Annotated in this window: 43 protein-coding genes and 8 pseudogenes (2 of these 51 cut by a window edge); 31 read left to right on the top strand and 20 right to left on the bottom strand. The window is 54.6% G+C overall.

Annotated elements, in window-relative coordinates; genetic code table 11:
* The 3 genes and pseudogenes from O1V66_RS07795 to rstA all read right to left on the bottom strand — a co-directional run.
* A protein-coding gene (locus O1V66_RS07795) for a carboxypeptidase M32 (protein WP_045047732.1) crosses the window boundary here: on the bottom strand, positions 1 to 1,246 show its 5' portion. The gene continues 236 nt to the left of window position 1, outside the view; 1,246 of the gene's 1,482 nt are visible here — the first part of the coding sequence; it begins with the start codon at positions 1,244 to 1,246; its stop codon lies off the left edge, out of view.
* 39 nt (positions 1,247 to 1,285) lie between these two features.
* A pseudogene (gene rstB / locus O1V66_RS07790) lies at positions 1,286 to 2,594 on the bottom strand (two-component system sensor histidine kinase RstB).
* A pseudogene (rstA, locus tag O1V66_RS07785) lies at positions 2,594 to 3,321 on the bottom strand (two-component system response regulator RstA). Before rstA ends, rstB begins: the two co-directional pseudogenes overlap by 1 nt.
* Positions 3,322 to 3,620: 299 nt before the next feature.
* On the opposite strand from rstA, the pseudogene O1V66_RS07780 reads away from it, so the two are divergent.
* Positions 3,621 to 4,039 (top strand): annotated as a pseudogene (locus O1V66_RS07780) (hypothetical protein).
* A gap of 85 nt (positions 4,040 to 4,124) precedes the next feature.
* On the opposite strand, the gene O1V66_RS07775 reads toward O1V66_RS07780, so the two are convergent.
* Positions 4,125 to 5,075, bottom strand: coding sequence for a sugar-binding transcriptional regulator (locus O1V66_RS07775; protein ID WP_045047735.1), 951 nt, complete (start codon positions 5,073 to 5,075; stop codon positions 4,125 to 4,127).
* A 200-nt stretch (positions 5,076 to 5,275) separates the two neighbouring features.
* Between O1V66_RS07775 and O1V66_RS07770 the strand changes: the two are divergent.
* From O1V66_RS07770 to O1V66_RS07740, 7 genes and pseudogenes are all read left to right on the top strand, one after another.
* A pseudogene (locus tag O1V66_RS07770) lies at positions 5,276 to 6,213 on the top strand (substrate-binding domain-containing protein).
* Positions 6,214 to 6,228: 15 nt separating this feature from the next.
* The gene (locus O1V66_RS07765) at positions 6,229 to 6,837 is read left to right on the top strand and encodes a DUF2291 family protein (RefSeq protein ID WP_045047737.1); all 609 of its coding nucleotides are present in this window, start codon (positions 6,229 to 6,231) and stop codon (positions 6,835 to 6,837) included.
* Entirely contained in the window at positions 6,837 to 8,357 is a 1,521-nt protein-coding gene (locus tag O1V66_RS07760) for a sugar ABC transporter ATP-binding protein (protein ID WP_187329802.1), read from the top strand. The genes O1V66_RS07765 and O1V66_RS07760 overlap by 1 nt, the downstream gene beginning before the upstream one ends.
* A 1-nt stretch (position 8,358) precedes the next feature.
* Positions 8,359 to 9,468, top strand: a complete 1,110-nt coding sequence (locus O1V66_RS07755; RefSeq protein ID WP_045047738.1) for an ABC transporter permease — start codon at positions 8,359 to 8,361, stop codon at positions 9,466 to 9,468.
* Positions 9,469 to 9,540: 72 nt separating this feature from the next.
* On the top strand, positions 9,541 to 10,371 hold the full coding sequence (locus O1V66_RS07750; protein WP_045047739.1) for a transketolase: 831 nt from the start codon (positions 9,541 to 9,543) through the stop codon (positions 10,369 to 10,371).
* Positions 10,364 to 11,317 (top strand): transketolase family protein, encoded by a 954-nt coding sequence (locus O1V66_RS07745; RefSeq protein ID WP_045047740.1) that lies wholly within the window; start codon positions 10,364 to 10,366, stop codon positions 11,315 to 11,317. Before O1V66_RS07750 ends, O1V66_RS07745 begins: the two co-directional genes overlap by 8 nt.
* Positions 11,318 to 11,389: 72 nt before the next feature.
* A pseudogene (locus O1V66_RS07740) lies at positions 11,390 to 12,387 on the top strand (sugar phosphate isomerase/epimerase family protein).
* A gap of 87 nt (positions 12,388 to 12,474) precedes the next feature.
* On the opposite strand, the gene ydgH reads toward O1V66_RS07740, so the two are convergent.
* On the bottom strand, positions 12,475 to 13,449 hold the full coding sequence (ydgH, locus tag O1V66_RS07735) for a DUF1471 family protein YdgH (RefSeq protein ID WP_045047742.1): 975 nt from the start codon (positions 13,447 to 13,449) through the stop codon (positions 12,475 to 12,477).
* Positions 13,450 to 14,010: 561 nt separating this feature from the next.
* Here ydgH and pntA point away from each other — a divergent pair.
* Together pntA and pntB are read left to right on the top strand one after the other, a co-directional pair.
* A complete protein-coding gene (gene pntA / locus O1V66_RS07730; protein WP_045047743.1) occupies positions 14,011 to 15,540 on the top strand; it encodes a Re/Si-specific NAD(P)(+) transhydrogenase subunit alpha in 1,530 nt (509 codons plus the stop codon).
* Positions 15,541 to 15,550: 10 nt separating this feature from the next.
* Positions 15,551 to 16,943, top strand: a pseudogene (gene pntB / locus O1V66_RS07725) (Re/Si-specific NAD(P)(+) transhydrogenase subunit beta).
* An 84-nt stretch (positions 16,944 to 17,027) separates the two neighbouring features.
* On the opposite strand, the gene uspE reads toward pntB, so the two are convergent.
* From uspE to O1V66_RS07705, 4 genes and pseudogenes are all read right to left on the bottom strand, one after another.
* Positions 17,028 to 18,005 carry a universal stress protein UspE gene (gene uspE, locus O1V66_RS07720; RefSeq protein ID WP_045047745.1) on the bottom strand — a complete coding sequence of 326 codons (978 nt, stop codon included), beginning with the start codon at positions 18,003 to 18,005 and terminating at the stop codon, positions 17,028 to 17,030.
* A 241-nt stretch (positions 18,006 to 18,246) separates the two neighbouring features.
* Positions 18,247 to 19,003 (bottom strand): annotated as a pseudogene (locus tag O1V66_RS07715) (FNR family transcription factor).
* A gap of 662 nt (positions 19,004 to 19,665) precedes the next feature.
* Entirely contained in the window at positions 19,666 to 20,886 is a 1,221-nt protein-coding gene (locus tag O1V66_RS07710) for a glycosyltransferase family protein (RefSeq protein WP_045047746.1), read from the bottom strand.
* A gap of 37 nt (positions 20,887 to 20,923) precedes the next feature.
* Positions 20,924 to 21,733 (bottom strand): mannosyl-3-phosphoglycerate phosphatase-related protein, encoded by an 810-nt coding sequence (locus tag O1V66_RS07705; RefSeq protein WP_045047747.1) that lies wholly within the window; start codon positions 21,731 to 21,733, stop codon positions 20,924 to 20,926.
* A gap of 285 nt (positions 21,734 to 22,018) precedes the next feature.
* On the opposite strand from O1V66_RS07705, the gene smrA reads away from it, so the two are divergent.
* The 3 genes from smrA to O1V66_RS07690 all read left to right on the top strand — a co-directional run bounded on the left by smrA (position 22,019) and on the right by O1V66_RS07690 (position 24,909).
* The gene (gene smrA, locus O1V66_RS07700; RefSeq protein WP_045047748.1) at positions 22,019 to 22,594 is read left to right on the top strand and encodes a DNA endonuclease SmrA; all 576 of its coding nucleotides are present in this window, start codon (positions 22,019 to 22,021) and stop codon (positions 22,592 to 22,594) included.
* A 166-nt stretch (positions 22,595 to 22,760) separates the two neighbouring features.
* Positions 22,761 to 23,810 (top strand): FAD:protein FMN transferase ApbE, encoded by a 1,050-nt coding sequence (gene apbE, locus O1V66_RS07695; protein ID WP_152623617.1) that lies wholly within the window; start codon positions 22,761 to 22,763, stop codon positions 23,808 to 23,810.
* Positions 23,811 to 24,066: 256 nt separating this feature from the next.
* Positions 24,067 to 24,909 carry a serine hydrolase gene (locus O1V66_RS07690; protein WP_052673408.1) on the top strand — a complete coding sequence of 281 codons (843 nt, stop codon included), beginning with the start codon at positions 24,067 to 24,069 and terminating at the stop codon, positions 24,907 to 24,909.
* Between the two features lie 45 nt (positions 24,910 to 24,954).
* On the opposite strand, the gene glgX is transcribed toward O1V66_RS07690, so the two are convergent.
* On the bottom strand, positions 24,955 to 27,228 hold the full coding sequence (gene glgX / locus O1V66_RS07685) for a glycogen debranching protein GlgX (protein ID WP_045047749.1): 2,274 nt from the start codon (positions 27,226 to 27,228) through the stop codon (positions 24,955 to 24,957).
* Between the two features lie 239 nt (positions 27,229 to 27,467).
* Here glgX and O1V66_RS07680 point away from each other — a divergent pair, with 239 nt between their 5' ends.
* Complete coding sequence (locus O1V66_RS07680) at positions 27,468 to 28,427, top strand: 2-hydroxyacid dehydrogenase (protein ID WP_045047750.1); 960 nt, start codon at positions 27,468 to 27,470, stop codon at positions 28,425 to 28,427.
* A 120-nt stretch (positions 28,428 to 28,547) separates the two neighbouring features.
* On the top strand, positions 28,548 to 29,510 hold the full coding sequence (gene cbl, locus O1V66_RS07675) for an HTH-type transcriptional regulator Cbl (protein ID WP_045047751.1): 963 nt from the start codon (positions 28,548 to 28,550) through the stop codon (positions 29,508 to 29,510).
* Between the two features lie 935 nt (positions 29,511 to 30,445).
* Here the strand turns inward: cbl and O1V66_RS07670 are convergent.
* The gene (locus tag O1V66_RS07670; protein ID WP_052673409.1) at positions 30,446 to 31,396 is read right to left on the bottom strand and encodes an ABC transporter substrate-binding protein; all 951 of its coding nucleotides are present in this window, start codon (positions 31,394 to 31,396) and stop codon (positions 30,446 to 30,448) included.
* Between the two features lie 11 nt (positions 31,397 to 31,407).
* Positions 31,408 to 32,520 (bottom strand): LLM class flavin-dependent oxidoreductase, encoded by a 1,113-nt coding sequence (locus tag O1V66_RS07665; RefSeq protein ID WP_045047752.1) that lies wholly within the window; start codon positions 32,518 to 32,520, stop codon positions 31,408 to 31,410.
* Between the two features lie 196 nt (positions 32,521 to 32,716).
* Between O1V66_RS07665 and O1V66_RS07660 the strand changes: the two genes are divergently transcribed.
* A complete protein-coding gene (locus tag O1V66_RS07660) occupies positions 32,717 to 34,006 on the top strand; it encodes a rhodanese-like domain-containing protein (protein ID WP_045047753.1) in 1,290 nt (429 codons plus the stop codon).
* Between the two features lie 65 nt (positions 34,007 to 34,071).
* Here O1V66_RS07660 and O1V66_RS07655 read toward each other — a convergent pair whose 3' ends face one another.
* Positions 34,072 to 34,344, bottom strand: coding sequence for a YjbD family protein (locus O1V66_RS07655; protein WP_045047754.1), 273 nt, complete (start codon positions 34,342 to 34,344; stop codon positions 34,072 to 34,074).
* Between the two features lie 81 nt (positions 34,345 to 34,425).
* The gene (locus O1V66_RS07650) at positions 34,426 to 35,988 is read right to left on the bottom strand and encodes an MFS transporter (protein ID WP_045047755.1); all 1,563 of its coding nucleotides are present in this window, start codon (positions 35,986 to 35,988) and stop codon (positions 34,426 to 34,428) included.
* A 259-nt stretch (positions 35,989 to 36,247) separates the two neighbouring features.
* On the opposite strand from O1V66_RS07650, the gene O1V66_RS07645 reads away from it, so the two are divergent.
* Together O1V66_RS07645 and O1V66_RS07640 are read left to right on the top strand one after the other, a co-directional pair.
* Positions 36,248 to 36,808, top strand: a complete 561-nt coding sequence (locus tag O1V66_RS07645) for a GNAT family N-acetyltransferase (RefSeq protein ID WP_045047756.1) — start codon at positions 36,248 to 36,250, stop codon at positions 36,806 to 36,808.
* 79 nt (positions 36,809 to 36,887) lie between these two features.
* Entirely contained in the window at positions 36,888 to 37,982 is a 1,095-nt protein-coding gene (locus O1V66_RS07640; RefSeq protein WP_269128338.1) for an ABC transporter substrate-binding protein, read from the top strand.
* A gap of 41 nt (positions 37,983 to 38,023) precedes the next feature.
* Here the strand turns inward: O1V66_RS07640 and O1V66_RS07635 are convergent, their stop codons facing one another.
* Both O1V66_RS07635 and O1V66_RS07630 read right to left on the bottom strand, forming a co-directional pair.
* A complete protein-coding gene (locus O1V66_RS07635; protein ID WP_152623628.1) occupies positions 38,024 to 40,075 on the bottom strand; it encodes a TonB-dependent siderophore receptor in 2,052 nt (683 codons plus the stop codon).
* A 307-nt stretch (positions 40,076 to 40,382) separates the two neighbouring features.
* Positions 40,383 to 40,769, bottom strand: coding sequence for a YebF family protein (locus tag O1V66_RS07630; protein WP_206540490.1), 387 nt, complete (start codon positions 40,767 to 40,769; stop codon positions 40,383 to 40,385).
* Positions 40,770 to 40,986: 217 nt separating this feature from the next.
* Between O1V66_RS07630 and O1V66_RS07625 the strand changes: the two are divergent.
* The 5 genes and pseudogenes from O1V66_RS07625 to O1V66_RS07605 all read left to right on the top strand — a co-directional run bounded on the left by O1V66_RS07625 (position 40,987) and on the right by O1V66_RS07605 (position 46,701).
* Positions 40,987 to 41,869, top strand: a pseudogene (locus O1V66_RS07625) (NAD(P)-dependent oxidoreductase).
* Between the two features lie 185 nt (positions 41,870 to 42,054).
* Positions 42,055 to 43,128, top strand: a complete 1,074-nt coding sequence (locus O1V66_RS07620; RefSeq protein ID WP_045047760.1) for an ABC transporter ATP-binding protein — start codon at positions 42,055 to 42,057, stop codon at positions 43,126 to 43,128.
* 100 nt (positions 43,129 to 43,228) lie between these two features.
* Positions 43,229 to 44,176, top strand: coding sequence for an ABC transporter substrate-binding protein (locus O1V66_RS07615; RefSeq protein WP_045048195.1), 948 nt, complete (start codon positions 43,229 to 43,231; stop codon positions 44,174 to 44,176).
* A gap of 3 nt (positions 44,177 to 44,179) precedes the next feature.
* Positions 44,180 to 45,931: an ABC transporter permease gene (locus tag O1V66_RS07610; RefSeq protein ID WP_045047761.1), complete on the top strand. Its 1,752-nt coding sequence runs from the start codon at positions 44,180 to 44,182 to the stop codon at positions 45,929 to 45,931.
* Between the two features lie 104 nt (positions 45,932 to 46,035).
* Positions 46,036 to 46,701: an SDR family oxidoreductase gene (locus tag O1V66_RS07605; protein WP_269128242.1), complete on the top strand. Its 666-nt coding sequence runs from the start codon at positions 46,036 to 46,038 to the stop codon at positions 46,699 to 46,701.
* Here O1V66_RS07605 and O1V66_RS07600 read toward each other — a convergent pair.
* Entirely contained in the window at positions 46,698 to 47,597 is a 900-nt protein-coding gene (locus O1V66_RS07600) for a LysR substrate-binding domain-containing protein (RefSeq protein WP_045047763.1), read from the bottom strand. The two genes, O1V66_RS07605 and O1V66_RS07600, sit on opposite strands and share 4 nt — an antisense overlap.
* Before the next feature lie 284 nt (positions 47,598 to 47,881).
* On the opposite strand from O1V66_RS07600, the gene O1V66_RS07595 reads away from it, so the two are divergent.
* The 5 genes from O1V66_RS07595 to O1V66_RS07575 all read left to right on the top strand — a co-directional run bounded on the left by O1V66_RS07595 (position 47,882) and on the right by O1V66_RS07575 (position 52,591).
* A complete protein-coding gene (locus tag O1V66_RS07595) occupies positions 47,882 to 48,817 on the top strand; it encodes an amino acid ABC transporter permease (protein ID WP_206540491.1) in 936 nt (311 codons plus the stop codon).
* Positions 48,814 to 49,629 (top strand): amino acid ABC transporter ATP-binding protein, encoded by an 816-nt coding sequence (locus O1V66_RS07590; RefSeq protein WP_082051001.1) that lies wholly within the window; start codon positions 48,814 to 48,816, stop codon positions 49,627 to 49,629. Before O1V66_RS07595 ends, O1V66_RS07590 begins: the two co-directional genes overlap by 4 nt.
* A gap of 70 nt (positions 49,630 to 49,699) precedes the next feature.
* Positions 49,700 to 51,022 carry an LLM class flavin-dependent oxidoreductase gene (locus tag O1V66_RS07585; RefSeq protein WP_045047764.1) on the top strand — a complete coding sequence of 441 codons (1,323 nt, stop codon included), beginning with the start codon at positions 49,700 to 49,702 and terminating at the stop codon, positions 51,020 to 51,022.
* A gap of 58 nt (positions 51,023 to 51,080) precedes the next feature.
* The gene (locus O1V66_RS07580) at positions 51,081 to 51,581 is read left to right on the top strand and encodes a flavin reductase family protein (RefSeq protein ID WP_045047765.1); all 501 of its coding nucleotides are present in this window, start codon (positions 51,081 to 51,083) and stop codon (positions 51,579 to 51,581) included.
* A 56-nt stretch (positions 51,582 to 51,637) separates the two neighbouring features.
* Complete coding sequence (locus tag O1V66_RS07575) at positions 51,638 to 52,591, top strand: ABC transporter substrate-binding protein (RefSeq protein WP_045047766.1); 954 nt, start codon at positions 51,638 to 51,640, stop codon at positions 52,589 to 52,591.
* Between the two features lie 57 nt (positions 52,592 to 52,648).
* Here O1V66_RS07575 and O1V66_RS07570 read toward each other — a convergent pair whose 3' ends face one another.
* A complete protein-coding gene (locus tag O1V66_RS07570; protein ID WP_269128241.1) occupies positions 52,649 to 53,269 on the bottom strand; it encodes a hypothetical protein in 621 nt (206 codons plus the stop codon).
* A 157-nt stretch (positions 53,270 to 53,426) separates the two neighbouring features.
* Here O1V66_RS07570 and O1V66_RS07565 point away from each other — a divergent pair, with 157 nt between their 5' ends.
* On the top strand, positions 53,427 to 54,122 hold the full coding sequence (locus tag O1V66_RS07565) for a GntR family transcriptional regulator (protein ID WP_045047768.1): 696 nt from the start codon (positions 53,427 to 53,429) through the stop codon (positions 54,120 to 54,122).
* A 32-nt stretch (positions 54,123 to 54,154) separates the two neighbouring features.
* Here the strand turns inward: O1V66_RS07565 and O1V66_RS07560 are convergent, their stop codons facing one another.
* Complete coding sequence (locus tag O1V66_RS07560) at positions 54,155 to 54,484, bottom strand: DMT family transporter (protein WP_045047769.1); 330 nt, start codon at positions 54,482 to 54,484, stop codon at positions 54,155 to 54,157.
* Between the two features lie 72 nt (positions 54,485 to 54,556).
* Positions 54,557 to 55,768 carry a diguanylate phosphodiesterase gene (locus tag O1V66_RS07555; protein WP_045047770.1) on the bottom strand — a complete coding sequence of 404 codons (1,212 nt, stop codon included), beginning with the start codon at positions 55,766 to 55,768 and terminating at the stop codon, positions 54,557 to 54,559.
* Positions 55,769 to 56,288: 520 nt separating this feature from the next.
* Between O1V66_RS07555 and O1V66_RS07550 the strand changes: the two genes are divergently transcribed.
* Positions 56,289 to 56,810, top strand: a complete 522-nt coding sequence (locus tag O1V66_RS07550) for a GlcG/HbpS family heme-binding protein (protein ID WP_045047771.1) — start codon at positions 56,289 to 56,291, stop codon at positions 56,808 to 56,810.
* A gap of 379 nt (positions 56,811 to 57,189) precedes the next feature.
* Positions 57,190 to 57,671: the start of a cytochrome ubiquinol oxidase subunit I gene (locus tag O1V66_RS07545; RefSeq protein ID WP_045047772.1), read on the top strand. 952 nt of this gene lie beyond the right edge of the window; the window shows 482 of its 1,434 coding nt (coding positions 1-482); it begins with the start codon at positions 57,190 to 57,192; the stop codon falls past the right edge of the window.

Raw genomic sequence — 57,671 nt, 5'->3', positions numbered from 1 at the left:
TCGGGAAGTAACCAAAGCCGCCGTCGGTCCAGTGGATATCCTGCATGCAGCCATTGGTGTAGTTGCCGACCGTATCCAGCCCCAGATACTGCTGCATTTTACTGCTCCACAGCGCCGGAATATCTTCGACTTCAATTTCGCCCTCAATCAGCGCCTGCTCGATTTCGTAACGAAGAATAACGTGGGCAGGGTAGCTCAATTCGTCGGCATCGACACGAATCAGGCCCGGCTGCACGCGCTGATTCAGGTTGATGAAGTTGGTGACATCCAGTCCTTCGCGTTCGCCGAACTGTTCGATAACTAGAGGGAAGATGGATTTCAGGAAGCGCTCGCTGCAACCCAGTTGCATTTCAAACAACAGGCTTTGCGATTCATGCACGCCCATCGAACGGGCATGGGCGACAGGCTGGCCTAACCACTCTTTTGGCAGATTCTGTTCATAACGCGCGTGGCCGGTTTCATGAATCACGCCCATCATCGCGGTAATGAACTCGTTTTCATTGTATCGCGTGGTGATGCGCACATCCTGCGGCACGCCGCCGCAGAACGGGTGAGCGCTGATATCCAGACGGCCCGCGTCGAAGTTAAAGCCCAGACGTTTCATCACGTTCAGGCCAAGCGCTTTCTGCTTGTCGATTGCAAACGGCCCGTGCGGCTGCACAAAGTCTATCGCGCGCTGCTTTTCGACCACGGTTTGCAGTAACTGCGGTAACCAGCTTTTCAGCTCGCCGAAAATGCCGTCGAGTTTCTGTGCGGTCATGCCTGGTTCGTAGAGATCCAGCAGGGCGTCATAACGGCTGATACCGGCGGCTTCGGCGCGCAAAGTCGCCTCCTGACGGCTCAGTTTAACCACTTCGCGCAGGTTGTCGGCAAACCCTTCCCAGTCGTTGGCCGGACGCTGACGACGCCACGCATGTTCGCAGCGCGCACCGGCCAGCGATTTGGCTTCGACCAGACTTTCCGGCAGCAGCGCAGAATGCCGATACTGACGCGCCATCTCGCGCAGGTTCGATTGCTCGAGGTCGTTAAGATCTTCCTGTGTGGCCTGCTCCAGCCATTCGCCGACTTTGGGGGCGGTCAGGATCTGATGATGCAGCACGCTAAGCTCGGCCAGCGCTTCTGAACGCGCCTTGCTGCCTTCCGGCGGCATCATGGTTTGCATGTCCCAACCCGCCACGGCGGAAAGATGGGTGAATCGCGACAAGCGGGTAAAGGTAGCGCGTAACTGTGAATAGGCTGTCGTCATGATGGACTCCGTGCTGTAAAAATAAATGTCATAAGGGCGTTATTCTTGCGGCTCGATGGCCAGATTAAAGGCGGGCTTGATAGGCCAGCTAAAACGAATGCTGGCACCGCCGAGAGGGCTGGCATCGACCATCACGCGTCCCTGATAGGCGACGGCAATGGAATATACAATCGCGAGGCCGAGGCCGCAGCCCCCGGTTGCGCGGTCGCGACTGGGGTCAAGGCGCACAAATGGCTCGAAGATGCGCAGCCGGTTCTTCCGGCGGAATGCCCGGACCGTCGTCCTCAACCTGCAAACTCGCGTCTTCGCCGTCCAGCCACAGGCTGATGCGTAATTTACTGCGTGCATAGCGCTGTGCATTGTTGACCAGATTATCGAGCACGCGCTCCATAAGGCGTAGATCCACGCCGCCAAAGTCGGCAGGTTTGGTCACATTGAGCTCGATATCATGCTCTGCATTCACCAGCCGGAAATCATCCGCCTTGTCTTCAATCCACTCCGGCAGATTGATTTTCGTGAGGTGCAGCGCGACCTGCGGCCGATCCAGCCGGGCATAGGTCAGCAGTTCATCAATCAGCGATTCGAGCTGGCCGATATCGCGGTTTATCGCCTGTTGTTCGGCTTCGGGCAGGTTTTCGCTTATCGCCAGCCGATAACGCAGCCGAACCAGCGGCGTGCGCAGCTCGTGGGCGATGCCGTCGATTAACTGTTTTTTACTGGCAATCAGGGTGTTGATGTTGTCGGCCATCTGATTGAAGGCAATACCCAGCCGGTTGAGGCTTGAGGTGGAATCAAAATTTATGCGCTCGTCAAGATGACCGCTGCCCAGGCGCTGCGCCGAGTTTTCAAGTCGCAGCAGGTCTTGCCAGTGCGGGCGCATCCACAGAAACACCGGCAGCGCCAGCGACAGACCGATGAAAATCAGCAGGCCAAGATCCAGCAGCCGCATCTCGTGCATATAGAAAAGATAGGGAATGGGACCGACTACCAGCACATAGTTGCTGCGCGGCACCCGCTGTATAAAGGTGTATTCGCTGTCGAGCGCCACGATTTCGCCTTCGCGAAGCTGCGCGTCCAGCGCCGGACTAAGCTTGCGCTTGCCGAGCGGTTCGATGTGCAGTTTGAAAGACAGGTTCAGTTCCAGCGTGCTGATGGTTTTGTTCCAGTCGCGGATCGGGATTTCTCGCAGTTCGCTGCGCATCAGATACAGCGAACTTTTCATCAGGTCGTTCATCGACTGACGGCCCGTGCGCTCGGCGGTCACTTTGTAGACCAGACCGACCAGCATGGCCATCACCAGAAAACAGACCAGCAGCAGCAGGAAAAACTGCACAAAAAGTTTTCTCATTACTTCGCCGTCTCCCAGGCATTGGGAGCAAAGAGATAGCCTTTATTACGTACCGTCTTGATACGGAAAGGCTCGAGGGCGTTGTCGTAGAGTTTGCGGCGCAGGCGCGAAATCGCGACATCAATGCTGCGGTCCATCCCGTCATAGCTGACGCCGCGCAGATTCAGCAGCAGGGCTTCGCGGTCCATAATACGACCCGCATGGGTCGCCAGTTCCACAGCAGGTCGAAATCGGAGGTCGACAGGGTGATGGTTTCGTCACCGAGTGTCACTTCACGATTGACCGGATCAATACATAGCAGGCCGAAATGCAGGGCATTGCCTTTCTGAATCGGCTTGCCGGATTTCTCGGGTTCGGCGCTGACGGCAGGGCGCTGACGCAGATGCAGACGCAAACGCGCCAGCAGCACGGCGGGCGGCGTTGTTTTCAGAATATAGTCATTGGCTCCCATTTCCAGCGACAGAATATGGTTCATGTCGCTGTCGAGCGACGTCAGCAGCACAATCGGGCCGTCAAAGGTAGGGCGCAGGTCGCGGCACAACGTCATGCCATCTTTGCCGGGCAGCATGATGTCGAGCAACACCAGGTCAGGTTGTTCGAGCGCAATTCTGGCCTGCGCGGTATCGCCACGCGGCTCGACCAGCACTTCAATGTCGTGTTTGCCCAAATAGGCAGCAATAAGCTTGCCGACTTCGGCATCATCTTCTACAAAAACGATTTTATTCATAGATTTGCTGTTATGGTGAAAATCGGAGTCCAGCATAGCGCGAGCGGGGCATCAACGCTATGACCGCAGGAAGTCGTTTCTTAAATTAACCTAATGCCCCGCCGGAGTCGACGCCTTAACGCCCGTCAACTCACTGGCAAAGCATCAATAAATTATGTCATTATATAAAGCTATGCCATTATATAGAGGATTATGTTTAGTGCGATGAATAGGTTTCTCGTTTTAAAACATGATCTTTAAAGAAAAGGTCTTTCTAACACATGTTAGAGGGGTCAGCACTGGCCCCGAGAGGAATGGAGATGGCAGAAAGTCGCCTGGTACCCGATGAGCGCAGTGAAAAAGCGTCCTTCAATTATATGGAATACCTGTCCGCATCGTGTAAAAAACAATGGAGTTTTCTCGATGCCATTTACGGCGTATTGCCTTTTTTGGCATGGTGCTGAGGTCGCGCACCACCCAGGAAAAATCCAGGCAGGATACCCTCAATGCGCTGGCGTTGCAGGTGGTATCCACCCAGGTCAGTGACGAAATCAATATTGTCCGCCTGATTGAACTAGCGCAGCAGCAGCAAATTTACACTGTCGATATTAATCTGCCCTATGGATTAACCGAGCAGCAGCTCGCCGCTATCCATGAAGAGTGCAAGCATCCGCTAAAACTCGAGCAAAAAGATGAACATCTGGCGGTCGAAATTCTGCAGGACGCCGCAACGCACTGATTGACCGCTGCGGGGAATTCTCCCCGCCGCTGCCTGTTCCCGTCTCTTACTTTCTCTATTTCACATCCAAATGCACGGTTTTTTCTCACTCTTTCAGCAATGCCTGCGCCGTGGGATAATCGACAATCAGCACATTGATATATTGCCCGGTCAACGCGCCGCGAATGGCATTGGCCTTGCCGATCCCTCCGGCCAGCGCGACAACCTGCGGACACTGCCGGGCCTGCGCCAGCTCCATGCCAATCACCGGATCTTCTTCGGCATTCAACACCGGCTTGCCGTGGGCATCGAAGTAATGCAGACAGATATCACCGACTGCACCGCGGGCCGCCAGAATCTCCAGCATCGCCTCGTCATAATAATTGCCGGAATTTTTCAGGAGTTGTGAAGGTTCCAGCTCGCCAATACCGACAATCGCCACATCCACTTCGGCAAATTTGCTGACGACCTCTGCCACATCTTCGTTATTCGCCAATCGCTGCCGTTCATCGACGGAGCGTTCGATGCTTTGCGCAGGCAGCAGCCACGCCTGACAACCCAGATGCGCCGCCAGCGTTTGCGTCAGGATGGTGGCCTGCACATTGCCGTTCGACCCGACCCCGCCCAGCAGTTGGATAACGCCGCGCGCCTTGACGCTTTTAGGGTGCAGCGCATCGACCATCGCGCGTATCGTGCCGCTCCATGAAGAGATGCCGACCAGATCGTTGGGGCGAATACGCGTTTCCATATAGTGCGCGGCGGCAGAGCCAATCGCCTGGCGAATCTGCGCCGGGGTGGCATCCGCTTCGACATCCACCACCACCGCCTGCTGAATGGCGTATTTTTTCTCAAGACGGTTCTCGAGGGCAGGAAAGATATTGCTTGGCGGGATCACGCTGATTTTCACTACCCCTTCATTCACGCAGCGCATCAGCATCCGCGACACAAAAGACTGGGAAAGATGCAGGGTTTTGGCAATCTCCGACTGCTTCATGCCGTCCGTGTAGTAAAGCGTGGCTATCTTCACCAGCAAACGTTGTTCATCCTGCTTTGACATAATTCCTCCATTAACGGGCGGCCTTATTGTTATTCAAGGCGCTAAAAATGACAACTCGCGCACGCATTGCTTCAAAGATAACCACAGGCTGTGATCCCGTTCTATTTTCTGCAAGGTTTATTTGGACAAAAACTCATCAGTCAATGATAGTGGATGAATAAAGAATCAGCTTTGAATATATATTCACAGTGGAGATAATAATGAAACTTACCCTACTTACCGGTCTGCTGCTTTCTTCGTTTGCCCTGTCTTCTGCCGCGTTTGCGGCCGAAAAGGGCTCATCGTGATCATTACGCCGTCTCACGATAATCCCTTCTTCAAAGCCGAAGCAGAGGGCGCCGAGCAGAAAGCCAAAGCGCTCGGCTATACCACGCTCGTGGCCTCGCATGACGACGATGTCAGCAAGCAGAATCAGTTGATTGAAACCGCGATAGGTCGCAAGGCCAAAGCCATCGTGCTGGACAACGCCGGCGCAGACGCCACGGTTGGACCGGTCCAGAAGGCGAAGGACGCGGGCATCCCGACCTTTCTCATCGACCGCGAAATCAATAAAACCGGCATCGCGGTAGCACAGATTGTTTCCAATAACTATCAGGGCGCACAGCTAGGCGCAGAGAAATTCGCCAAGCTGTTGAACGGCAAGGGTGACTACGTCGAGCTGCTCGGTAAAGAGTCGGACACCAACTCCGGTGTGCGTTCGCAGGGTTATCACGATGTGCTGGACGATTATTCGGATCTGAAAATGGTCGCGCAGCAGAGTGCCAACTGGAGCCAGACCGAAGCCTTCAGCCGCATGGAAACCATCTTGCAGAAGAACCCCAATATTGTCGGCGTGATTTCCGGTAACGACACCATGGCGCTCGGCGCAGAAGCCGCGCTCAAGGCCGCCGGTAAAACCAATGTGATAGTCGTCGGCTTCGACGGCAGCGACTATGTGCGCGATTCCATCATCAATAAAAGCAATATCAAGGCGACCGTGCTGCAACCGGGTTGGGCGCAGGCGCAAATGGCCATCGAACAGGCCGACTATTACCTGACAAACGGCAAGGCGCAGAAGGGCGAGAAGCAGCTGATGGACTGCGTACTGATAGACGACAGCAACGCTGGCAAATTGAAAAACTTCAACCTCGCACAATAACGTAAGGAGTTGAAGATGGTGACGAGACCCCTGTTCGCCGGTGTGCTGACGGCAGCGGTACTGCTTGTCGGCTGTACCGTTGTGGACCTCGACAGCAACGGCCAGCCGATTATCCCGAAAGATCCCCTGGCCAAAGCCAGCTTCAGTAATCAGACGCCGCAGCAGGTGACGGAAGAAAACTGGGACAGCAAGGTGGTCAAAGGCGCGCAGGAGCGGGCGCTGAGCTGGGCCGATATGAAAACCAAGAGCACCACGCTCAAGGCGGGCACCAGCGAAAGCGTCTTCGTGCGCGCGGGCGGTACGGTGACGGCCGTAAGCGCCGCCACGGAGCGCGAACGGCAGATAACCGTCACCATCAACGGAGAATCGGTGCCGGTCATGATTGGCCCCGTGGTACGCAGCAATGCCATTCGCGATGCCGCAGGATTCAAATTTGAAGATTTTACCAATCAGGTGCAGTTCGCCCAGTTGACCAAAGCCTTGAATCGTCATGCGGTAAAACAGTTGCCCGCAGTCGATAACGGCTGGATAGGCAAGCCGGTGCAGCTGGTGCTGGCGGTCAGTATGGTGCCGAATCAGGTGCAGGACGTGGTGGCGATAAGCCTTAAACAGGAGCAGCCCTAATGAATCAGCCTGACCCTGTTATTTTGCAGACCCGCGCGGTATCGATGCTGTTTCCGGGCACGCTGGCGCTGGATAACGTCAGTTATAACGTCTGGCGCGGCAAGGTAAATGTGATAATCGGCGAGAACGGGGCCGGGAAATCAACGCTGATGAAAATTCTTGCCGGTGTCCAGCAGCCAAGCAGCGGCGAAATCTGGCTCAATGGTGAACAGGTGCATCTCGACAGCACCCGCGCCGCCGCCCGGCTGGGTATCGGCATGGTTCATCAGGAGTTGAACCTGTTTGAAAACCTGTCGGTGGCGGAGAACATCTTTCTGGGTCGCGAACTTCAACACGGCCTGAAACCCATTGACGAAAAAACCCAGGAGGCGCGTACCGCCGAGTTGATGCGGCGGCTGGATCAAGCCATTTCGCCGCGAGAACTGGTCGCCAATCTCAAGGTGGGGCAGCAGCAACTTGTGGAAATTGCCAAGGCGCTGGCGGAAGACACCGACATTCTGATTCTTGACGAACCGACCTCCGCATTGAGTAAAACCGAAGTCGAAATTCTGTTTCGGGTGATCCGCGAGCTGACGCGGCAGGGCGTGTCCATCATCTATATCTCGCACCGTCTGGAGGAGTTGATGGCCATCGGCGACGTAATAACGATTCTGCGCGACGGGCGTTTCCAGGCCGAAGCGCAGGTCAGCGACATCGACGTGCCGTGGATCGTCCGCGAAATGCTGGGCAGCGAACCGGTGGCCAGCTTTTTGAGTCCCGATCGCCAGTTTGGCGTACCGGTGCTGGAAGCCGAGGGCATTACCTGTGTCGGCCCCTCCGGCAATCCGCTGGTGGAGAATGTCTCCTTTAATGTCCGCGCCGGAGAAATCGTCGGCATCTATGGTCTGATGGGCGCGGGGCGCACCGAACTGTTCGAATGTCTGCTCGGTACGCAGCGCAACTATCTCGGCAAGCTGTGGCTCGACAGCAAACCGGTGCCGCAACGGCTTTCTACCGCCGATCGTATCCGCATGGGCATGAGTCTGGTGCCGGAAGACCGCAAGCGCACCGGCATTTTTCCGGTGTCGTCGGTCGCCAGCAATCTGACCATCGCCAGCCTGTGGCAGCGGCTGGATTACCGCTTCGCCATCTCGCGTCGGCAGGAGCAGACGGTGGTCAAAGATACAGTGGGCAATCTGTCCATCAAGGTCTCTTCGCCCGAGGTCACCATCAATGCACTGAGCGGCGGCAATCAGCAGAAGGTGGTTATCGGCCGCTCGCTGCTGACCAATCCCCGGTTGCTGCTGCTGGATGAGCCAAGCCGCGGCATCGATGTCGGCGCAAAGGCCGATGTCTTTCGCATGATGGTCAAGCTGTCGGAACAGGGGATTGCGATTCTTTTTTCGACCTCGGATCTGAAAGAGATCATGGCGGTTTCAGACCGCATTCTGGTGATGTCCGGCGGCAAACTGACCGCCGATATTCCTCGCGCGGCGGCGGAAGAGTCGGCGCTGGTGAAAGCAAGTGCACAGGGGTTCTAAGATGAAAAACAGTCCTGGAGTGGCGCTGCCCGCGCCTGCGCTAAAACCGTTCAACTCGCGGGAGAGCCTGATTCTCCTGTTGCTGAAACTGCGAACCTTTATCGCGCTGTTTTTGATAGTCGGCTTCTTTGCCATCACGGTACCGGATTTTCTGGCCGTCGGCAGCATGGTCATCATGGTCAAGCATATCGCCATCAACGCCTTTCTGGCGCTTGGCATCACCTTCGTCATTATTACGGCGGGCATCGATCTCTCCATCGGCGCAACCTTGGGCCTTTGCGGCATGATAGCTGGCTGGCTCATTACCAAGGGTATCGTGCTGCCCATGTTCGGCATCGCCATCTTCCCGAGCGTATGGGTGATTGTGCCGCTGGTGCTGGTGATAGGCGGCATTATCGGGGCCGCCAACGGCTGGATAATTACCCGTTACAACGTCGCGCCGTTTATCTGCACGCTCGGCACCATGTACATCCTGCGCGGTGCCGCGATGTTGACGTCCGGTGGGGAAACCTTTCCGGCGTTGCAGGGCAATCCGCAGCTTGGCAATACGGGGTTCGACAAGATTGGGGCCGGTAATTTTCTCGGGCTGCCCTACGCCATCTGGATGATGATTGTGCTGGCACTGGTCATTGCCTACATCGCGCGCCGGTTGCCGTTTGGTCGTCAGGTGTATGCCATCGGCGATAACGAACGCGCCGCCGAACTTTCAGGTGTTAGGGTCAAACGGGTGAAAATCCTGGTCTATGCGCTGTCGGGTTTCTGTGCGGCGATCGCCGGAATTGTGGTGTCATCGCAGCTTGTCGCCAGCCATCCCGCCAACGGCACATCCTTTGAAATGAACGCCATTGCGGCGGTGGTGCTCGGCGGCACCTCGCTTGCGGGCGGACGCGGCACCATTCTCGGCACGCTGGTCGGGGCCTTTGTCATCGGCTTTCTGGCCGATGGACTGATTATGATGGGCGTCAGCGAATTCTGGCAGATGGTCATCAAGGGCGTGGTCATTATTATCGCGGTCATTATCGACCAGATGCAGAACCGTATGCAGCAGAAAGCCGCCGTAGTCGCGCAAAAAGCCGTCATCGAGGCGGGAGAGACGCAACGACCGGGGTAACGCCCGGCCACCGTTTTTTTTGTGCTTTTTGAATATATATTCATACGTAAATTTAAATTCAGAGGTGACAAGATGAATCCGTTCAACCTGTCTGTCGAACAGTTACAAGGTAAAGCACGGGCAATCCGTCGTCGCATCATTCAGCTAAACGCCAACAGTCCGGCGGGCGGCCATACCGGGGCCGACCTTTCGCAGGTCGAGATCCTGACGGCGCTGTATTTCCGGCTGCTGGACTGCGCCCCCGAACGCACCGAAGACAGCACGCGCGATATTTATATTCAATCCAAGGGGCATGCGGTCGGCGGGTATTACTGTGTGCTGGCCGAAGCCGGATACTTTCCGGAGAGCTGGCTGCCAACCTATCAGCACGCCGATTCGCATCTGCCCGGACATCCGGTCAAACATAAAACCCCCGGCATCGAGCTGAATACGGGCGCATTGGGGCACGGGTTGCCGGTGGCGGTGGGAATTGCGATTGCCGCGAAAAAAGATGCCAGCGCACGACGGATATTCGTGGTCACGGGCGACGGTGAACTTGCCGAGGGCAGCAACTGGGAGGCCGCGCTGGTGGCCGCGCATTATGGCCTCGACAACCTGATTATTATCAACGACAAGAACAAACTCCAGCTTGCCGGTTCCACCAGCGAAATCATGAACACCGATCCGCTGGCGGAAAAGTGGCGCGCCTTTGGGCTGAACGTCACCGAGTGCGCCGGAAACGATATGCAGGCGGTGGTGGACACGCTAGAAAACCTGCCGTCCAACGGCAAACCGAACGTGATCATCGCCAATACCGAAAAAGGGTTTGGTATCTCGTTTATTCAGGGCAAGGCGGAGTGGCATCATCGCGTGCCTGTCGGCGACGAGATTGCCTTGGCGCTAGAGGAGCTTAAAGATGAGTAATGCACAACATCTGGCAACGGTGATGGTCGATACGCTCATCGCTGCGGTACAACGGGGTCTGGACGTGGTGCCTGTCGTGGCAGACTCCACATCGACCGCCAAAATCTCGCCGTTTATCAAGGCATTTCCCGGAAGACTGGTCAATGTCGGCATCGCCGAGCAGGTGATGGTCGGCACGGCTGCCGGGCTGGCTATCGGCGGCAAAATCGCCGTCACCTGCAACGCCGCGCCGTTTCTTATCTCCCGCGCCAACGAGCAGGTCAAGGTCGACGTCTGCTACAACAACACCAACGTCAAACTGTTTGGCCTCAACGCCGGGACCAGCTACGGTCCGCTGGCGAGCACGCATCACAGCATCGACGATATCGCCATTATGCGCGGCTTCGGCAATATCTTGATCTTTGCGCCTTCCTGTCCGCTGGAATGTAGGCAAATGATTGATTATGCGCTGGAATATCAGGGGCCGGTGTACATTCGTCTCGATGGCAAAGCCCTGCCTCAACTGCATGGTGACGATTACCGCTTTACACCGGGTGCTATCGATGAACTGCGACAAGGCACCGATATCGCGCTGGTGGCGATGGGGTCGACGGTTCACGAAGCGGTCGATGCCGCCGCCACGCTGGAACAGCAGGGCATCTCTGCGGGCGTTATCGCTGTGCCGTCGATTCGCCCCTGCGATACCGGGCAACTCCGTGCGCTTTTGCAGGCTTATCCGCAGGTGATCAGCGTCGAGGAACACAACATCAACGGCGGCGTGGGCAGTCTGGTGGCGGAGGTGCTGGCCGAAGGGGGCTGCGCCATTCCGCTGCTGCGCATGGGCATTGCCGACGGAGAATACGCGATAGCCGGCGATCGCGCGTCAACCCGTGCTCGCCACGGCATCGATGCCGCCAGTCTGGTCCAGCATGCGCGTCGTCTGTGTCAGGCCGACGCCGTTCAATAACCCGATTTTCATTGATGCGCGGCTCCGGCTGCAGGCATCCAATCACGCCGTCGAGTATGGAGAATGACACTGATGAAAAACTACAATTACCCTAAATTTGGTGCAGGCTTATGGCATTTTGCCAACTATATCGACCGCTATGCGGTGGATGGCTACGGTCCGGCATTAAGCACGATTGAACAGATTCAGGAAGCCAAAAAAGTCGGCTCGCTTTCTTATGTCGATATTCCTTATCCGTTCTCGCCGGGCGTCACGCTGGCGCAGGTAAAGGAAGCGCTGGACGACGCGGGGTTGAAGGCCATCGGGATCACCCCCGAAATCTATCTGCGAAAATGGTCGCGCGGGGCTTTCACACATCCGGATCCGGCGGTACGCGCCGAAGCGATGCAGTTGATGAACGAAGCCGCCGACGTGGTCAGAGAGCTGGGTGCCAACTATGTCAAAGTCTGGCCGGGTCAGGATGGCTGGGATTATCCTTTCCAGGTTGACCATAAACAGCTGTGGAAACTGGCGGTAGACGGCATGCGCGAACTGGCGGCGGCCAATCCCGACGTCAAGTTTGCCATCGAATACAAGCCGCGCGAGCCTCGCGTCAAAATGACCTGGGACTCGGCGGCGCGCACTCTGCTGGGAATTGAGGACATCGGGCTGGACAATGTCGGCGTGCTGCTGGACTTCGGCCACGCGCTGTTTGGGGAGAATCACCGGCAGATTCCGCCCAGCTGATTATCGACCGCGGCCGCCTGTTCGGGATGGACGTCAACGACAACCTGCGCAGCTGGGACGACGACCTGGTGGTCGGCACCGTGCATATTACCGAGATTTTCGAATTCTTCTATGTGCTGAAAATCAATAACTGGGACGGCGTCTGGCAGCTCGATCAGTTCCCGTTCCGCGAAGACAATGTCGAGGCGGCGCGACTGTCCATTCGCTTCCTCAAACACATCTATCGCGCGCTGGACAGGCTGGATATTCCGGCGTTGCAGGCGGCGCAGGCGCAGCAGGACGCGATGAAGGCACAGCGCATCATCCAGAATGCCCTGATGGCATCGATTGACGAAGAAGAGTGATGTCCGGCGTGGCGGGTGAAGAATAGAAAAGAAAAGGGCTGATCTGAATCAGCCCTTTATGGTTAATGCGGGTCGAGAAATTCGCCGTTATTTAAACAGGTCTGCGGTAACGGTCAGATTGCCGCCGCTCTTGTTCTGCCACTGACGGGTCACGTGGTAGAACTTCGCGCCTTTATCCGCGGCACGTTTCGCCACTTCTTCGGAAACATCGGTGATGCTGTTGAAGTGACCGGTGAAGGTGACGGTATCGAACGGCGTCATCTGCGCGGCAGTGACGTTGTTCACTTCTTCGATTTTCTTGCCGTCAGGCAACGTTACAGAATAACGTTTACCGGTAGAGGACTGCGTCTCGAAGAAATTACCCACTTTACGGCTTGGGCTGTCGGAAGAGGCCACGCCCGGGATTTCGACTTTTTTGGCAGCAGCGCCACCGGCCGCAAGCGCGGCACGGCCTGCGTCGGAATCGGCAGGAATGGCATCCGGGCTTTGCGTAATACGTTTAGGCGCGTCTTTTTTGTAGATAAACGCGGTGACGTACTGATTGCCGCCGTTGTTGGCATCAATCTGGCGTACAATAAAGAAGGAGTCCGCGCCTTTTTCCTTGGCCGCCTTGCCAATGGCTTCAAGCACGTCGGGCTGGCTGTGGAACAGGCCGCTTACGGTAACCGTGTCATAAGGCTCGAGCTGATAGGCCACGGTTTTAGGCAACTGCTTGATGCCGCTTACGCCATTGACGCTTTGTGCCCTGGGCTTGTCGGCCACTTTCGGCGCATCTTTATGATACACGTCTGCAACCACGCGCCAGTTACCGCTGTCGGAAAGGCTGTTGGTGTCCAGAATATAGAAATAGTCCGCGCCAAGCTGGTCGGCACGTTTTGAGGCTTCGTCGGAGGCATCGCCAAGATTGTTAAAACGACCGGTAAATGCAATGCGATCAAAGGGCTTAAGGGCGGCTGCTTTCTCGGGACTGATTTCTTCTGCGGCCTGGGCGGCAGACAAAACAGAGAATTGCGAGACTAATAAAACAACGGCCGATGCGATGATCGTTTTCGTCTGCTTCATAAAAAATCCTTTCACCTTGCGCAGTAATGTTGGAACTTGCTGAATTATTGATGTGTAACAGATTAGCTCCCGATTATTGCATGTAATAATGTTGAGCGCTTGCGTAATTTTGTTACCGCGCAAAGACAATTTCCTCCCGTAAAGTTCGTGATATTTCTTGATATAACTCGAACAAGTTAGCTTGTCAGGCTGATAAGTAAAATAAATGTTAATAATTTACATTTTTCTCACTTTATGGCCTGTGCGCCGCGTGCTGCCTGCATTTTTCGAAAGTGATTAATTCCGCCAACGCGGCTTTTCAGAGTGAATAAACGGGGAAATTCGGCGGGTTGGCAGCGCAAGTGTGTCTTATGCCGGTTTTGGGTGATTTAATTCTCATAAATAGCCATTCTGCCTAGCATATTAATCCGTTATTCAGTAGGTTATAGCCGGCCTGAAAATTCAGTCAGCATGTCGGTAATAAAAAGCGGCGGATTTTTAAATTTAAGTCAGTCGGCAGGTTTTACTTTTGTATCTACACGATGACCTCGGTTATCAAATAAAAGGGTGAAGGGAATAATTATGCGTATTGGTATACCAAGAGAACGGTTGACCAATGAAGCCCGCGTTGCAGCAACACCGAAAACGGTGGAACAACTGCTGAAACTCGGCTTTACAGTCGCCATTGAACAGGGCGCAGGTAAACTCGCCAGTTTTGACGATGCGGCCTATCAGGCAGCAGGGGCTACGGTCGAAGCAGGCGATGCCGTATGGCAATCCGATATCGTGATGAAGGTCAATGCACCGCTCGACGATGAAATCGGCAAATTACAGGCGGGTTCTACGCTGGTCAGCTTTATCTGGCCTGCGCAGAATCCTGAATTAATCCAGAAACTGGCCGAGCGTGGCGTGACCGCTCTGGCGATGGACTCCGTGCCGCGTATTTCGCGTGCGCAGTCGCTGGATGCATTGAGTTCCATGGCCAACATTGCCGGTTACCGCGCAATCGTTGAAGCCGCACACGAATTCGGCCGCTTCTTTACCGGCCAAATCACGGCGGCAGGCAAAGTGCCGCCGGCCAAAGTGATGATCATTGGCGCAGGTGTGGCCGGTCTGGCCGCCATCGGTGCAGCCGGTAGCCTCGGTGCCATCGTTCGCGCCTTCGACACGCGTCCAGAAGTGAAGGAGCAGGTGCAGAGTATGGGCGCCGAATTCCTCGAGCTGGACTTCGAAGAAGAAGCCGGCAGCGGTGACGGCTATGCCAAGGTGATGTCCGAAGCCTTTATCAAGGCCGAGATGGCGCTGTTTGCCGCCCAGGCGGAAGAGGTCGACATCATTGTCACCACCGCGCTGATTCCGGGCCGTCCTGCGCCGAAACTCATCACCCGCGAAATGGTTGAATCCATGAAGCCGGGCAGCGTCATTGTTGACCTCGCCGCACAAACCGGCGGCAACTGTGAACTGACCGTCGCCGATGCTATTACCGTGACGCCGAACGGCGTAAAAATCATCGGTTACACCGATTTGCCAAGCCGCTTGCCGACCCAGTCTTCACAGCTGTATGGCACCAATCTGGTGAATCTGCTGAAACTGCTGTGCAAAGAGAAAAACGGCGAAATCGAGATTGATTTCGACGACACCGTCGTGCGTGGCGTTACCGTAGTCAAAACCGGTGAAGTGACCTGGCCTGCACCGCCGATTCAGGTGTCTGCCCAGCCGCAGGCCCAGAAAGCGGCCGCACCGGTCGAGAAAGCCGAAGCCAAACCTTCCTCGCCGTGGACCAAATACGTCCTCATGGCCATTGCCGTGGTGCTGTTTGGCTGGCTTGCCGATGTCGCGCCGAAAGAGTTCCTGTCTCACTTTACCGTGTTCGCGCTGTCCTGCGTGGTCGGTTACTACGTGGTCTGGAATGTCAGCCATGCGCTGCATACCCCGTTAATGGCGGTGACCAATGCCATTTCCGGCATCATCGTAGTCGGTGCCTTGCTGCAAATCGGTCACGGCGGCTGGGTCAGCTTCCTGAGCTTCGTCGCGGTACTGATTGCCAGTATCAATATTTTTGGCGGATTTACCGTCACTCAGCGCATGCTGAAAATGTTTCGCAAGAATTAAGGGGTAGCATATGTCTGGGGGTTTAGTTACAGCTGCATACATTGTTGCCGCTATTCTGTTTATTTTCAGCCTGGCCGGACTCTCGAAGCACGAGACGTCCAAGCAGGGAAATATCTTTGGCATCACCGGGATGGCCATCGCGTTAATCGTCACCATCCTCGGTCCTGACTCCGGCCATGTCGGCTGGATTATTTTTGCCATGCTGGTCGGCGGCGCTATCGGTATCTATCTGGCACGCAAGGTCGAAATGACCCAAATGCCGGAACTGGTGGCTATCCTGCACAGCTTCGTTGGTCTGGCTGCGGTGCTGGTTGGCTTCAACAGCTATCTGGACAGCGGCACCGTGCCTATGGTTGGGGTGATGGAAAACATCCACCTGACCGAAGTGTTCCTCGGCATCTTTATCGGTGCGGTGACCTTTACCGGTTCCATTGTGGCATTCGGCAAGCTGCGCGGCATTTTCTCGTCAAAGCCGTTGGCTCTGCCGCACCGCCACAAGCTGAATCTGGCGGCGCTGGTGGTTTCGCTGCTGCTGCTTATCGTGTTTGTTCGCGCTGAAAGCACCGGCACACAGGTCTTTGCCCTGATTATCATGACCCTGATTGCTCTGGCTTTCGGCTGGCATCTTGTGTCTTCCATCGGCGGTGCGGACATGCCTGTCGTGGTGTCCATGCTGAACTCGTACTCTGGCTGGGCGGCGGCGGCGGCGGGCTTTATGCTCTCCAACGACCTGTTGATCGTCACCGGCGCGCTGGTGGGTTCTTCGGGTGCGATTCTGTCCTACATCATGTGCAAGGCCATGAACCGCTCCTTTATCAGCGTGATTGCCGGGGGCTTCGGCACCGACAGCTCTTCGACCGGTGAAGGCGAAGAGATGGGCGAATACCGCGAAGCCAGCGCAGAAGATGTGGCCGACATGCTGAAAAACGCAAGCTCGGTCATTATTACCCCAGGCTACGGCATGGCGGTGGCGCAGGCGCAGTATCCGGTTCAGGATATTACCGCCAGACTGCGTGCCAAGGGCATCAAGGTGCGTTTCGGGATTCATCCGGTTGCCGGACGTCTGCCGGGCCACATGAACGTGCTGCTGGCCGAGGCGAAAGTGCCTTACGATATCGTGCTCGATATGGACGAAATCAACGACGACTTCAGCGACACCGACGTGGTGCTGGTTATCGGTGCCAATGACACCGTCAACCCGGCCGCGCAGGAAGACCCGCGCAGTCCAATCGCCGGGATGCCGGTGCTGGAAGTGTGGAAAGCGCAGAATGTTATCGTGTTCAAGCGCTCCATGAGCACCGGTTACGCCGGTGTGCAGAACCCGCTGGTTCTTCAAGGAAAACACCCAGATGCTGTTTGGCGATGCCAAAGAGAGTGTGGAAGGGATCCTGCGCGCACTGTAATCAGTGAGTGTGAGAGCCGGGCAGTAAAAGAAAAAGCCAGTCGTGATGACTGGCTTTTTTATGCCGCAGGAGCAGGGCGGGGAATTACACCTTGTCGACGTCCTGCGCCGTCAGATTTTCGCCGCTGTCTTCAAGCGTAATGGGGCAGACGAAGTCGTCGGGCTTGATGGCCAGCAAATCACATTTCAGATGGTCGATCACCTGTTCCGTGGTATTGCCCAGAAACGCGGCGGACAGCCCCGTACGGCCAATGGATCCCAATACGACCACACCCGCCTGCAAATGCTCGGCAAGGTCGGGAATGACCTCTTCGGGCAGTCCTTTTTCAACGTGCGTGTACTTCTCGTCGAGCTGGAATTTCTGGCGCAGCGCCTTCATGGCAATCAGATGCTGACCGCGAATCGCATCGTTGTACACGCTCGGGTCGAAATCGGGCAGTTCGATGGCGATATTAATCGGCGTGACCGGATACGCGCCCACCAGATGCACTTCCGTCTGGTTGACGTGCGTTGCCAGCTCGATACTCTCTTTTACCAGCTTGATGTTAAGCGGGTCATGATACGGCTCTTCGCTCGACAGATTCACCGCCACCACCGCTTTGCCGCCTTCCGGCCACGGCTGGTCTTTGACCATCCATACCGGACACGGACATTTTCGCAGCAGATTCCAATCGGTCGGGGTGAAGATGACCGATTCGAGACGGTCATGCTGGTGCGCCATTTTCAGCAGCAAATCGTGCTGGCCTTTCAGCACTTCCTGAATAATGGCTTCGAACGGTTTGTTGTTCCACACCACTTTGATGTCGATGGGAATACCGGCCTCGACATAATAGTGACACTGTTCGGCAATCCAGGCCGTGCGTTCGGCGATAACGCCCTGACGCATCGCGCTGCGCTCTTCCGGAGAGAGCATCGTGGTCATTTCGTAGGAAAAATCATAGATAGACAGGAAGGCTTTTATCTTCCCGCCGTTGCGTTGAACCAGATACACCGCACGGCGCAGGGCCGGCTGGTCATCCTGATTGGGGTCTATCGCGACCAGAAGGTTCTGATACTTGGCCAAGGGAGCCTCCTTAACACGGATGATTGAGAGTGCCAACAACATGAATGAAAGCGCACCGACCTAAGCCAGACGCGGCTCTGTTAAGCATCGCCTCTTGAGAGGACGCAAAAAGCCAACACCTGTTTATAGAATAAACCAGGATGAATAAACAGAACAGGGGACAAAGTGAACCGGATCAATAAACTAGATTATTAAAATCGAGTTGGCAAGGATCCGGTTCCGGGAGAGGCACGGAGGGGCGTTACGACGGCTCGGGGATCGCCTGACCTGCCAGCACGGCAAGTAGACTATAGTCTTCAATTGTAATGTATTTACCTTTCACACTGAGCATACCGGACTTCTGGAAACGGCCGAGCAGACGGCTGATGGTCTCGACGGTCAAGCCCAGATAGTTGCCGATATCGCCACGGGTCATGGTCAGGCGGAACTCCCGCTGCGAGAAGCCGCGCTGGGCAAAACGGCGGGCCAGATTGTAGATAAACGCCGACAGACGCTCTTCGGCATTTTTCTTGGACAGCAGCAGGATCATGTCCTGATCGCCCTTAATCTCGCCGCTCATCAGGCGCATCATTTGCTGACGCAGTTTCGGCATTTTTCCGGAAAGGTCATCAACCGTTTCGAAAGGGATTTCACAGACCATGGAGGTTTCCAGCGCCTGCGCGAAGCTTGGGTGCTTGACGTTGCAGATGGCATCGAAACCGACAAGATCGCCCGCAAGATGGAATCCGGTGATTTGCTCGTCGCCCTGGTTCGGTAATGGTATAGCTTTTGATGGTCCCGGAACGGATGGCGTAGAGCGATTTCAGTTCATCACCGGCTTTAAACAGCGTCTGACCTTTCTGAATCGGTTTCTTGCGCTCGATAATGTTGTCGAGCTGGTCGAGTTCGTGCGCGTTGAGGGTAAAAGGGATGCACAGCTGACTTATGCTGCAGTCCTGGCAGTGGATTGCACAACCACCAGATTGGATACGCCGAATAATACGTTTGTCCGGGATCATAGGTTTCGCTCTCGCAATATTGATATGCGTCAACTTTACCACCTTTTGCAATGAGTGATAAGAGCATGAGCGGTTCCAAAAGAGGTATTTACTTAAAAACCACGATTTTTAAGGGGTTTTAAATTAATTAATTTTGATCTGAAGACAGATAATTGCAAAATCCTGACATTTCTCGTGCTGTAAATAGCGAAGCAATACTCACTGCGGCTTTTTTATAGCAGCGTAATATCCGACTAAAACGCTCGGTTAATTAGCGCCTAAAGAAAGAAAAAAATCGTCAGCAAATCGGCATTAAGAGATGGCAATGTTTAAAAGCGTTATAAATCATTTATTTGATAGTAATTCACTCAAAGGTTGCCTCATGCCACGCTACGTGTGAAATAGCGATAAACCAAAATTGTGTTATCACGATGTTACATATTTAGATGCAAGGTCCGACCAGAAACCAAATATTACAGCTTTCTCGACTTTACTACCTCGTGGGAGTTATTGACGTCACCTTTCACTCACCTGAAATGCTCAAGATAATTTTAACGATAACCTAATGTCTCTCGAAAAATAGTTGGGGGATAAAAAAAGACATCGCCATATAAATTATGGCGATGTCTCGGATTATCAGTAATCAGCGTAAAACCAGTCACGCTATGTTACGTCTAAATAACTTATACGTTACCTTTATTATCTTCTTCGACGGCATCATGAAGGCGTTCAAGCATGTCGGGGAAGGCCGATTGCACTCGACTCCAGCTTGGAATAAACGGCTTCTCGCTCGGCGTATCCACAAAGGCCAGACCGGCTTCCATAATCGCGCCCGAAAACAGTTCAACCGCCGACTCTTCACTGTGGCGGTCAAACTTCAGGCCGTTCATGCGGGCATCGTGCTCGAAGCCATCAATCATATCCAGCGCATTGCGGTAATAAGTGGCTTTGAGGATACGGAAAGATTCAGCGGTAATCGGTACGCCAAGAATAGCCATCTTGCGATACAGCGCCTTGGTGATATCGATACTCATGCGTTGCAGGCCGGTGCTGGCATCTTCTTCGGACATCGGCTGATGCTTGTGGTCATAGTTATCGGCGATATCCACCTGACAGATACGTTTGGTGGCCGTATTGCGGTGCAATTCGGAAAGCACGCCAATTTCCAGTCCCCAGTCGCTCGGAATACGCAGGTCACTCAATACCTGCGTGCGCATGGCAAATTCACCGGACAACGGATAACGGAAGCTGCGCAGATACTCCAGAAAATCGGAGTTTCCGTAGACGATTTGCAAAGATTTCAGCAAAGGGAACACCAAGAGACGACCCACGCGACCGTTGAATTTGCCGTCGGCGACGCGAGCGTAATAGCCTTTGCAGAAATCGTAGTGGAAATTCGGGTTGGCGACCGGATACATCAGACGTGCCAGCATTTCACGGGTATAGGTGACAATGTCACAATCGTGCAGGCCCACTACGCTTGTGCGCCGTGACGCCAGCGTATAGCCTACACAGAACCAGACGTTGCGGCCTTTGCCCGGTTCCATTGGCGAAAGATTCTCTTTTTTCAGCTCTTCATCCAGCGCTTTCAGGCGCGGACCGTCATTCCACAAGATACGATGGCGCTGAGGAAGACGTGAGAAAAATTCGCGGGCAAACAGGAACTGGTCACGATCGGCACGGTCCAGACCAATGACTATCTCTTCCAGATAAGGCACTTTGGTCAGCTCGTCGACAATTTTGGAAAGCGCAGGGCCTTCCAATTCCGAAAACAGGGAAGGCAGAATCAGCCCCATCGAACGGCGGCCAGAGAAAACCTGCAGATCGTATTCCAGTTCTTCCAATTTTCGTTTGGTCAAATTGTGAAAATTGGTAATGATTCCGTCCTGATAAAAGTCGCTCATACGAACCTCGGCTCTTGTAATAATAAAGATTTATAAATCAGAGACTCACAAAGTGATCCAGCCCTTGCTTCCAGCCTTCGGGGCCGAAAAGACCGGTGCGAAAAACCTGTGCTTCGTTATCGAGTGGCATCGGATGTTCATGATGCCCGCGAATAACCACAGAAAAATCAGTGGCATTGAGCATGCCAATATCATTGGGACCGTCGCCGAGCCCCAGAGTGACGACCGGCTTGCCGGTGCGTAGCTGGTATTGCTCCCGAAGCCAGTTGACCGCCTGACCCTTTCCGGCATCTGCGCCCATTACGTGCCAGAAGCGGCCGCCGCGCGTGAGCGCCAGCTGTTCCTGATGGAGAGACTTCTCGAAACGGGCGAAATCCAGATCGTTGCCAAACCAGATAATGGGTTCCGAAGCTTCGCGCTGCATCGCCTGGTGCGCATTTTCGGGCGACAGTCCGGTCCAGTCGATAACCTGCTGCGCGCCGACGTCTCCAAACCCGCGAAATTCGAAATCATAACGTTGGCGCAGCGCGACCAGCGTATGACGAATAGCCTGATAACTTGCGCCAATAATCTGGCCCGCCCTGTCTGAACCATCTTCGTGCCAACCGGCGGGCAGGCGGATCATCGCGCCGTTTTCGGCAATAAAGGGTTGATCGGCAAGTTGGAGCTTTTCCTGCAAGGCATCGACTTCGACCGCCGTTTTGCTGGTGGTCAAAATCACCGGCACTCTGGCCGCGCGCAGCCGGTCCAGCCACTCCTGGGCAGGTTGCCAACTGTAATCATTGTGGTCCAGAAGCGAACCGTCGAGGTCAGTGAATACAACCAGATTGTCATCAAGGTAAGGCATCATTTCTCCCCAGTTAAGACGGAAGCGGACGGGTCAAAAGTCGACATTTATCCGTTCCAGCGTTTAAGTATATACCTAAATTTCCAACCTATTTTTTTGTGCGCCAAATAACCGAAACCGCAACAGAGGGTTAAGTCATTCCGCGGCCTGTAACGATTCAACTAAACTGTCGAGATATTGCAGCGGCGGCTTTTTTGGATACACTCAGCGTTGGGACCTGCCGATTTGCTTATGAGTAGGTAGGGCCTGCGCAACTAAACAGACCGCCACGTCGGGAGACAGACAATGAAAATTGATGATGAAAACGAAGATTTTCTTTTCTTTCAGGAGATGGCCGGCGTACAGAAACTCAACGACAACAATCAGGTGGTTTATCTCAAGAACCCTCAAAAACCCGTCCGCATCGCGCAAGAGACATTACAGCAACCCGAGAACCCGCTGACCCTCGGTTTTCTCGAGGTCATCGACTGCGCCGAACCGCTGGAGTACAAACACGACGGCGTGCAGCAGGGCGTGCTCGACAAGCTGCGAAACGGGAAATATCCACTGGAAGCCAGCCTCAACCTGCTGCGTAAACCCGTGGAAACCTGCCGACAGGAACTGTTCAGCTTTTTCCTGCAGGCTCGGGCGCAGAATTTGCGCACCCTGCTGGTGGTTCACGGGCGCGGGCGACATGAGCAGAGCCACGCCAATATCGTGCGCAGCTATATCGCCAAATGGTTGAAACAGCTGGATGACGTGCAGGCATTCAGTGTCGCGCAGGGCAAGGACGGCGGGGCAGGCGCGTGCTACATCGCCCTGAAGAAATCGGCGGCAGCCAGACAGGAAAACTGGGAACGTCACGCCAAGCGCAGCAGGTAAACCTTTCTTCAACCCGCAGGGTTTTGTTTTTCAAAGCCCTGCATCGTTAGCCTCTTGTTTAATTCAGGTTGTATACTCTGCCCCCGTCATCATTGAAGCCGCGCTTTAAATGACGACAGGGGTTTTCCAGTATCACAATCATTGCGTCAGCTAAGTGAGTTTTTCCATGTTGTTTACCCGTCATGTTTTACCCGCCTCCTTCCTTTTGAGCTGCGGCGCAGTGCTTTGCGCATGCGGCCCGACAGACAACGCGGCCCAGCCGGTGGTTATCTCCGGTAAAACGATGGGCACCTATTATCGGGTAAGCATGGTCGGACTGGACAAAAGCCGCGAGCCGGAACTGCGTCGACAAATCGAGGCGCAGTTGAAGGAAGACGACCACGAGCTTTCAACCTATAAAGATGACTCCGTGCTGTCGCGCTTCAATCAGTATCTCGGCACTGCGCCGCAACCGGTCAGCCGAGGCATGGCCGACGCCGTGATAACCTCGCTGCGCATCGGCGAGAAAACCGCAGGCGCGATGGACATTACCGTTGGGCCGCTGGTCAACCTATGGGGATTCGGGCCGAGCAAAGAGCCGGTAAAAATGCCCGATGCGCAGCAGATAGCGGCGGCAAGAGACGAAGTGGGTCTTCAGCATCTCAAGGTGATTCAGCAAGCCGACGGCCAGTATTTACAGAAAGACCTGCCGAACCTGTATGTCGATCTCTCTACCGTCGGCGAAGGGTACGCGACGGATCATCTGGCGCGTCTGGTCGAAGGCAACGGCATCAGCGATTATCTGGTGTCGGTCGGCGGCGCCGTGGTTTCGCGGGGTAAAAACCCGCAGGGCAAACCGTGGCAGGTGGCGATTCAAAAACCTACCGACAAGGAAAACGCCGTCGAAGCCATTGTCGATTTACAGGGCATGGGCATCAGCACTTCCGGCAGTTATCGCAACTACTATGAGCTCGACGGCAAGCGGTTATCGCACATTATCGACCCCGCAACGGGCCGACCTATTACGCACAAACTGGTGTCGGCCACGGTGATTGCGCCGACGGCGCTTGAGGCCGACGGCTGGGATACCGGCCTGATGGTTCTCGGCACCGACAAGGCGCTGGCGCTGGCCGAAAAAGAGCATCTTGCCGTTTATCTGATAACCAAAGAGCCCAATGGTTTTAAAATCACCATGACGCCGCAATTCAAGGCATACCTGCGCGACGCCGAGAAGTAGGTACATCGAGACTTAGGAACTGTCTTAAAAGCCTCGCCGCAAAGCCTGATGCGGCGGGGTTGTCCGTAATCTGCAACGATTTTTTTACAATTTACCTTTAGGCAGGCTCAGGTAAGTTAGGCACTATTTGTCGTCAGGGGAGCGCTTTTGTCATTGACGAATCTCACGTTTTCTCCGCCTACGTCTTCAGGAAGCGGTTGTCTTGTCTCTGTGTTGTTGAAGTCATCCATTCATTTTTAAACGTCTTATGGTTGTCATGTCATTTTTTCCCCGCGCTGTAAAATTGTGTTCTCCCCGTCTGCTGATTTCCGTCTTTATGCTGCTCACCGCGGTGGCAACCCCGGTCATGGCGAAAACCTATCCGCCCATGTTGTCCCGATCCGTGCTGGTCATGAACGCCTCCAACGGCCGCGTGCTGTATCAGAAAAATACCGCGAGAGCCTATCCGATGGCTTCGCTGACCAAACTGATGACCGCCATGGTGGTGCTCGACAGTAAACAGTCGTTAACGCAGAAAATTACCGTGACCTCGGCCGATCGCGACCTGCTCAAACATACCCATTCGCGTTTGACGATTGGCTCGACGCTGTCGCGTAAAGACATGCTGCACATTGCGTTGATGTCGTCCGAGAACCGGGCCGCGGCGGCCCTGAGCCGCTATTATCCTGGCGGGCGTCGTGCCTTTATTCGCCAGATGAACCGCAAGGCGCGGGCTTATGGCATGCGCCACACCCATTTTTATGATGCGACGGGCCTGACACCCCGCAACACGGCCTCGGCACATGATTTGGCTATTATGGCGAAACACGCCTACCGCTACGCACTGATTCGCCAGCTTTCTACCGACAAACGCTATGTGGTGCATCCGGGGCGTGGGCAGCTGGTGTATCGCAGTTCCGACGGGCTTATCAACAACAAGACCTGGAACATCGTCTTGCAGAAAACCGGCTTTACCGATCAGGCGGGGCACTGTCTGATTGTCTATACGAAACTGAAAGGGCAGGACGTGTTGATGGTAATTGCAGGTGGGCCGCGCGGCTATTCGCATTATCACGATGCGCTGGGGTTAAAAGCCTGGCTGATGCACGGCAATCTGTAGCGGGTATAACCTATCGCGCCCGGGAAAACCCGGGCGCGAAGCGGCTTACTTGGAGCGGCTGATAAGCTCGAACAGCACCACCGTACGGGAGGTACAGGTGTAGCTCGAGCCGAAATCAACGTGATGCTCGTTGATGTCATCCGGTTGATACGTATCCATAATATGACGCCAGCTTTCCCCGTGCGCCACGGACGGCAACGTAAATACCACGTCTTCATGTGCAGCATTGAACAGCAGTAATACCGTGCTCAATGAACCATAACGAATAAGACCGGTAGGCTGCGCACGCCCGTCGAGCATCATGCCGATACACTTGGCATGCGCGTCGGACCAGGCTTCCTCGGTCATCTCTTCACCGTTGGGCTGGAACCAGCTGACGTCTTTGACATCGAGTTTTTCGTGCAGTTTCCCGGTCAGGAAACGGCCGCGATGCAGGATAGGGAAGCGCTTGCGCAGTGCAATCAGGCGATAGGTAAACAGAATCATCGCTTTGCCGCGTTCTTCTATCTCCCAGTTTATCCAGGCTATCGGCGTGTCCTGACAGTAGGCATTATTGTTGCCGTTCTGCGTACGCGCAAACTCGTCACCGGCCAGCAGCATGGGCGTACCCTGCGCGAAGAACAGCGTCGCCAGCATATTGCGCATCTGCCGCAAACGCAGCTCGTTGATGGCCGGGTCGTCCGTTTCCCCCTCAAAGCCATAGTTGGCCGAGATATTGTTGTCGGTGCCGTCCTGACTGTCCTCGCCGTTCTCCTCATTGTGCTTGTCCTGATACGAGACAAGATCATTGAGGGTAAAGCCGTCGTGGGCGGTAATAAAGTTCACGGAGGCATAAGGCTTGCGGCCACGGTGGTTGAAGATATCCGCCGAACCGGAAAGGCGAGTGGTGAACTCGGCCAGTTGCCCTTCGTCGCCGCGCCAGAACTGACGTACCGAGTCGCGGAAACGGTCGTTCCATTCCACCCAGCCCGGCGGGAAACCGCCTACCTGATAGCCGCCGGGGCCGCAGTCCCAGGGTTCGGCAATCAGCTTGCACTGGCTGAGGATAGGGTCTTGACGGCAGGTGTCGAGGAAACCGCAGCCTTCATCAAAACCGTAGCTTTCGCGGCCAAGAATGGTGGCTAAATCGAAGCGGAATCCATCCACCTGCATCTCCGTGGCCCAGTAACGCAGGGAGTCGGTGACCATTTGCAGTACGCGCGGATGACTCAGGTTCAGCGTGTTGCCGGTGCCGGTGTCATTGATGTAATAGCGCTTGTTTTCAGGCATCAGGCGATAGTAGCTGGCGTTGTCGATACCCTTGAACGACAGGGTCGGCCCCAGTTCGTTGCCCTCGGCGGTATGGTTGTACACCACGTCGAGGATCACCTCGATTTCCGCCGCGTGCAGCGTGGCAATCATCTGCTTGAACTCGCTGATGGTATGCGTCGCCATATACTGCGGATGCGGCGCAAAGAAGCTCAGCGTGTTATAGCCCCAGTAGTTGTGCAGCCCCTTGTCCTGAAGATGGCGATCGTCGGTAAAGGCGTGGATAGGCATCAGCTCGATGGTAGTGACACCCAGCGACTTGATGTAGTCCACGATTTGCGGCGTGCTCATGCCGGAGAAGGTTCCGCGCAAATGTTCGGGTACCGCCGGATGGCGTTTGGTATAGCCCCGCACGTGGGTTTCATAAATAATGGTCTGTTCCCACGGCACCGGGTTCTTGCGCGAACGCGACCACGAGAAAGCGGGGTCGATGACGCGGCATTTCGGCAGGAACGCTGCGCTGTCGCGATCGTCGACCACCAGATCTTTCTTCTCGCTTTTCATGTCGTAGGCAAACAGGGCGTCGTCCCATTGCAGGTCGCCGACTATCTGCTTGGCGTAGGGGTCCAGCAGCAGTTTGGCCGGGTTGAAACGGTGGCCTTCGTGCGGCGCATACGGCCCGTGCACGCGATAGCCGTAGAGCATGCCCGGCCGCGCATCCGGCAGATAGCCGTGCCACACCTCGTCGGTATATTCCGGCAACTCGATACGGTCATACTCTTCGCCGTCTTCATTGAACAGGCACAGTTCGACCTTGGTGGCATTGGCCGAGAAGATGGCAAAGTTGACGCCAAGTCCGTCCCAGGTTGCGCCCAGCGGGACCGGCAAACCTTCACGGACGCGAGTTTTGTGCCCGCTGTCGAAATTTTTAACCAGCTCGCCGTCACTGTAAGGATGAATGAGACGAACGCCATGTTCGTTAACTTCTACGTCGACCTGTGCCTGGGGTTTAATCGGGGTTTCAAGGGGTGCAGTCGGGACAACGGGTTTGTTGGGTGGGGCTTTGGCCATCGTTGGGTGTTCTCCGGGAGAGTAAACGAGCAAGTGAATACAAAGCGCATGATTGGAGTGTAGACGCAGTTTTACAAACGCACCTTGAAACAGATGATTCGGCTGAAATACTGTACAAGTTTAGGTTGTTACAGGATAGTAAATGGCCCGCCGAGTCCGGTTTAGCTATCACATTGACAGACCCGCGTGGCACTTTATGGCCGTTATTTTGGCCTGACGACCGTTTTGGGGGAGGACACATGAAAACCACCGTATTGAGCTATATTCCTGTCGAAGACAAGTTTATCGCCTATTACCAGCAGGCCGGATTCGACATCCTGTTTGCTCTGACACCGGCAGAACGCGATTCGCTGACGGCCGATGACGCTGCCCGCGTTCGCGCGGTATTGACCATCGGCACCATCGGCATTACTGCCGAGCAGATTGCCGCACTGCCTAACCTTGAAATCATCTGTGCGCAGGGCGTGGGCTATGAGCGTATCGACTTTGCCGCCGCGAAGGCGCGCAACATCAAGGTCACGCACGGGCCAGGTACCAATAGCGCGGCGGTTGCCGACCATACGGTGGCCTTGATGCTCGCGGTGACGCGCCTCATCCCCTATTTTGACCATCGCACCCGCCACGGCGAATGGGCGCAGTCGCGCGATGTACCGCCGGGCATGTCCGGCAAGAAGCTGGGGATTATCGGTATGGGCAATATCGGCGCGCTGATCGCCAGGCGCTGTGCGGCTGGTTTTGACATGCCGGTCGGGTATTTCAACCGCCGCGAGATTGCCGACAGCCCTTATCGCTATTTCGAGAGCCGACTGGCGTTGGCCCAGTGGGCCGATTATCTGGTAGTCGCCACACCCGGTGGAAAAGACACGCTGAAACTGGTCGATGCCGACGTGCTTCGCGCATTGGGTCCGCAGGGATATTTAATCAATATTGCCCGTGGCACCGTGGTGGATACCCGCGCGGTAATAGACAGCCTGACAAGTCACGGCATCGCCGGTGCCGCGCTGGACGTGCTTGACGGCGAACCCGAAGTGCCCGACGAGTTGGTCGGCATTCGACATAATCTTGTACTGACGCCGCACGTGGCCGGGCGCTCGCCCGAAGCGATGCATAACATGGTACAGCTGGTGGTCGATAACCTGTCTGCTCATTTTAGCGGCGAGCCGGTCAAGACGCCGATTCCTGACATGCTGACAGCATAAAAATGGAATAACCGCAGCACCCTTATTAGGAAAAAGCATAAGTAACTTTTTTTCGTATTTGTCCTATTCATGGCGAGAACGTAACAATAGGGCACAAGTACAATTAACAGGGGTGCAACGGTGAATTTCCAACAGCTAAAAATTATTCGGGAATCAGCGCGATGCAATTACAACCTGACCGAAGTGTCCAATATGCTTTTCACTTCGCAGTCAGGGGTCAGTCGTCATATTCGCGAGCTGGAAGACGAGCTCGGCGTCGAAATTTTCATTCGTCGCGGTAAACGTTTGCTCGGCTTGACCGAGCCTGGCAAAGAGTTGCTTTCCGTCGCGGAACGTATTCTCAACGAGGCGCAAAATATTCGTCGTCTGGCGGATATTTTCTCCAAGGAAGATGCGGGCGTACTGACCATCGCAACCACACATACGCAGGCGCGCTACAGTCTGCCACGGGTCATCAAGGCGTTTCGCGCCGTGTATCCGGCGGTGCGGCTCGAACTGCATCAGGGTTCTCCGCAGGAAGTGCTGGCGATGTTGCTCAGCGGGCAGGCGGATGTCGCCATTGCCAGTGAAAAGCTCATCAACGATCCCTCTGTCGCAGCCTTTCCTTATTACCGCTGGCATCACGCCATTCTGGTCCCGGACGGCCATCCGTTGCTTGAGAAGCAGCCGGTGACCTTGCAGCAGCTCAGCGAATATTCGCTGGTGACCTATCGACAGGGCATCACCGGCCGTTCGCGGGTCGACAGTGCGTTCGAGCAAAACGGCCTCAACCCTGACATCGTGTTGAGCGCGCAGGACTCCGACGTCATCAAAACCTACGTCGAGCTTGGTTTGGGGGTCGGAATTCTGGCCGACAAAGCCTTTGATCCCGAGCGCGATCGCGGTTTGAAACTGCTCAATGCCGAGCATCTGTTCGAGTCCAACACCGTCTGGCTCGGCCTCAAGCGCTCGCAGTTACAACGTAACTATGTCTGGCGTTTTATCGAGCTGTGTAATCAAAGCCTGTCGATTAACGAGATCAAAGAGAAAGTCTTCAAGCAGCCGCAGAGTGAAACTGGCGTCGTCATAGACTACGAGATCTAGGTTTAGATTTAGATTTAGATTTGGGAAATCTAAAGGCAAAGTTTGGTTTTTAATTTCAAATTTAATTTCAAGTTCAACGGCATGCGCTGCGCTTACTGGGCGGCGGCCCAGACCGCCCAAAGGGTGTGCCTGGGCCCACACCCTTTGGAATCCCGGGCCCTTTGCCCTCGCGACGCGATAGGTGCAAAATAACGACATCGTTTCAGTTACTCCGCCGTGTGGCGTGGGTCGCGGCGCTCCGCGCTCCCGTCACTCCGCTCGCGAGCCAAACACGTCTCGCTCACGCCGTTCCGCGCCGCCCTGATACCACCAATCACAGCCTCTACCCCAAAACCGGCAACCCGCCCGCGGTCAAGACCCGTTCCCTCAAAGGGAAAAGCTTATATGTTTTTCGTGTACTGCATAAACCCTCTGTTTAATCATTCTGGAAATGGGGGTAAGTAAGGTCTTTCATATTTTCGCTTCCAGAAATAAGCCGTTTGTGGGCAGGCGACGCGGAAGGATGAACACGATTTTGGGTAGAAGCTGATACTGGCGGATTCGGGGCGGCGCTGAGTGAAGTTGAGCAAGACGTCTTTGGCTTGCGAACGGAGTGAAGGGACCGCGAAGCGGCGCGACCTACGCCACGCGCGGAAGCGTCTGGAAAGATCTACAAACTTGAGAATGGCACGGCTTGGCGAGGACAAAAGGCGCAGAGATGCAAGAGGTGGCGCCTTCCACCTCTTGCCCGGTTCCGGCGCTGTGGGTCAAATGCCCATTGAAGTTTTGAAACCGGAAAAATTCCTCGGAGCCTATTGCCCTGAACATTGGCATTAAAGCCGCGCCTCCGGGCCGTCGCCAGTAAGCGCAGCGCATGCTGTTGAACTTGACCTAGTATTTAAAAGTTGCCTTTAGATTCCCAATCTATAAAAAATTTTGCCCTAGATTTCCAAAATCTAATTAACCTTGATGTTGTTGTAGAATGTCTCCTTCACATCGAATTTGTGGGGTAACAGACCGGCCTGAAAATAGAAGTCGGCGGTTTCCTGCTGCTGTTCAATGGTGTGAGAGTCAATGGTTTGCCATTTGGCCTGACTGCGGCCAAACGACAGTTTGGTGGCCTCGGGCGGAAAACCGATGATGTTGGCGAGTGTCACACTGTAGGCATCAATATGTTGATACGCCCAGACCTGAGAGTCGGCCAGACGCTGCACGTAATCCGCGATGGCCTGGCGTTTGCCAGCATCCTTGAGCGCCATATCGGTGGCGGCAAGAAAGGTATTGCCCGAACGTAATCCGCGCCCATTAATGGCTACGCGAAGATGATCCTGCGTTTCGGCATAGGCGGTATAAGGTTCCCACGTTGCCCACACATCGACCGAGCCTCTAATCAGCGCCAGTTTGGCATCGCTGGGCGCGAGATAACGGAAGGTGACATCCTTGCTGGTCAACCCCGCCGAGGCCAGGGCTTTCAGCGCAACATAATGGCCAATCGACCCTTTATTGGTGGCGATGGTTTTACCTTTTAAATCGGCAGCCTGATGAATCGGACTGTCGGGGCGCACAATCAATGCCGTGCCGTAGGCATCGGTCTTGTCGACAACCAGCGCTTTGACCTGCGCGCCCGCCGCTTCGGCAAACAGCAGCGGCGCATCGCCAATCACGCCAATGTCTACCGCCTGGGCGTTCAGCGCTTCGGCAAGCGGGGCAGCGGCCGGAAATTCCGACCACTCGATCTTGTAAGGCAGATTCTGCAACTTGTTGGCGGCTTCAAGCTGGGCGCGCATATTGCCTTTCTGGTCGGCGATGCGAAGCGTAACTTCGTTCTCAGCGTGAGCGCTCAGCGCCGAAAAACATAAACTCGCCAGCAGGCTCAGTCGGCTCAGGGGAAGCTGTGTCAATTTCATCGGGCAAATCCTTACCATTCGGCATGTGCGGCGGGCAGCGGTTGAAGGCCTGCCGCCTGTTTTCGGGCTGCAATTTTCCGACGCGTCAGGGGAATCAGCTCTTCGCCGTACAGGATTGCGTCATTTAACGGATCAAAACCGCGAATAAGGAAGTTCTCGATGCCGAGGTCATAATATTCGAGCAAGGCGTCGGAAACCTGATCCGGCGTACCGACCAGCGCCGTGGAGTTATACCCGCCGCCGACCAGCGCCGCGATACCGGTCCACAGATGTTTGTCGAGACGGTCGCCCTGAGCCACGGCATTTTGCAGACGCTGTGCGCCCACGCTTTGAGGTTTCGGGGAACCAAAATTATGCCCGCTGTTTTCAAGCTGGATTTTTGCCCGGGCGCGAATGGCTTCGGCTTTCTGCCAGGCTTCGTCTTCGGTACGCCCAAGAATCGGGCGAAAAGAGATGCTGAAGCCGATATCACGCTGATAGCGGGCGGCTTCCGCCTTCACGGCATGAACCGTTTCGGCGGCGCTCGCCAAAGGTTCACCCCAGAGGGCAAAGACATCGGCGTGCTTGCCCGCCACGCGAATGGCATCGTCCGACGAGCCGCCGAAATAGACCGGAAGCTTGGCCTGTAGCGGTTTAATCTGCGCGAAAGCGTTTTCGGCCTGATAGTACGCGCCGTGATGGTCGTAACCCTGCTCTGAATACCAGCTTTTCTTTACCACCTGGAGAAATTCTTCGGTGCGCGCATAACGACGGCCTTTGTCGAGAAAATCGCCGTCGCGGCGCTGTTCGGCGTCATTGCCGCCGCTGATGATGTGAACGGCCAGTCGTCCATCCAGCAAGTTGTCGAGCGTCGCCAGTTTACGGGCGGCAAGGGTCGGTTCGACAAAACCGGGGCGGTGCGCCAGCAGGAAATTAATCTTTGACGTATGGGCACCGGCATGAGCCGCCACCAAAAATCCATCGGGCTGATCGGACCAATATCCCACCAGAATTCTGTCGAATCCTGCATTTTCGTGGGCTTTGGCAAAGTCGGCAATATACTGTTTATCAAAAATAGGCCCCGTGGCCGGAATGATTTCCGAGGCCAGTCGATGGCCTATCATTCCAATAAATTGAACGCTCATAACAACGCCTCCGGCGGTGAGGTTAGCCATCCGCAAGGCAGACGGCAGGTGTGATTTACCATAGACAGGCTGTCCGGCGAGGAGAAATCAATAATTAACATTTGGATAGCGATAAATTGAATTTTGTCAGGATCTCCACGGTGCTAGCCTGCTTCTCAATGATTCATTCCTTGTCTCACTCTGGTGGAGCCCATTAATGCCGAATTCTCATCGTTCATACCCTCTGCGTCATACCGCCGAGGTCTTGCAGGCGCTGCGCAGCGGGCAGGAAGTCGCCCTTGTCGATTTACGTGAAGAGGCCGATTTCGCCACCGGTCATCCGCTTTTTGCCGCCAATCTGCCGCTGTCGAAGCTGGAAATCGAAGTACTTGACCGCATTCCGCGTCGCAACACGGCAATCACGCTCTACGACAACGGTCAGCGCTACAACCAGCGTACCGGCTCGCGCCTTGCCGAGGTGGCCTTTGAACGTCTGAAAGCCCTGGGTTATGTGGATATCGCGTTGCTCGCGGGCGATCTCGACGGCTGGAAAGAGGCGGGCGGTGAGCTGTTTACCGACACGCACGTTCCCGCCAAGGCCTTCAACGCCTGGGCGCAGTATCACGGCCAGAAGGCGGAAGCTGAAATAGATACCGCGCGTTTCTCCCGCGAGCAGGCCAGAGACAAGGCTTCGCGGGCAGGGGCGGAAAAGATAGACCTGTCGCAATTGATTCAGTGGCAGGCCGACAGCCAGCGCACCCTCTATTTGCTGGACGTGCGCAGCAGCGAAGCGTTTCAGGCCGCACACCTGCCGGGCGCGCGGCACGCCGCCGCCAGCCAGTTGATAAAAGAAACCGATCGTTTCGCCAGCGTGCGCGGGGCCAGAATTGTGTTGATCGACGACGAGGGCGTGCGGGCCAATCTCGCCGCGGCCTGGTTGGCGCAGGCCAACTGGCAGGTTTATGTGCTGACGGGGCATGACGCGCAGGCGCTGTACACTGAATCGGGCAATGCCGCCATCACCTCGGCACCGGTTCCGGCCATCGAAAACATCAGCGGCGAGCAGCTCGAAAAATGGCTGGCAGAAGGGGAAACCGGCATTATTGATTTAACACTGAGCGCCAATTTCCGCAGTCGCCGCATTCCGGGGGCCGTCTTTACCTCGCGCAGTCAGTTGCCACAAACGTTGTCGCAGCGTCCGGCCTATAAACGTTGGGTTGTTACCTGCGGCAGCGGTTTTCTCGCCCGTTACGCTGTCACGGAAGTTGCCGAGTTGACGGGGTCTCCTGCGTATCTGCTGGAGGGTGGAACCTTGAAATGGATTGATGAACAGCGTCCGCTGGAGCACGGCGATTCTCCTTATCTGCATAATCCGCGCGACAGGCATTTCAGCCTGCAGGATAGCGCAGACACGCATCAGGCTTTCAAGGACTGGGAAATCGGCGTGGTGGCGCAGCTTGAGCGCGACAACAGCCACGGTTTTCGGGTGGTGAAAGAGCAGGAGTAAAGGGTAAACAGGCACCATAAAAATGGGCAGCCTCGGCTGCCCAAATCATTACTGAAAACGTGCGTTTAGCGACGGCCGCGAGGGTGGGTTCGCGCTGTCCAGTCATAGGTTGCCGAGGTGCTTGGCGTGGCATTGGCTTTCGCACGGCGTTTCTCTGCACGCGCCTTGCTGGCGATTTTTTCTTTTTCCGCCATCAGTTCATCAATGTATTCGTCTTTGGTGCGGTTGTTCTCGGAGTTGGTCAAGTCGCGTCCCTGGGCTTTTCTCGCCCGATCGAGGCGTGTTTTCAACTCGCGTTGTTCGCTTTCCGTCATGTCTTGCTGCGTCAGTCTTTTCATTACCTTTGGGTCCCTCTGAGGAAAGTGTTCCCCAGTGTAGCCGCTAAAGGGTAAAAAACTCAGACATAACGCATTATTTAGTTAACTTATCTGCTGCTTTTTCTTTTCCTTTACTGTTACACCCGGAAACTGAATCAGCGGCAGGCGGGTGGATTGGTAAAATGCCAGCAATGCCAGCACCGCGCAAACCGCGAGACCGAGATCGATTGCATTGACCATCGCCTCACGCGCCAGAGGATAATAGGCCGCGAATTCGGCGGCGACCGGTTGAAGCAGCGCCTGCGGATCCGCGAAATGGCGCGCTACCGCTTCGGGCACGGCGTCGTTTCCGGCTTCAAGCAGCTTGCCGCCGACGTGTACGCTGTACCATTTGGTCACGGCCGCGCCGGTCAGCGCAGTGCCGAGCAGACCCCCGACCAGCCGCAGCGACTGGGTCAACGCCGTGGCAATGCCCAGAAACTCGCGCGGTGCCAGCGTCTGTATGAAAATGGTCACATTGAGCAAAATAAATCCGATGCCGATACCGGCCATCATCATCAGCCCCATCAAGACACCAAAATGCCCCTTGCTGCCGGTCAGCGCCAGCAGGGCGCAGGCGGTCGCGGCGACCAGAAAACCCATTTGCGGCAGCCGCATCGGATTGCGCATGCGGGTGACGATTCTGCCATTGATGATGGCGCTGACGGTAATGCTGACGCCCATCGGCGTGACCAGCCACGCGGCCTGTTTGGGCGAATAACCATAGCCGCCCTGAAACAGCAGCGGCATAAAATAGAGCAGGGTAAACAGCACCGCGCCAATCAGCACGGAGATGATAAACAGTTGTTTTACGGGGCCTAGGGCAAACAGCGACGGCGGCAAAATGGGTGAATGGGCGCGACGCTGCTGAAACACCAGCAGGGCGGCGCTCACTGCGCAGGCCAGCAGCAGGCCAATCAGCGTAAAGGAGGATCCATTGCTCGGCAGGAATTCCGCCAGCAGCTGCATGCTGCCCAGCACACACATAATCAGCAACGCGCCGAGCCAGTCGAGACGAATCGCGGCCTTTTTGGCGGGTTTGAAATAGGGCAGATAAATCCACGACACCACCAGTGCCAGCAATCCGAGTGGCAGATTGAGATAAAACACCGACCGCCAGCCATATTGTTCAGTCAGAATGCCGCCAAGCGTCGGGCCCAAGGCATTGACGATGCTAAAGGCGGTGCTGAACAGGATTTGCCAGCGCAGACGTTGGCGCGTATCGGGGAAGAGCTCGGGAATACAGGCGAACGCGGTGCCGACCAGCATGCCGCCGCCGATACCCTGTACCGCACGCCAGAGAATCAGCATCTGCATGCTGCCCGCAAAGGAGCACAGCGCAGAAGAAAGAGTAAACACGACCGTGGCTGCTATCACAAAATACTTGCGACCATAATAGTCGCCCAGGCGGCCGAAAATCGGCACGGTAATAATCGAGGTCAGCAGATAGCTGGTCGCGACCCAGGCATACAGATCGAAATTCCCCAAATCCGCAACGATATAGGGCATGGCATTGCCAATCACCGTCTGGTCCAGCGCGGAAAGCATCAATACGAGCGCCAGGCCCAGCACGGCCAACAAAGAACGTTTAAAGGTTAACGGTGAGGCAATTGCGGTATCAGTCATGAAAGTTGCTCTGCGGCAAATTGAGAATAAACAACGAAATGATGCAGCTTTAACCCAAAAAACTCAAGCCTTAGCCTGCTATGGATAATAGAGGCAAGGCTTGGGGAAAGCAAAGAGGAGTTTCCTGTTACATAATCAGTTTTACTTATAGTTAAACCTTCCATTTTAGCGGATGGCAATGCATGCCCATTGAAAAATTTTCGGGGCTGGTTTAGCTTGATTTAATTGGCCGCCGTGGTCGTTGGAGCGAGAAAAGACAATGTTGGCAACAGGTTACGCAGGTGAGGGCATTGAGCTGCTGGATGCCGACGAGTCGGACATGGCGCAGGTGCAGGCGATTTATGCCCATCACGTTATTTACGGTTCCTCGAGTTTTGAAACCGAGCCGCCGTCGCTTGAAGAGATGTTGCAGCGTCGGCGCGCCGTTGTCGACAAAGGGTTGCCGTATCTGGTGGCGAAGGAGCAGGGTCAGGTTATCGGTTATTGCTATCTTTCGCCGTATCGACCACGCTATGCCTACCGTTTTACCGTTGAAGGCTCGGTCTACATGGCCGAGGGGCAGCAGGGCAAAGGCGTGGGCAAGCGCCTGATGACAGAGGCTATCGCACGGGCCGAACGCGGAGGATGGCGACAGATGATGGCCGTGGTCGGCAACAGTGAAAACATCGCCTCACTGCGCCTGCATCAGTCTCTGGGCTTTACGGTCATCGGTCAGTTGACGGGTGTGGGATACAAGCATGGCCGGTGGCTCAACACCATCATGATGCAGCGAACGCTGGGCGAGGGCGATACCACACCACCCATTGATTGCACTCGGTAACGATAATCATTATCCTTCGTGGCTTTGAAATGACTTTTGAGGCCTTATGCGTTTATCCAGGTGGGCAGTAGCGGTGGCAATGGCCATTGGCGGCGCGGTGGCGACGCCGGTCATGGCCAAGACGGTAGTCGATATCTATCAGCGCAAAGTCGAGGTTCCGGACCAGCCGCAGCGCATCGTGCTCGGCGAAAGCCGCATGTTGTACAGTCTCGCCTTGATAGAAGACGGGGATCCCACCGAGCACGTGGTGGCCTGGCCGGGCGACATGGCGCATTATGATCCCCAGAACTGGCAGCTTTATGTGAAAGCCTTCCCGCGCGCGGCCTCAATCCCGCAACTCGGCAACAACAGCTTCAACCAGATGAGCGCAGAGAAAATTCTCGCGCTGCATCCCGATCTGGTGATTTTGCCGCGTTACGCCAAAAAGACAGACTCGCTGGGCACTGTGGAACAGCAACTACAAAATGCCGGTGTGCCCTTTATTTATGTCGATCTCCGTGTCGATCAACTGCACAACACGGTACCGAGTCTGCGGCTGTTAGGTGAAGTGCTGAACACGCAGCAGAAAGCCGCGCGTTTTATCGATTTTTATCAACAGCATATGGAGTATGTGCGCACGACGCTTGCAAATTATCACGGCAAGAAGCCGACCGTGATGCTGCAACTGCATCTTGGCAGGCGCGAGGGTTGCTGTACCACGGTGGCTCACGGCAATCTGGCGGATCTGCTCGAATTTGCCGGTGGCGACAATATTGCCAAAGGCGCTTTTAAAGCCGTTTACGGGGAGATGAATCCGGAATCGGTGATTGTTGCCAATCCGGATGTCTATATCACGACCGGCATGTCGGGGCCGGAGAAGCCCGACGATTTGCAGCTGGGTCCACTGGTCGACGCGGAACGGGCGCGCGAGAGTTTTAAAACGCTGATGGCGCAGCAACCTGTGCTTTCGACGCTTCACGCGGTGCAGGACGGCAACGCCTACAGTTTGTGGCACACCTTTTACCTGAGTCCCTTCCATTTACTGGATGTCGAGGTCTTTGCCAAGGCGCTGCATCCGGCGTTGTTTGCGTCGCTTGATCCGCAAAAAACGCTGGCGGACATGTATCGGCAGTTTATGCCTTTCCCGCTGACCGGCACCTACTGGAGTCGGCTACCGGCCAAAGCCACGCACTAACTACCCTGCTGCCGAACGTCTGGCAGCAGGGGGCTGGCGATTTAGAAATCGACGCTCGCCGACAACACCAGATTGCGCGTTTCGCCCTCTTCGACGCGCAGGTTGCCGGCGCTTGAGGTGTAGTACTCCTTGTTAAAGATATTATTAATGTTCAACTGCAGGCGAGTGTGCTTGCCCAGCAATTTGTTGTCCCAGCTGATAAACGCATCCGCCACCGTGTAGGCGGGCATGGTAAAGCTGTTTTCAGGATCGCCCGCGCGGGAACCGACATAGCGCGCACCGCCGCCCAGACGGAAATCACCTTCGACCGGAACCCAGCGCAAGGTATGGCTGAAATACAGGCTGCCCATATGGGTTGGCGCATTGACCAGTCGATTGCCTATATTGCTCGAAGAGACGTCATCGCTGACTATTTCGGTTTTGTCATAGGCATAGTTGGCGCTCAGGTTCCAGTCGCGAGCGATTTCGCCGTTCATCTCCAGTTCAATGCCGCTGGAGCGCGCCTTTGGAATATTACGCGTCACGCCGTTGATGAATACCGACATATCTTTTTCATCGATTCGGTAGAACGCCATCGTCGCATCCAGCCGTGGCGTGACCTGCCATTTACTGCCGATTTCATAGGTGGTTCCCAGCTCTGGAAGCGCGGTATTGCCGTCATCGTCGACGTCGGTTGACGGCGTAAACGATTTGCTGAAATTACCATAGAACGACAATGCCTCATTCAGCTTATAAACCAGACCAATCTGCGGCAGGAACTTGCTCTGGGTATCGTTTTGCGATTCGGTCGGCGTAACGAAACCGTAGGAACTCTTTTGGTTGTAATGCTGATAGCGACCGGCAATGACGCCAATCCAGTGATCGTCGAAATGAATGCTGTCCTTGGCATAGAGCGAATGGTTGTACAGCGTAGAACGCATGTTGCTGCTGCTATCAAGATAGGTCGAACTGTTGGTGACGGGCGTTTCGCCATACACCGGGTTATACATGTTGAAATTCGCGTTGACCTTGCCGCGATACGAATATTGCTTGTAGGTTTCGACCTTTTCGTATTCAGCGCCGAGCAGCAGATCGTGTGTCATGCCCAAAATCTGCGGTTCGCCAATCCAGTCCCACGAAGTCAGAGTGGTTTGATGATTGAACCCGCGATTGGCATCGGCACGGCGCGAGACGGCGCCTGTGGTGGTATTGATGGCGGTCGCGCGAACTTCGTTACTGTCGTAGCGGCGCTGCATCCAGGCGTAGGTAAAGCGTGTCTTCCAGTCTGGGGACAGCTCATATTCCCAGGTGGTATTCAGGCGCTTGTTCTTACCCCAGGCATGGTTGGCGAGTTCGTCCAGGCGGCGCTCATACGGAATGTTCAGGGGTTTGCCGTTGATGAAAGCCGTCCCTCTGTCGTAAGGCACGTCGTATTTGAACTCTTCATAGCTGATATTGAAACTGGCTTTCTCACCGAACCAGCTCAAGGAGGGCGCCAGCAACGTGTGCTGATTTTTACCGAAGTTACGCCAATAGTCGTCTGACTGGCGCTCGGCTATCATGCGAAAGGCAAAGCCATGACCCAGCGGTCCGGTAATGTCGAGTGTACCTGCGCCGCCGCCGGAACCGCCCGTGCGCCCACTGACGCGCGTATTCCATTCATACTGCGGTTTCTTGCTAATCATATTGATAACGCCACCCGGATTTTGAATGCCGTAAAGCAGCGACGCCGAGCCTTTCAGGACTTCAACGTGATCCACCGTCGAGTCAAACGCCAACCCCTGATTGCTGCGCACGCCATCAAGCAGAATGGAACCATCGCTGTTTGCGCCAAAACCGCGTTTGACGAAACCGTCTTCAGTGCCGCCCAGAGTGTTTCCCTGCGTGACGCCGCTGACGAATTTCATCGCGTCATCCAGAGAATTCACCTGATAGTCTTGTATCATCGACTGCGTCACTACGCTGACCGATTGCGGCGTTTCAATCAGTGGGGTGTCAGTTTTCGAGGCGGTGGTGCTTTGCGAGGCGCTGTAATCGACAGGCGGATAAGCGGCGTCATCGGCGGTAATCGTCATCACCGAACCCGCGTCTTCAGCCGTATTGCCCGCCGCCATCAGAGGAGAGCACTGCATGAAAGCCAGCGCCATCAGGCTCGGTTTGAAATATTTCGACCGGTGAGAAGCAGAAAGCAGAGGTAAAGCATGGCTGTTTTTATTGTTAAGTGAGTTGCGCAAAATAGTCCCGTCTGAAAATGCAAATGATAACGCGTTGCATTCTAATTATCGATTGGGCTATATCAATGTTTTTTTAGTTATATAAAGTGCAGGCAGAGAGGGCTCCTGACGAGCAACGCAGGCAAAAAGGAGAACAAGAGAGAGCAGGAAGGCGCACGCCGCGTTCATGACGGCGTGCGGAAATCGATTATTGGTCGACCGTGTCGTATTTGATGTATTTATTGGTGCAGTTAAGGTGCGCGGCATATTTGAGCGTACCGGCAGGCCCGCGCGCGGTAAACGGAACCTCAAAGGTGCCTTTGTTGTCTTTGACGTTATCGGAAATAAACGACAGGCTTGGCACCTGAGTCCCGAGATTGTCTTTGTCGTTGCCCCAGTTAGGCAGTTTATTCTGCATAAAATCGCGGGTGACCAGATCCATCGCATTCTGCGGGGTCAAGGCGGCACAGGCTTCAGGGGTAGTGCGCTGCATCCACGTGGGATAGATATACGTCATACCCAACGTCAGCACCACCATCGCAAATACCACGCAAACCATGACGCCCAAAACAATTTTACCCGTCTTTCCTATCACGCTAACTCCTGAGTCTTGCTGACCACTAGCTGAAAAATTCCCGTCAGAATACGAGAAACCGGCCTGTGGCGAAACCGAAACGTGTAAATTCGGTTTTAAGAAGCATTTATCGCTTGCTCAACGGGCTATTCGTATTTTGAAATCAAAAAACAATTCTCATTGTGTCTATTCCTGCTAGCCTTTCAGAAATCATGCCAATGAAATTCAAGGAGTAACAATGAGTCAGCAACCGACTGTGGCAGTACTGGGATTAGGGGCAATGGGGCACGCGTTTGCCGCCAATCTTGTCAAAAAGGCTTCACCACGCGAGTCTGGAATCGCACCGCGTCCAAGGGTGAGGATCTGGTCAAGGCCGGCGCGGTCGCAGGCAAAACCCCCGCGAAACGGTAGAAGGCGTTGACGTAGTCATCTCGATGCTGGCCGACGGGCAGACCACCGACTCCGTGTTTACCGGTCATGACGGCCTGCTTGCCGGACTGAAGCAGGGCGGCATTGTCGTGCAGATGGGCACCATCGGCGTCGAGGCCACCGACAAGCTTATCGCGCTGCTTAAAGACCAGCGCCCGGATGTTGTATTCTTCGATGCGCCGGTGTCCGGCACCAAAGCGCCGGCGGAACAGGCGCAGATTGTCGTGCTCGCCAGCGGCGATCGTGAGGCGGGTGCTGCGGTAGAACCCGTGTTTGCCGCGATTTCGAAAGGCGTTAAATGGCTGGGTGAGGCGGGCCGGGCCTCGAAAATGAAACTGGTGGTGAATGCGTGGCTGATTTCAATGGTCGAAGGCATTGCCGAAAGCTCGCAGCTTGCCGAAGAGCTGGGCTTTACCACCGATGAACTGTGGAATGTGCTGGACGGCGGTCCGCTTGCCGTACCTTATATCAAAGGCAAGATGGAGATGTTTAAAACCGGCCACTACGAGCCGCAGATGCAGCTGACCTGGGCGCTTAAAGATATCAATCTTGCGCTGAACGCCAGCGGTTCCCGTCAGTTACCTGTCATGCAAAACATCAGCCATACCTGGCAGAAAGCCGTCGATGAAGGTTATGGCGACAGCGATCTCGCCGTGGTCTATCGTTATCTCGGCACGCAAAACGGTAAATAATTCCCCACCGCCGCAGCCCGGTCTGCGGCGGGTCTTGCGTTTCTACGTCGTCTCTTCGTCATTCCACCTTCATCCTGCTGTCACTTTCGCTTCATAAAAACGTCATTCATGCCCGCTAGTTTTATCCCGTTGCCTCAATCATTCATGGGCTGGATTCAGCCGATTTTTAGCGGGATGCATTATTGATGTCTGCCATTGAAATTGCCCATCTACGAAAGTCTTTTGGAAAGCAGACCGTGTTGGACGATGTGTCGTTGACTATTCGCCACGGCGAATTTGTCGCGATTCTGGGGCCTTCAGGCTGTGGTAAAACGACCTTGCTGCGCGCCCTTGCCGGTTTTGAAACCCTTGACCACGGTACGCTCTCCCTCGACGGTCACCTGGTCTCTTCCCCCGACTATCATATGCCGCCGGAGCAGCGGCAGCTGGCGATTGTCTTTCAAAACTATGCGCTCTGGCCGCACATGTCGGTGGAAGAGAACGTGGCCTACAGCCTGAAAGTACAGGGCGTGAAGATTGGCGAACGCCGCCAGCGGACCGCCAATGCGCTGATGCAGGTCGGGTTGCAGGGGCTGGAAGGCCGACGTCCGGCAGACTTGTCGGGAGGCCAGCGTCAACGCGTTGCTTTGGCCCGCTGTCTGGTCGCCGAGCCGAAAGTGGTCCTGCTGGATGAACCTCTGGCTAACCTCGACGTGCATCTTCGCGCGGCGATGGAGGCGGAATTTGCCCAGTTTCATCGCCAGACCGGCGCGACGCTTCTCTATATTACACACGATCAGCATGAGGCGATGGCGATGGCCGACCGCGTCGTGGTGATGGATGCAGGCAAAGTGATGCAGTTCGCCACCCCGCAAACCCTGTACCGTGAACCTGCCAACGAAATGGTGGCCAAATTTATTGACGATGGCCGCGTAATTGCCGTGCAGGACATTCGCCCGTGCGGCGACGGCAGAGCCAACGTGAAGGTGCAGGGCGTCGATTATTGCCTGCGGGCGAGTCCTCATCAACGCACACGGCCACACGGCAAACTCTGCCTGCATGCCGCCTCCCTGCGTCTTGCCGGCGACGATGAACCCGGATTTACCGCCACCCTGAAACGTGTGACCTATCGTGGCGCCTACAGCCAGCTCGAACTCGAGCTTCTGGGGCAAGACGCGTTGCTCTCGTTGTATCTTGCAGACGCCTCGGGCTGCAACCTCGGCGATGTGCTGCGGCTAACCCTCGACGATGGCTGGATTATTCCCGACGGCGAGTCATAAATTTCTCAATTATCAAGGAAAGACGATGCGTATCAATCATGCCTACTCTAAAAAAAACCTCAAAGCCTCTGCCTTGGCACTGCTGTGTGTCAGTGTGTTGATGGGGGCAACGCCGACTTTCGCCGAACAGACGCCAGGCGGCAAGCTGGTCGTTTACACCTCGCAGGCGCCGGAAATCGCCCAGCAAACCATTGACGCCTTTAAAGCCGCTTATCCATCCATTCAGGTTGAGTGGTCGCGCAACGGCACGACGCAACTGATGAATGTGCTGCATACGGAAATGATGGCGGGTGATGTGAAGGCCGATGTCTTGCTGGTCGCAGACTCGATAAACCTGGGAGCGCTGAAGAAGGAGGGCAAACTGATGGCCTATCCCGACGCGCCGGTCGGCAATCTTGATTCAAACTTTTACGACAAGGATAAAACCTGGTTCGGCACCAAAATTATCGCCACCGTCATTGGCTACAACACCAAAAACGCCAAACCGGTTGAATCATGGCAGGCACTGACCTCACCCGACAACAAAGGTCAGGTCGCCGTGCCTAGTCCGCTCTATTCCGGCGCAGCGCTCTACAATCTGCACACGGCTATCAATACCCCTGCGATCGGCTGGAATTTCTATCAGCAACTGGCGGCCAACGACATTACCCCCGAAGGCGGCAACGGTCCGGCATTGAAGGCCGTCGCCAGCGGACTGGATAAATATGGCGTCATTACCGATGCCGATATTATCGCGGCCAAGAAGAAAGGATCACCCATCGACCTGGTTTATCCGAAAGAAGGCGTCTCTTTTGTCACCGAACCGGTCGCCATTCTTTCGTCCTCGCACAATGTGCCCGCCGCCAAAGCCTTCGTGAATTTCCTGCTGTCGAAACAGGGGCAGGCGCTGGTGGTGAAGCAGGGCAATCGGCCCATCGACGCGAGTCTCGCCCCGCCTGAAGGATTCGAGGCTATCGGCAACATCAAGCTGTTGACCCTGGATGCCGACAAGGCCGTTGATGACGACAAACAGGTGAGAGACAAATTTACCCGGATCTTTGGTGGATAATCCATGAGCGTGATGAGCGAGATAACGCGCACGGCAACCTTCCGGCGGCTTTCGGCATGGCGCGGCGAGCGGGCGGTGTTATGGCTGCTGGCGCTGATGATTGGCGTACTGTCCATCGCGCCTCTTGGCCGATTGGTCTGGGCCGCCGTTGCGCCCGACGGCGTGCTGGATCTCAATCGTCTGGGGCATTTGGTCGGTACGCAGAAAGTGTGGCAAGCCACCCTCAATACGCTGAAGATAGCGGTGGCCGCGACCGCCTTGTCGATGCTGGCCGGAACGCTGGCGGCGCTGCTGGTGGCGCTGACCCCTCTGCGCGGTAAATCGCTGTGGGTGTTTACCTTTATTCTGCCGCTGATGATCCCGCCGCAGGTCATTGCGCTGGCGTGGGTGCAGGCGCTGTCACCCTCAAGTCCGATTCTCTCGGGGATGAGGGCGCTTGGCAGCCTGTTCGGGGTTTCATTCTCATCGCCTGACTCGCAGCCGCTCTATTGCGCAACCGGCATTATTTTGCTGCTCGGCATGCACAATGCGCCGCTGGTGTTTCTTACCGTGCGCGCAGGACTGCGCCGGTTGCCGGCCGAACTGGTGGAAGCCGCGCGGATCACCGGTGCCTCGCCGTTGCGGGTGCTATTGACGGTAATTTTGCCGTTGGCTCGCCCGGCGATTTTTGCCGGTGCCGCACTTGCCTTCGTCGCCGCCGCCGGTAATTTCGGAATTCAGGCCATGCTGGGCATTCCGGGCCGTGTGCCGACGCTGATAACGCTGGTGTACCAGCGCCTCAACAGCAGCGGCCCATCGGCGCTGCCGGATATGGCCGTGCTTTCTCTTTTAATTGCGGTAATAACCTTTGGCGGTCTGGCGGTGAGTCGCGCGCTGGGCGGCAGCAAAGACGTGCGGGTAACGGGGTCGCCGAAGTCGCTTCAGCAACCGCCCGGCGCGTGGCGTTGGCCGCTCGAAGCCACCGCCTGGCTGTGGATTGCCGTCACACTCCTGCTACCGCTGTCTGCACTGGTGACCACGTCGCTGACCACGGGATTCGGCCAGACGCTGAATTGGCAGACGCTGACCTTCACTAATTATCTCAATGCGCTTTGGCAGTATCCGGCGATTCATCAGGCGTTTTTCACCAGTCTGGGTCTGACCCTGATGGCGGCTATCCTATTGACCTTTGCCTCGCTGTTTCTGGCCTATTTCCTGAGCTGGCAGCGCAGTCGGCTGGTGAGCCTGTTGCAGATGTCGACGGAGTTGGCCTATGCGCTGCCGGGCATCGTCACCGGCATTGCCGCCATTCTGTTTTTCCTGAAACCGCTGCCGCTGATTAATGTCAGCATTTACGGCACGGTGTGGATCATTCTGGCAGCCTATCTGTCGAATTTCCTTGCGCTGGTACTGCGCCCGACGCTCGCCGGATTCGCGCAAATCGAACGCTCGCTCGATGAAGCCGCGCAGATTGCGGGAGCCGGTTTTATGCGCCGGATGTGGACCATCCTGATGCCGCTGGCCGCGCCTTCGGCCATGGCGGGGGCGATACTGGTGTTTCTCACCGCCCTGAACGAGATTCAGGTGTCGATTCTGCTTGTCACCTCGAGCACGCAAACCCTCGGCCCGATGGTCATTTTCCTTGATGAAGGCGGGTCTTCGACACTGGCGGCGGCAGTAGGCTGTCTGATGATTCTGGTCGTGCTGCTGTTTATGCTGTTGGCATCGCTGTTTGCCCGTCGTCTGCCCGAGGGCGTTTTGCCGTGGCGCGCATAATGTGCCCTGATGGTGGGGCAAAAAAGCCAATGTGCTACAGTTAGTCCTAACGGTGAGTCTGCAAGGATTACCCGATAATTTTACTGAAGTCGAAAGGAGGAGTTATGGCGAAGGTCGCAATTGTTGGCGCACACGGTCAAATAGGAAAGTTGCTTATCAAGCATTTACGGGCGCAGGGACACGAGGCGCTGGGTATCGCGCGCAAGGAGGAGCAAATCCCGACACTGCGCAAACTGGGTGCGGAAACGGTGCTGATGGATATCGAAAGCGCCACCGCCGAACAGCTGGCAACCGGATTGCAGGGCGTTGATGCCGTAGTGTTCGCCGCCGGTGCCGGTGCGGGTTCCACCGCCGAGCGCAAACACACCGTCGACTATGCCGGTTCTGTGCTGCTGGCCGACGCCGCGAAGCTGGCGGGCGTATCACGCTTTGTCCAGATCTCGGCGATTGGCGCGGATGACCCGCTGAAACCTGACACCGATCCGGTATGGAAGGCGTATATAGAGGCGAAGCGCGATGCCGATATCTCGCTGCGCGCGAGCGGTCTTGAATGGACGATTATTCGTCCCGGCCCGCTGACCAACTCTCCGGCAACCGGCATGGTGACCTTGTCGGAACATGCGGGCAGGGGGAAGTCACCCGTGAGGACGTCGCGCTGGTGGTCGTGGCCGCTATCGATGCCGACTCATCGATTGGCAAGCAGTGGAACTGCGCGGAGGCACTACGCCTATCCGCGACGCGGTCTGTCAGTGAAGGCTGAAACAGCTTAACTGACTGCCCGTTCGAAATCCGCCATCAGGATATCGCGAAAGCCTTTGGCCACGGCGGACAAAGGCCTTTCGCTCGAACTGACCAGATAAACGCGATACCGCGTCTGATGTTCAAACGGCACAATATGATAGCCAAGATGAGCATATTCTTCCGCGGTATCGCGCATCATAATCGCCATACCAATATTCTGAGACACCATGTGGCATATTGTCGATGCCCAGGTACTTTCGGCACAAATGCGGCGAGAAATGCCCCGCGTAGCAAAAGTTTCGTCGATAAGTTTGTAATCGATATCCGATGAAACCATGGTAATGAAATCTTCACCGTAGACGTTTTCGGGTTTGATAAAGTCGTGATCCCGTAATCTATGCCCCTTCGGCAATATACACACCAGTTCTCCTCCGGCAATCTCCTCACATACCAATCCCTCACGAGTGGTATGCCGTAAAGAAATGCCGATATCGATAGATTGTCGTGAAACCGCGTCGGCAATATTATCCGAAGCCATAGGAATTACTGATGTCTGCAAGTGTTTACGGCCCACGATATACCGGCCGACACGCTGCGCTATCCAGCCTTCCGAAAACGCAGGAAAAACGCCTATCCGCAAATAACCCCGTCGCGATTCACCAATCTCCTTGGCAATTTCATTAAGGTAGTTTAATCCCCGATACACCCGCGTGACTTCGTTGAAAAACATCCCCGCTTCAGGGGTCGGATTCAACTTGCCCTTTCGGCGTTCAAAGGCAACGAATCCAGCCTCTTGCTCGAATCTTTCCAGCATTCTGCTGATAGCGGGTTGCGACACATTCATATGATGCGCCGCTGCGGTAATGGAGCCATGTGTCATGACGGCGACAAAGGCATCCATTTGTTTTGCACTGAGTTTAGACACGTCGAGACTCCGGCTGGCGAGTTTGGGTTAAGGGGAGATTACGCGCACTGGCTAACAAATAAGCATTCCGTATGAAGATTCGAGGGTATTACATTTGTTTGGTTTAAACATCCAAAATTTTATTGGATGTAATGAAGCGGCTTTTTTATAGTCGAATCACTTGCTGCTCTTCCCAACCCCTGAACGCAGGCCCGTGAGGGGAAAAATTTAGGTTTGCCGTAGTTTCACAATGACCAACGCTAGCTGTCCAGAGAGTTTTCAAAACTGTCCATGAGGAAATGCGTGTGAAATTTGACCTACAAGATATTTATAAAAATGACGACACTCCCGAGACATCGGAATTAGCGCTTAAAACGGATGAACCGCTAAATAAAAGCCGAAAAGAAAAATCTGCCGTACTCATTATTCATCCTCGCCCTAAAAGAAGTGATTGGCTGTGGTATTCGCTGCTCATCGTTGTTGCCGTTCTTTTTATTGAATTGGTCATTGATAATCCACGCTGGAAGTGGGATATCGTTGCCCATTATCTTTTCAGTAAACGCGTTATATCAGGACTGGAAAATACTCTTATTCTGACCGCCTGTGCCAGTGCGCTGGGACTCTGTCTCGGGCTAATTATTATGGCCTGCCGTATGTCGAGTAATCCGGTATTAAAGGGATTTGCCTATATTTATATCTGGACCATTCGCGCCATTCCGCCTATTGCGATGCTGCTGTTTCTGTTTTTCGTTTCTGCCATTGTTCCACGTATTTATTTACCGCTGCCCGTTCTTGGCGGGAATTTATTTGATATCGACACTACCACTTTAATTTCGCGGTTTAGCGCGGCCGTGATAGGGCTTGCGCTTTATCTGGGCGGATACAGCGCCGAGATATTTCGCGGCGGTATTATGGCGATTGAGCCGGGACAGCGTGAAGCCTCGAAAGCCATTGGCATGAGTGATTTCCAGATGATGTTTCATGTGGTCATGCCCCAGGCGCTGCGGGTAATTATTCCGCCGCTTGCCAATGAACTTATCACCATGTTTAAAAGCACTTCGCTCGTGACCGTCATTGGTTATGTGGAGTTGCTGACCACCGTCCAGCTTATTTACTCCACCAACTTTGAAACGATTCCACTGCTGACCGTGGCCTGCATCTGGTATCTGTTTTTAACCAGCATTGCGATGGGCGTACAGAGTTTACTCGAATGGCATTTCAGCAAGGGAGCGAAACGATGAATAACAATGTGACGGCACTGCAACTCAATAAAGAGACGCAACCCCTGCTCGACATGCGCGCCATTACCAAGAATTTCGGCGCATTTACAGCGCTCGATGCCGTGGATTTCTCGCTCTATAAAGGCGATGTGGTCGCGATTATCGGACCCTCGGGTTCCGGGAAAAGCACGCTGCTGCGCTGTATCAATATGCTCGAACTGATTAATTCGGGAACCATTACCTTCAAAGGGGAAGTGTTGGGGACCGAAATGCGCGGGGAGAAATGTATTCGCGCGCCCACAAAAGTGCTGGATCGCCAGCGGCGTTATTTCGGCATGGTCTTTCAGGGTTTTCATCTGTTTCCACACTATACCGTGCTTGAAAATGTTCTGGCCGGACCCTGTATCGTTGGCCGCAAAAAGCGCGCGGAAGTCACGGAGCTGGGTAAAAAGTTGCTGGCCCGCGTCGGGCTGGCCGACCGCATTCATCATTATCCCTCGCAATTATCGGGTGGACAGAAACAGCGGGTAGCGATTGCCCGCGCGTTGGCGATGGATCCCGAAGTCATGCTGTTTGACGAACCGACCAGCGCGCTCGACCCCGAACTGGTCAACGAAGTGCTGGATGTCATGCGGGAGCTGGCGGCGGCGGGCACAACCATGATTATCGTCACCCACGAAATGGAATTCGCCAGAAAAGTGGCCAACAAAGTGGTGTTGATGGACGGCGGCATCATTGTGGATCAGGGTTCGCCTGCGCATATTTTTTCCGGCGGCGGCACCGAGCGCTGCAAACGTTTTCTCTCAAGTCTCGGCCTTAGAGAAAACAGTTAATCGTTTTCCCGACATCACTTTTTTCACAGATTTTATAGTTATTCCTGGTTAATCATACAAAGGATCACACATGAACGGTGAAAGCAGAAAATTAAGACTGGGTTTGTCCATGCGCTATTTTGGCTATCATCTTGCGGCATGGCGACATCCGGATGTTCCGGTGAGCGGAACCCTCGATTTTAAATATTTTCTTAAGAGCGCGCAGACGGCGGAAGAAGCCAAGTTCGACATGATTTTCTTTGCCGACGGCATTGGCGTGCGCAGCAACGACACGCCGAAAGGGTCGCTGGCACGCGATTCCAAAAATGCCGAGCTTGAACCTTTGACGCTGCTGGCGGCAATTGGTGCCTGCACCTCGCACATCGGCCTGGTGGCGACCGCCTCTACGACCTACAACGAGCCTTTCCACATTGCGCGGAAATATGCGTCGATAGACCATATCAGCGGCGGGCGTGCGGGTTGGAATGTAGTGACCTCGTGGTCCGAACAGGAAGCCTGGAACTTCAACCGCAATGAGCATCTGGGCTATGAAGAGCGGTACGAGCGTGCCGACGAGTTTGTCGAAGTGGTCAAAAAACTCTGGGACAGCTGGGAAGAAGACGCCTTTATTCGTGACAAGCAGAGCGGCATTTTTTATGACGAAGAGAAATTGCATGTCGCCAATCATAAAGGAAAGCATTTTAGAGTGCGCGGACCGCTGAATTCGGCCCGCACTCCACAGGGACGGCCAATTATCGTGCAGGCGGGTGCAGCCGAGGCGGGACGAGAACTGGCGGCAAGAAGCGCCGATATTGTCTACAGCAACGCGCAGGATTTCGAATCGGCGAAAACCTATTATGACGACATTAAAGGGCGTCTCGCGAAATATGGCCGTTCGGCCGATCAATTGCTGATTATGCCAGGCGTCACCATTTATACCGGGAAAGACCGCCAGGAAGCGCTGGATAAATTCAATGAACTCGAGGCGCTGATCGACCCGCTGACCGGGTTGGCGCTCTTGTACAACGTGCTCGGCGATCTGTCGGGACATGATATTGACGGCCCCGTTCCTGACGTCGGTAATCAGAAGGTCCGCAGTATTGCCGAAAATCTGCTTAAAGTCGCGCGTAAAGAGAATCTGACCATTCGCCAGATGTTTAACCGTGTGGCTGCCGGGAGCAACAAGAATTTTATTGGTTCGCCTGAAGAAGTCGTCGATGAAATGGAAGCCTGGTTCAAAGGTGGCGCGGCAGATGGTTTTAATATCTGTCCGGCAACGTTGCCACAGGGAATTGATGATTTTGCCAAATATATATTGCCTGAATTACGCAAGCGCGGGTTATTCCGTCAGGAGTATGAAGCTTCGACGCTGCGCGGGAACTTAGGTTTGGATCCTCTGGTATTTGGCAAATAATTCGCATTATTAAAAACATTTACCACGTAACTCACGCTCTATTTCTCAGGGTTTACTCATGACTGATTCGAATAAAGCCGATTTGTTTCGCCACGCCATGTCACGCTTTACCAGTGCCATTAATATTATTACCACGCGTGACGGCGCTGACCCAGCCGGGTTAATTGCTACCTCGGTATGCAGTTTATCCGCCGAGCCGCCTTCCATTCTGGTCTGTATCAATAAAAGTGCATCGGCGCATGACATGATAATAAACAGTAAAGTCTTTGCGGTGAATTTATTGGCAGCCAATCAGAAAGCGGTGGCACAATGCTTTTATTCCGCCAAGGGTGCCCAGCGATTCGCCACCATTAAATGGCAGTTTGGAATAAACGGTGCGCCTATTTTACATGACAGCCTGGTGGCACTCGAATGCAAGGTTACCGAAGCTATCGACGGTTATTCCCACACCATTTTTATCGGTGAAATAACCGAATCGATCCTGCATGACGATCCCCTCGCAAGCTGCCTGTTATGGCATCAACGAGAATTCGCCTCCATCGAAATGCCCAGCCGATAATTTGATGCTGAACTTTTTTGCTGTCTCTATTCTCGCCAACATTAAGGGTGTGACTTATGAAAGCACGTAAAAATTTCCCCGTCGCCAAAACCTGCCTGGCCCTGCTGACGGCCTGTATTTTAAACGTCTCACCTCTGTTTATTGCGTCGGCACAGGCAGCGGGCGCGCCCGACCTTGCGGCGATTCAGACGGACTCGCAGCTTTCGGCGCTGGTGCCTGCGGCTTATAAAAACAAGTCTACGCTGACCGTGGCGGTAAACCCTGAAGTGCCGCCGATAAAATTCGTCAACGAAGACGGCGACATTGACGGTTTCACGCCCGATCTCGTTGCGGCTGCCGCCAAGGTGCTGGGATTGAAGGTCAACTTTACCCAGACCTCTTTCGACTCGCTGATTCCTGGACTCAGCGCCAATCGCTTCGACGTGCTGCTTTCGCTTGGTGATTTCGATTCCCGCCACAAGCAGGTGACGTTTGTCGATTACCTCAATATCGGCCAGACCATTGTCGCGTCGCCGCAGCGCAAAATGGTCATGAATTCGCTGGACGCCCTTTGCGGATTGAATGTGGCTCTACCACGCGGCACCAATACCTTCGAGGATGCCAAAGTATTGAACGAGAAATGCGTCAAGGACGGCAAAAAGCCGGTGGTCATCTCAACCTATCCCGATACCAATGCGGTCATGCTGTCGATAGTCAATAAATCGAGCGATGCGGTGTGGGTGGATTCACCCGCGGGAAGTTATAACGCCAAGAAATTCCCCGACCTGTATCAGACCGTCTTTTTCTATGTCAACGCGTCTTACGGTATCGGGTTTGGGACCAGTGAAGACGGCAAGAAACTGGCCTCGGCCATGCAGCAAGCTTTGCTCAAGTTGAACAAGCAGGGTATTTACGAGCAGTTGCTGAAAAAATGGGGCTTACCGCTTGATGAAGGCCGACCGGATTTTCCCATCAACTCACCCTGGGTGATGCCTGCCAAGCCTGCGGAGGCGGTTAAGACGGCTGCGTGATAGAGGAATAAAGCAGGGTAAAACCTCGGCAGGGCAACGAACCCTGCCGAGGTTGTTTTATATCTTTTGGATTGAAGAATAGCGCATACGCAATGCGGCAGTCAGGCACAATGAATAGCCAAACAATTCAATGCCTTCCTCGACCAGATTCTTGACCAGGCGCACATTGTCGCCCGCTACGGCGGCCTGCCAAATCTGATGTAAACCCATCAGGCGCGAGAACACCAGAATCACGACCAATCCAAACAGCAGAATGGGGAAGGCTTCTTCCTCCACGATGGCATACAGACCGTTAAACGTCGTTTTAGGCATGGTGGCCGCCCAGCAAACGGCATAGACCGCAAGCAGACTGGCGAAATAGATCCAGGCCCCAAAATGAATCAGGTCAAATAACCCATCCAACTCGCGAATCAACATGCAACCAAAAAAGGCAGAGGCAAGAATGTACCCCCCGCGTAAAGCTTTATGCCGGCGAGACTGCATGAAAAATACCGCCGCGGTAATAAACAGGAATGACTCCTGAATAATTTCCGTAGCCGAAATTTCCTTCACCTGATCTTTGAGAATGACAACATCGAAAAAAGCACCCCAGTCGTAAAAGCCGCACAAAACGCAAAGAGCAGAAAAAAGATAACCTGCTTTATTATTGGATTTCTCATGATAATAAACCGAAAACAATTTGGAGGGGCATAGTACTTACCTGCCGAAATGAAAACTGATCAAAGCGTGCTGCGGTAAGTGGTAAAAGGGTATAAAGTTTTTCCGACCCTTGCATGAAAGACTACGCTGAACATAGAATCAGTGATAGCAGGATGTTTCACAATCAGGGGAAGCAATGAGCAACATTACGTCTACGGCCAAGCAACTTGAAGTCAAGCGTATCGTCGATGTCCTTTCCAAAGCCATTGCTCAACATCGGCTGCGCCCCGGCGCTCGACTGATTGAGGCGCAAATCGTCGAGGCGCTGAATGCCAATCGCAACCATGTGCAGGTTGCGCTGCAACGACTGGCGATGCAACGCATTGTCAATATTGAACCCAATCGCGGAGCGATGGTGTCTCAGCCTACGGCGAAAGAAGCCCGCGAGGTGTTTATCGCACGTCGTGCCATCGAAAGAGCCATTGTCGAAACCATTACGCCCGAGATGATGCGCCGTCATCGTCACCGCATTGCTACGCATTTACGCAATGAACGTGAGGCCACCGACGCCACCGATCGCCGCGCCATCGTGCGCGAGCTCAGCGAGTTTCATCTTATGCTGGGCGAGATCTGCGGTAACGAGGTGTTGAGCGAAGTATTGGCTAATCTGATGGTTCGCAGCTCACTTATCGTTGCGCTGTATCAGCGAAACGATGTACCTTCCTGTCAGTCCGACGAACATCAGGCCATCATCACTGCGCTTGAAGCCGGAGATAACGAACAGGCAGTGGCGGCGATGATTGAACATCTGGAAGAGCTCGAGGCCCAGCTTGAGCTTGAAGACCCCTCATCGACAGACGTAAACCTGCGCCAGGCCTTGGCCGACCTCTAACCCTTATTGGCGCGCAGGCGACAGCTTTCGCGCTAATGACCGGCGGTTTTAGACAGCAGATTAATAACCAGCACGCCGGCAATAATCAGCGCCATGCCGCCGATGGCGTAGGCATCCAGCTTTTGCCCAAAGAAGATGAAACCGGCACAGGCCACCAGCACAATGCCCATTCCCGCCCAAATCGCATACGCAATCCCGACCGGCATGGATTTCAGCACCAGCGACAGCAAAATAAATGACACGATATAACCCACCACGACCGCCACGGAGGGATAAAAACGGGTAAACCCAGCCGAAGCCTTCAACGAGCTGGTGGCAATCACTTCAGAAATAATGGCAATAAAAAGATAGAGATAGGTCATAGGGATAACCGGGGGTAGAGGTGAGGTATTCAGAAAAGAAAAACCACCGGCTTCCCGGTGGTTGTTTGGAGGTTAGTCCATTTCTGGCCAGGCAACGACCGGTATTCCGCCGAGTCGCGGTTCCGAGAACAGTGCGCCCTGGAAATTGAGGATACCGGCGGCTTCGAGCCACATCCACTCTTCGGCTTTTTCGATGCCGGAGGCAATGACCGAAATCTCGAGAGATGAGCAAAACTTGATGATGGCCTGCACGATAGCCTGTTTCGGGCCATTTTTGTGCACGTCGCTGATGATATTGCGATCGATGACTATCTGCTCGGGCTGTACACGCGTCAAAAGCAGTAAACCCGCCGAACCGGCACCAAAATCGTTGATGGCCAGACGAATACCCGAGGCCTTGAGCTGCTTGATAGTGGCAGCAAACTCTTCTTCACGGGTAATGACGCCATTTTCGGTCACGGCGATGATAATCTGCTCGGGTACCAGACCGTTGGCATGGATTTCCTGCAACAGATAATCGACGGCATTCGGCACCATCACCAATGACATCGGCAGCAGCTTTATCGACAACATTTTGCTGCCGATACCCAACTTTTTCGCCATCGCGAACGCCAACTGGGTTGACCTCAGTTCGGCTTCGTACACGGTCTCACCCGAAATCTGCGAGAAATACTTCAGGGCAGGGCTGCCGTCGGCGCTGCGCAATTCGGCTTCCAGCGAGACAACCTGGCGAGTCAAAGGGTCGACAATGGGCTGGAAGGCGTAACTGTAGTCAAGCGATCCGGTTTCTGCAGACTCGAGCATCGCGGCCTCTGCGTCACTGGCAATAAAGGTCCAGGCATCGGCAGACGGAATTTCGAGGTAGTTTTCTTTTTCTCTGGCCTCGACAAAGGTGCACAAAAACTGCAAGGCACGGTCTTCATAGGTTAGTTTGTATTTTGAGGTGCCTTTATCGAGCACGGCCTCGAGAACGGAATCTTCATCGTACTGCTGCAAATCGAAGAGTTCCATTCCGACATTGCCGAAACGGCGCGCAGGGGCGTAATCGCGCATCAACTCGACCAGATTGTTATGACGATCATCCTGACAGATCCGGTTATAGATGGTGTTCACACCTTCTTCGGGACCTTCCAGAAGCTGGAAAAAATGACTGCCGTCGAAAAGCAGAATTCCGGTCACGCCATACAGGGCATTGAGTTTAGTCGCTTTGGCGACCAAACCTGGAAGGATATCCGGCTGAACGTCATCAGATAGATGGCTGCGGTAGATGATTGTTGACAACATGTTGTGTTCCAGTTTGTTTGCCCTCTGAATCAAAATGGTCAGAGTCGCTGTCTGTGAGAGTAAACTTTTACACAAATCAGCAGGGTAGGCAGGGATAAGCTTTCTAGCGAATCAGTCCGGTGGCGATGCCCATTTCCATAACAGTTCTGGAAGGCGACGCGCAAAGTCTGACGAACTCACTCTGTCGGCCTGTCTAGACAGCGTTGCTGTCGGCACAATAAAAGATGTCTAACATAAGGTCAATGGATATAGGACGACGACTTAAAAACAACAATAACTTATAGCTGTTATTTGCCGCTAATACACCAGTAACGCGGACGAATACATCACATTTATCGTTCGCGGCAGAAATGGTCCAGCGGCATTCTTTCCATTAATTTTCATAAAACCCCTTTTTCTTTTTGGCAACAATTCCATAACAAACCTATAGTTAGGATAGAGGCTTAAACGATTCAGCTATTTTCAGTTTACCTCGGTGAGGGCCTGTGAGGCCGTTGTCTCAATTCTTTCAGGAGGAATTATGCAAAAAGGGTTAATCAACATTTTATTTTCCATCACGGCGTTGTCGGCATCCTTTTCGGCGCTGTCGGCGACTCAACTGGTCTCGACGCAGAAACTCGACTGGAAAACGGCGGAGCAACTGGCGAGTCAGGCGGTGCAAAACTGTCTGGATGAAGGGTATGAAGTCACAGCTACCGTGGTAGAACCCTCGGGCCAGCAGCAGGCGGTGATCCGCAGCAACAATGCGCCGCTGCAAACGCTGTCGGTTTCCTATCGCAAGGCCTATACCGCCTTCTCCTATGGCCGGACTTTCCACAAGAACACCACCAGCGAACTGGTTGATGCCAAACTGGCAGGCCCTCAGGAGGGCGCGGTGCTGGCGACGGAACCGGAAATTATCTTTATCGCAGGCGGCGCAAAGATTCGCAAGGCCGATGGCACCGTATTGGGCGGGTTAGGGGTGTCTGGTGCGCCGGGCGGTGACAAAGACGAGAAGTGCGCCACGACGGCACTTGAAAAATTCAAGGACAAGTTTGAATAGGCAGCCGGTTATTCAAGGCTCCTTGTTACGTTTAAAGCCCCTCTCGAGGGGCATGTTGAGATAATCCCTTCGCCATCCTCTACACATCATCCTTTCTTTAAGCCAAATAACCCGCCGAAGCCGATCCAACTCTCATTGCCTGTTTTGTCTCCAAAAACACCCTTGCAAACTTAATGGCTAAAGCCATACTTCGAAGAGTCATGGCATTTCAGAATATGACCAATAATTTCCGCTTTTAACTGTTATGTCAGTTTTTTACCAAACTGTGCATTTTATATTTTTGTTATAGATTTACGATCGCCTTATTTTCTCGCCGGATGGGGTTTCTACAAAACGACGAGAGGGTGCAAAAATAGAGAGTTAATTAAGGAACTAAGCAATGTTTGAATTAGATGCCTTTCACCTCGCCCGGATTCAGTTCGCCTTTACTGTGTCCTTCCATATTATTTTTCCCGCAATTACTATCGGCCTTGCCAGTTTCCTTGCCGTGCTGGAAGGAATGTGGCTTAAAACGCATAAAGATGCCTATCGTGACCTCTATCATTTCTGGTCAAAAATATTTGCCGTCAACTTTGGTATGGGGGTCGTGTCCGGGTTGGTCATGGCCTATCAATTCGGGACCAACTGGAGCGGATTCTCGCAATTTGCCGGGAGTATCACGGGGCCGCTGTTAACCTATGAAGTGTTGACGGCGTTTTTCCTCGAGGCGGGCTTTCTTGGTGTCATGCTCTTTGGCTGGAACCGCGTGGGCAGAGGCCTGCATTTCTTCGCCACCTGCATGGTGGCACTGGGCACACTGATTTCGACCTTCTGGATTCTGGCGTCCAATAGCTGGATGCATACCCCGCAAGGCTTTATTAT

Source organism: Rouxiella chamberiensis (genome assembly GCF_026967475.1).
Lineage (GTDB): Bacteria > Pseudomonadota > Gammaproteobacteria > Enterobacterales > Enterobacteriaceae > Rouxiella > Rouxiella chamberiensis.
This window is presented reverse-complemented; position numbering and strand designations above follow the sequence as displayed.

Excerpts from the sequence above, each read along its gene's own strand:
- smrA (WP_045047748.1), top strand. The coding sequence starts at position 22,019 with ATGAAAATTGATGATGAAAACGAAGATTTTCTTTTCTTTCAGGAGATG.
- O1V66_RS07660 (WP_045047753.1), top strand. The coding sequence starts at position 32,717 with ATGCCGAATTCTCATCGTTCATACCCTCTGCGTCATACCGCCGAGGTC.
- O1V66_RS07670 (WP_052673409.1), bottom strand. The coding sequence starts at position 31,396 with ATGAAATTGACACAGCTTCCCCTGAGCCGACTGAGCCTGCTGGCGAGT.
- O1V66_RS07765 (WP_045047737.1), top strand. The coding sequence starts at position 6,229 with ATGGTGACGAGACCCCTGTTCGCCGGTGTGCTGACGGCAGCGGTACTG.
- O1V66_RS07640 (WP_269128338.1), top strand. The coding sequence starts at position 36,888 with ATGGCCATTGGCGGCGCGGTGGCGACGCCGGTCATGGCCAAGACGGTA.
- O1V66_RS07565 (WP_045047768.1), top strand. The coding sequence starts at position 53,427 with ATGAGCAACATTACGTCTACGGCCAAGCAACTTGAAGTCAAGCGTATC.
- O1V66_RS07665 (WP_045047752.1), bottom strand. The coding sequence starts at position 32,520 with ATGAGCGTTCAATTTATTGGAATGATAGGCCATCGACTGGCCTCGGAA.
- O1V66_RS07775 (WP_045047735.1), bottom strand. The coding sequence starts at position 5,075 with ATGTCAAAGCAGGATGAACAACGTTTGCTGGTGAAGATAGCCACGCTT.
- O1V66_RS07620 (WP_045047760.1), top strand. The coding sequence starts at position 42,055 with ATGTCTGCCATTGAAATTGCCCATCTACGAAAGTCTTTTGGAAAGCAG.
- O1V66_RS07750 (WP_045047739.1), top strand. The coding sequence starts at position 9,541 with ATGAATCCGTTCAACCTGTCTGTCGAACAGTTACAAGGTAAAGCACGG.
- O1V66_RS07560 (WP_045047769.1), bottom strand. The coding sequence starts at position 54,484 with ATGACCTATCTCTATCTTTTTATTGCCATTATTTCTGAAGTGATTGCC.
- O1V66_RS07580 (WP_045047765.1), top strand. The coding sequence starts at position 51,081 with ATGACTGATTCGAATAAAGCCGATTTGTTTCGCCACGCCATGTCACGC.
- O1V66_RS07550 (WP_045047771.1), top strand. The coding sequence starts at position 56,289 with ATGCAAAAAGGGTTAATCAACATTTTATTTTCCATCACGGCGTTGTCG.
- O1V66_RS07645 (WP_045047756.1), top strand. The coding sequence starts at position 36,248 with ATGTTGGCAACAGGTTACGCAGGTGAGGGCATTGAGCTGCTGGATGCC.
- O1V66_RS07705 (WP_045047747.1), bottom strand. The coding sequence starts at position 21,733 with ATGCCTTACCTTGATGACAATCTGGTTGTATTCACTGACCTCGACGGT.
- O1V66_RS07575 (WP_045047766.1), top strand. The coding sequence starts at position 51,638 with ATGAAAGCACGTAAAAATTTCCCCGTCGCCAAAACCTGCCTGGCCCTG.
- O1V66_RS07590 (WP_082051001.1), top strand. The coding sequence starts at position 48,814 with ATGAATAACAATGTGACGGCACTGCAACTCAATAAAGAGACGCAACCC.
- O1V66_RS07745 (WP_045047740.1), top strand. The coding sequence starts at position 10,364 with ATGAGTAATGCACAACATCTGGCAACGGTGATGGTCGATACGCTCATC.
- O1V66_RS07690 (WP_052673408.1), top strand. The coding sequence starts at position 24,067 with ATGTCATTTTTTCCCCGCGCTGTAAAATTGTGTTCTCCCCGTCTGCTG.
- apbE (WP_152623617.1), top strand. The coding sequence starts at position 22,761 with ATGTTGTTTACCCGTCATGTTTTACCCGCCTCCTTCCTTTTGAGCTGC.
- pntA (WP_045047743.1), top strand. The coding sequence starts at position 14,011 with ATGCGTATTGGTATACCAAGAGAACGGTTGACCAATGAAGCCCGCGTT.
- O1V66_RS07760 (WP_187329802.1), top strand. The coding sequence starts at position 6,837 with ATGAATCAGCCTGACCCTGTTATTTTGCAGACCCGCGCGGTATCGATG.
- O1V66_RS07680 (WP_045047750.1), top strand. The coding sequence starts at position 27,468 with ATGAAAACCACCGTATTGAGCTATATTCCTGTCGAAGACAAGTTTATC.
- glgX (WP_045047749.1), bottom strand. The coding sequence starts at position 27,228 with ATGGCCAAAGCCCCACCCAACAAACCCGTTGTCCCGACTGCACCCCTT.
- O1V66_RS07755 (WP_045047738.1), top strand. The coding sequence starts at position 8,359 with ATGAAAAACAGTCCTGGAGTGGCGCTGCCCGCGCCTGCGCTAAAACCG.
- O1V66_RS07635 (WP_152623628.1), bottom strand. The coding sequence starts at position 40,075 with ATGGCGGCGGGCAATACGGCTGAAGACGCGGGTTCGGTGATGACGATT.
- O1V66_RS07650 (WP_045047755.1), bottom strand. The coding sequence starts at position 35,988 with ATGACTGATACCGCAATTGCCTCACCGTTAACCTTTAAACGTTCTTTG.
- O1V66_RS07610 (WP_045047761.1), top strand. The coding sequence starts at position 44,180 with ATGAGCGTGATGAGCGAGATAACGCGCACGGCAACCTTCCGGCGGCTT.
- O1V66_RS07555 (WP_045047770.1), bottom strand. The coding sequence starts at position 55,768 with ATGTTGTCAACAATCATCTACCGCAGCCATCTATCTGATGACGTTCAG.
- O1V66_RS07615 (WP_045048195.1), top strand. The coding sequence starts at position 43,229 with ATGGGGGCAACGCCGACTTTCGCCGAACAGACGCCAGGCGGCAAGCTG.
- ydgH (WP_045047742.1), bottom strand. The coding sequence starts at position 13,449 with ATGAAGCAGACGAAAACGATCATCGCATCGGCCGTTGTTTTATTAGTC.
- O1V66_RS07655 (WP_045047754.1), bottom strand. The coding sequence starts at position 34,344 with ATGAAAAGACTGACGCAGCAAGACATGACGGAAAGCGAACAACGCGAG.
- O1V66_RS07605 (WP_269128242.1), top strand. The coding sequence starts at position 46,036 with ATGGCGAAGGTCGCAATTGTTGGCGCACACGGTCAAATAGGAAAGTTG.
- O1V66_RS07710 (WP_045047746.1), bottom strand. The coding sequence starts at position 20,886 with ATGAGCGACTTTTATCAGGACGGAATCATTACCAATTTTCACAATTTG.
- O1V66_RS07585 (WP_045047764.1), top strand. The coding sequence starts at position 49,700 with ATGAACGGTGAAAGCAGAAAATTAAGACTGGGTTTGTCCATGCGCTAT.